This window comes from Flavobacterium sp. CR10, from assembly GCF_055814415.1.
The window spans coordinates 3285050-3342720 of the sequence record NZ_CP185985.1 but is presented as its reverse complement, the minus strand read 5'-3'; the positions used below and the strand labels follow the sequence as shown (position 1 = coordinate 3342720).

The 57671-nt window shown below is 35.3% G+C and carries 49 protein-coding genes; 25 read left to right on the top strand and 24 right to left on the bottom strand.

Annotated elements, in window-relative coordinates:
- Nucleotides 1-84: 84 nt before the first annotated feature.
- The 4 genes from aspT to ACNRYB_RS14680 are packed head-to-tail and all read left to right on the top strand — an operon-like array spanning nt 85 to nt 5753.
- Nucleotides 85-1779, top strand: coding sequence for an aspartate-alanine antiporter (gene aspT / locus ACNRYB_RS14695; RefSeq protein WP_473727716.1), 1695 nt, complete (start codon nt 85-87; stop codon nt 1777-1779).
- A gap of 35 nt (nt 1780-1814) precedes the next feature.
- A complete protein-coding gene (aspD, locus tag ACNRYB_RS14690) occupies nt 1815-3461 on the top strand; it encodes an aspartate 4-decarboxylase (RefSeq protein WP_473727715.1) in 1647 nt (548 codons plus the stop codon).
- Between the two features lie 29 nt (nt 3462-3490).
- Nucleotides 3491-4540: a type II asparaginase gene (locus tag ACNRYB_RS14685; RefSeq protein WP_129747499.1), complete on the top strand. Its 1050-nt coding sequence runs from the start codon at nt 3491-3493 to the stop codon at nt 4538-4540.
- 19 nt (nt 4541-4559) lie between these two features.
- The gene (locus ACNRYB_RS14680) at nt 4560-5753 is read left to right on the top strand and encodes a porin (protein WP_473727714.1); all 1194 of its coding nucleotides are present in this window, start codon (nt 4560-4562) and stop codon (nt 5751-5753) included.
- Nucleotides 5754-6194: 441 nt separating this feature from the next.
- On the opposite strand, the gene ACNRYB_RS14675 is transcribed toward ACNRYB_RS14680, so the two are convergent.
- Genes ACNRYB_RS14675 through ACNRYB_RS14660 form a run of 4 tightly spaced genes read right to left on the bottom strand, consistent with a single transcriptional unit; the run spans nt 6195 to nt 10887 of the window.
- Nucleotides 6195-7355, bottom strand: coding sequence for an ABC transporter permease (locus ACNRYB_RS14675; protein WP_473727713.1), 1161 nt, complete (start codon nt 7353-7355; stop codon nt 6195-6197).
- A complete protein-coding gene (locus ACNRYB_RS14670; protein ID WP_473727712.1) occupies nt 7324-8508 on the bottom strand; it encodes an ABC transporter permease in 1185 nt (394 codons plus the stop codon). The genes ACNRYB_RS14675 and ACNRYB_RS14670 overlap by 32 nt, the downstream gene beginning before the upstream one ends.
- A complete protein-coding gene (locus tag ACNRYB_RS14665) occupies nt 8508-9497 on the bottom strand; it encodes an HlyD family secretion protein (protein ID WP_473727711.1) in 990 nt (329 codons plus the stop codon). The genes ACNRYB_RS14670 and ACNRYB_RS14665 overlap by 1 nt, the downstream gene beginning before the upstream one ends.
- 1 nt (nt 9498) lies before the next feature.
- Complete coding sequence (locus tag ACNRYB_RS14660) at nt 9499-10887, bottom strand: TolC family protein (RefSeq protein ID WP_473727710.1); 1389 nt, start codon at nt 10885-10887, stop codon at nt 9499-9501.
- 573 nt (nt 10888-11460) lie between these two features.
- Between ACNRYB_RS14660 and ACNRYB_RS14655 the strand changes: the two genes are divergently transcribed.
- Nucleotides 11461-12141: a metal-dependent hydrolase gene (locus ACNRYB_RS14655; protein ID WP_473727709.1), complete on the top strand. Its 681-nt coding sequence runs from the start codon at nt 11461-11463 to the stop codon at nt 12139-12141.
- Between the two features lie 166 nt (nt 12142-12307).
- Here the strand turns inward: ACNRYB_RS14655 and ACNRYB_RS14650 are convergent, their stop codons facing one another.
- Nucleotides 12308-13144: an alpha/beta fold hydrolase gene (locus ACNRYB_RS14650; protein WP_473727708.1), complete on the bottom strand. Its 837-nt coding sequence runs from the start codon at nt 13142-13144 to the stop codon at nt 12308-12310.
- Between the two features lie 277 nt (nt 13145-13421).
- Here ACNRYB_RS14650 and ACNRYB_RS14645 point away from each other — a divergent pair, with 277 nt between their 5' ends.
- Entirely contained in the window at nt 13422-14207 is a 786-nt protein-coding gene (locus ACNRYB_RS14645; RefSeq protein WP_473727707.1) for an alpha/beta fold hydrolase, read from the top strand.
- Between the two features lie 87 nt (nt 14208-14294).
- Here ACNRYB_RS14645 and ACNRYB_RS14640 read toward each other — a convergent pair whose 3' ends face one another.
- The gene (locus ACNRYB_RS14640) at nt 14295-16262 is read right to left on the bottom strand and encodes a sigma 54-interacting transcriptional regulator (RefSeq protein ID WP_473727706.1); all 1968 of its coding nucleotides are present in this window, start codon (nt 16260-16262) and stop codon (nt 14295-14297) included.
- 203 nt (nt 16263-16465) lie between these two features.
- Between ACNRYB_RS14640 and ACNRYB_RS14635 the strand changes: the two genes are divergently transcribed.
- From ACNRYB_RS14635 to ACNRYB_RS14620, 4 genes are all read left to right on the top strand, one after another.
- On the top strand, nt 16466-18901 hold the full coding sequence (locus ACNRYB_RS14635) for a histidine kinase dimerization/phosphoacceptor domain -containing protein (RefSeq protein ID WP_473727705.1): 2436 nt from the start codon (nt 16466-16468) through the stop codon (nt 18899-18901).
- Between the two features lie 225 nt (nt 18902-19126).
- The gene (locus ACNRYB_RS14630) at nt 19127-19666 is read left to right on the top strand and encodes a hydrolase (RefSeq protein WP_473727704.1); all 540 of its coding nucleotides are present in this window, start codon (nt 19127-19129) and stop codon (nt 19664-19666) included.
- 7 nt (nt 19667-19673) lie between these two features.
- Nucleotides 19674-20444, top strand: coding sequence for an alpha/beta hydrolase (locus ACNRYB_RS14625; RefSeq protein ID WP_473727703.1), 771 nt, complete (start codon nt 19674-19676; stop codon nt 20442-20444).
- Between the two features lie 348 nt (nt 20445-20792).
- Entirely contained in the window at nt 20793-21611 is an 819-nt protein-coding gene (locus tag ACNRYB_RS14620) for a helix-turn-helix domain-containing protein (protein ID WP_473727702.1), read from the top strand.
- Here ACNRYB_RS14620 and ACNRYB_RS14615 read toward each other — a convergent pair.
- The 6 genes from ACNRYB_RS14615 to ACNRYB_RS14590 all read right to left on the bottom strand — a co-directional run bounded on the left by ACNRYB_RS14615 (nt 21608) and on the right by ACNRYB_RS14590 (nt 29167).
- On the bottom strand, nt 21608-22060 hold the full coding sequence (locus ACNRYB_RS14615) for a YybH family protein (protein ID WP_237421312.1): 453 nt from the start codon (nt 22058-22060) through the stop codon (nt 21608-21610). The two genes, ACNRYB_RS14620 and ACNRYB_RS14615, sit on opposite strands and share 4 nt — an antisense overlap.
- Before the next feature lie 150 nt (nt 22061-22210).
- A complete protein-coding gene (locus ACNRYB_RS14610; protein ID WP_473727701.1) occupies nt 22211-23635 on the bottom strand; it encodes a SusD/RagB family nutrient-binding outer membrane lipoprotein in 1425 nt (474 codons plus the stop codon).
- Nucleotides 23636-23647: 12 nt separating this feature from the next.
- Nucleotides 23648-26839 carry a SusC/RagA family TonB-linked outer membrane protein gene (locus tag ACNRYB_RS14605; RefSeq protein WP_473727700.1) on the bottom strand — a complete coding sequence of 1064 codons (3192 nt, stop codon included), beginning with the start codon at nt 26837-26839 and terminating at the stop codon, nt 23648-23650.
- A 671-nt stretch (nt 26840-27510) separates the two neighbouring features.
- Nucleotides 27511-27954, bottom strand: coding sequence for a hypothetical protein (locus tag ACNRYB_RS14600; protein ID WP_008463513.1), 444 nt, complete (start codon nt 27952-27954; stop codon nt 27511-27513).
- Between the two features lie 184 nt (nt 27955-28138).
- Nucleotides 28139-28774 carry a hypothetical protein gene (locus ACNRYB_RS14595; RefSeq protein ID WP_129747469.1) on the bottom strand — a complete coding sequence of 212 codons (636 nt, stop codon included), beginning with the start codon at nt 28772-28774 and terminating at the stop codon, nt 28139-28141.
- Nucleotides 28775-28963: 189 nt separating this feature from the next.
- Nucleotides 28964-29167: a hypothetical protein gene (locus ACNRYB_RS14590; RefSeq protein ID WP_343706197.1), complete on the bottom strand. Its 204-nt coding sequence runs from the start codon at nt 29165-29167 to the stop codon at nt 28964-28966.
- Between the two features lie 237 nt (nt 29168-29404).
- On the opposite strand from ACNRYB_RS14590, the gene ACNRYB_RS14585 reads away from it, so the two are divergent.
- The 4 genes from ACNRYB_RS14585 to ACNRYB_RS14570 all read left to right on the top strand — a co-directional run bounded on the left by ACNRYB_RS14585 (nt 29405) and on the right by ACNRYB_RS14570 (nt 32471).
- Nucleotides 29405-30022, top strand: coding sequence for a cysteine hydrolase family protein (locus tag ACNRYB_RS14585; protein WP_129747465.1), 618 nt, complete (start codon nt 29405-29407; stop codon nt 30020-30022).
- A 2-nt stretch (nt 30023-30024) separates the two neighbouring features.
- A complete protein-coding gene (locus tag ACNRYB_RS14580) occupies nt 30025-30555 on the top strand; it encodes a hypothetical protein (RefSeq protein ID WP_129747463.1) in 531 nt (176 codons plus the stop codon).
- A 116-nt stretch (nt 30556-30671) separates the two neighbouring features.
- Nucleotides 30672-32102, top strand: a complete 1431-nt coding sequence (locus ACNRYB_RS14575; RefSeq protein WP_473727699.1) for an FAD-dependent oxidoreductase — start codon at nt 30672-30674, stop codon at nt 32100-32102.
- A 165-nt stretch (nt 32103-32267) separates the two neighbouring features.
- On the top strand, nt 32268-32471 hold the full coding sequence (locus tag ACNRYB_RS14570) for a hypothetical protein (protein WP_343706193.1): 204 nt from the start codon (nt 32268-32270) through the stop codon (nt 32469-32471).
- A gap of 51 nt (nt 32472-32522) precedes the next feature.
- Here the strand turns inward: ACNRYB_RS14570 and ACNRYB_RS14565 are convergent, their stop codons facing one another.
- The 6 genes from ACNRYB_RS14565 to ACNRYB_RS14540 form a co-directional block, all read right to left on the bottom strand.
- A complete protein-coding gene (locus tag ACNRYB_RS14565) occupies nt 32523-32771 on the bottom strand; it encodes a hypothetical protein (RefSeq protein ID WP_343706192.1) in 249 nt (82 codons plus the stop codon).
- A 174-nt stretch (nt 32772-32945) separates the two neighbouring features.
- Nucleotides 32946-33965: a cytochrome-c peroxidase gene (locus ACNRYB_RS14560; protein WP_473727698.1), complete on the bottom strand. Its 1020-nt coding sequence runs from the start codon at nt 33963-33965 to the stop codon at nt 32946-32948.
- Between the two features lie 356 nt (nt 33966-34321).
- Complete coding sequence (locus ACNRYB_RS14555; protein WP_473727697.1) at nt 34322-35188, bottom strand: MbnP family protein; 867 nt, start codon at nt 35186-35188, stop codon at nt 34322-34324.
- A gap of 50 nt (nt 35189-35238) precedes the next feature.
- Nucleotides 35239-37218 carry a TonB-dependent receptor plug domain-containing protein gene (locus ACNRYB_RS14550; protein WP_473727696.1) on the bottom strand — a complete coding sequence of 660 codons (1980 nt, stop codon included), beginning with the start codon at nt 37216-37218 and terminating at the stop codon, nt 35239-35241.
- 4 nt (nt 37219-37222) lie between these two features.
- Nucleotides 37223-38146: a hypothetical protein gene (locus ACNRYB_RS14545; protein ID WP_473727695.1), complete on the bottom strand. Its 924-nt coding sequence runs from the start codon at nt 38144-38146 to the stop codon at nt 37223-37225.
- Nucleotides 38147-38383: 237 nt separating this feature from the next.
- The gene (locus ACNRYB_RS14540) at nt 38384-38761 is read right to left on the bottom strand and encodes a hypothetical protein (protein ID WP_343706187.1); all 378 of its coding nucleotides are present in this window, start codon (nt 38759-38761) and stop codon (nt 38384-38386) included.
- Nucleotides 38762-39235: 474 nt separating this feature from the next.
- Here ACNRYB_RS14540 and ACNRYB_RS14535 point away from each other — a divergent pair, with 474 nt between their 5' ends.
- The 11 genes from ACNRYB_RS14535 to ACNRYB_RS14485 all read left to right on the top strand — a co-directional run bounded on the left by ACNRYB_RS14535 (nt 39236) and on the right by ACNRYB_RS14485 (nt 48126).
- Nucleotides 39236-40051 (top strand): alpha/beta fold hydrolase, encoded by an 816-nt coding sequence (locus ACNRYB_RS14535; RefSeq protein WP_473727694.1) that lies wholly within the window; start codon nt 39236-39238, stop codon nt 40049-40051.
- Nucleotides 40052-40108: 57 nt separating this feature from the next.
- On the top strand, nt 40109-40426 hold the full coding sequence (locus ACNRYB_RS14530) for a phosphoribosylpyrophosphate synthetase (protein WP_129747447.1): 318 nt from the start codon (nt 40109-40111) through the stop codon (nt 40424-40426).
- A gap of 101 nt (nt 40427-40527) precedes the next feature.
- A complete protein-coding gene (locus tag ACNRYB_RS14525) occupies nt 40528-41160 on the top strand; it encodes a hydrolase (RefSeq protein ID WP_129747445.1) in 633 nt (210 codons plus the stop codon).
- A 61-nt stretch (nt 41161-41221) separates the two neighbouring features.
- Entirely contained in the window at nt 41222-43108 is a 1887-nt protein-coding gene (locus ACNRYB_RS14520) for an amidohydrolase (RefSeq protein ID WP_473727693.1), read from the top strand.
- Nucleotides 43109-43119: 11 nt separating this feature from the next.
- A complete protein-coding gene (locus tag ACNRYB_RS14515; protein ID WP_129747441.1) occupies nt 43120-43554 on the top strand; it encodes a DoxX family protein in 435 nt (144 codons plus the stop codon).
- A gap of 320 nt (nt 43555-43874) precedes the next feature.
- Entirely contained in the window at nt 43875-44348 is a 474-nt protein-coding gene (locus ACNRYB_RS14510) for a Dps family protein (RefSeq protein WP_129747439.1), read from the top strand.
- A gap of 9 nt (nt 44349-44357) precedes the next feature.
- Nucleotides 44358-45029: a YoaK family protein gene (locus ACNRYB_RS14505; RefSeq protein ID WP_129747437.1), complete on the top strand. Its 672-nt coding sequence runs from the start codon at nt 44358-44360 to the stop codon at nt 45027-45029.
- Nucleotides 45030-45078: 49 nt separating this feature from the next.
- The gene (locus ACNRYB_RS14500; RefSeq protein WP_410501064.1) at nt 45079-45444 is read left to right on the top strand and encodes a GNAT family N-acetyltransferase; all 366 of its coding nucleotides are present in this window, start codon (nt 45079-45081) and stop codon (nt 45442-45444) included.
- 200 nt (nt 45445-45644) lie between these two features.
- Nucleotides 45645-46265 carry an alpha/beta hydrolase gene (locus ACNRYB_RS14495; RefSeq protein WP_343706177.1) on the top strand — a complete coding sequence of 207 codons (621 nt, stop codon included), beginning with the start codon at nt 45645-45647 and terminating at the stop codon, nt 46263-46265.
- Nucleotides 46265-46615 (top strand): cupin domain-containing protein, encoded by a 351-nt coding sequence (locus ACNRYB_RS14490; RefSeq protein ID WP_119790407.1) that lies wholly within the window; start codon nt 46265-46267, stop codon nt 46613-46615. Before ACNRYB_RS14495 ends, ACNRYB_RS14490 begins: the two co-directional genes overlap by 1 nt.
- A 572-nt stretch (nt 46616-47187) precedes the next feature.
- On the top strand, nt 47188-48126 hold the full coding sequence (locus tag ACNRYB_RS14485; RefSeq protein ID WP_343706175.1) for a ring-cleaving dioxygenase: 939 nt from the start codon (nt 47188-47190) through the stop codon (nt 48124-48126).
- Nucleotides 48127-48325: 199 nt separating this feature from the next.
- On the opposite strand, the gene ACNRYB_RS14480 is transcribed toward ACNRYB_RS14485, so the two are convergent.
- The 6 genes from ACNRYB_RS14480 to ACNRYB_RS14455 form a co-directional block, all read right to left on the bottom strand.
- A complete protein-coding gene (locus ACNRYB_RS14480; protein ID WP_473727692.1) occupies nt 48326-49735 on the bottom strand; it encodes an efflux transporter outer membrane subunit in 1410 nt (469 codons plus the stop codon).
- Nucleotides 49736-49737: 2 nt separating this feature from the next.
- The gene (locus ACNRYB_RS14475) at nt 49738-52893 is read right to left on the bottom strand and encodes an efflux RND transporter permease subunit (protein ID WP_473727691.1); all 3156 of its coding nucleotides are present in this window, start codon (nt 52891-52893) and stop codon (nt 49738-49740) included.
- Between the two features lie 27 nt (nt 52894-52920).
- Nucleotides 52921-54054, bottom strand: a complete 1134-nt coding sequence (locus ACNRYB_RS14470) for an efflux RND transporter periplasmic adaptor subunit (protein WP_473727690.1) — start codon at nt 54052-54054, stop codon at nt 52921-52923.
- Nucleotides 54055-54585: 531 nt separating this feature from the next.
- Nucleotides 54586-55341, bottom strand: a complete 756-nt coding sequence (locus tag ACNRYB_RS14465; protein ID WP_473727689.1) for a LytR/AlgR family response regulator transcription factor — start codon at nt 55339-55341, stop codon at nt 54586-54588.
- Nucleotides 55342-55346: 5 nt separating this feature from the next.
- Nucleotides 55347-56441, bottom strand: a complete 1095-nt coding sequence (locus ACNRYB_RS14460) for a sensor histidine kinase (protein WP_129747422.1) — start codon at nt 56439-56441, stop codon at nt 55347-55349.
- 38 nt (nt 56442-56479) lie between these two features.
- Nucleotides 56480-57526 carry a beta-ketoacyl-ACP synthase III gene (locus tag ACNRYB_RS14455; RefSeq protein ID WP_473727688.1) on the bottom strand — a complete coding sequence of 349 codons (1047 nt, stop codon included), beginning with the start codon at nt 57524-57526 and terminating at the stop codon, nt 56480-56482.
- Nucleotides 57527-57671: the final 145 nt, after the last annotated feature.

Below are 57671 nucleotides of genomic sequence, written 5' to 3'. Positions count from 1 at the left end.
CCTTAAAAGCTCCCCAGTCTTTTTTTCTACTCCTGCGATTTTCATAATCAATTATTGATACATCTATACTAAAAACAAATAATTATGGATTGGATTATTACTACATTAAAAGATTATCCTGAATTGGCCGTTTTTCTAACCTTATCTTTAGGTTATTTCATCGGGAAATTTAAAATCGGAAGTTTTTCCTTAGGAACCGTCACCAGTGTTTTACTTGTTGGAGTCTTAGTCGGACAATTAGACATTGTGATTTCTCCTAACGTTAAATCCGTTTTTTTTCTCATGTTTCTTTTTGCCGTCGGATATAGCGTAGGACCTCAATTTTTTGGAGGTCTAAAAAAAGACGGACTGCCTCAAATGCTTTATGCTGCAATAGTGTGCGTCTTATGCCTTATATGTCCATACCTTATAGGTAAAATCATGGGCTACGATATGGGACTGACCGCTGGTATGCTTGCAGGATCTCAAACCATATCTGCTGTTATTGGTGTTGCTTCAGATACTATCAATCAGTTGGGGATTCCTGCTGACCAAAAAACAGCTTTAATCAATAAAATTCCAGTAGCATACGCCGTTACTTACATTTTTGGAACAGCTGGATCGGCTTGGCTGTTGGCTTCTATAGGACCAAAACTATTAGGTGGCAATCTCGTAGAAAAAGCAAAAGAACTTGAAATTCAACTCGGTGGAGACGCCATTGGCGATGACCCAAGTATTGCCTCTGCTTACGATCGTGTTATTTATAATGCCTATCAGATTGCTTCACACTCTTATGCCAATAATAAAACAGTTTCAGATGTTGAAAATGAGTTGGAAAGCAAAGGAAGACGGTTATTTATACAACGAATCAGAAGAGGAAAGGAAATTATAGAAGCTACTCCAGAATTTGTAATTAAAGAAAATGATATCGTTGCTTTGGGCGGAAGAAGAGAATATATGATGAATTATGTTGCTGTAAATGAGAAAGAAGTTCTGGATGTTGAACTTCTTAATTTTCCAGTAGAAGTTCTAAGCGTCTTAATTGTAAAAAAAGAAGTGATAGATAAAACTCTTGCAGATTTGCGTCATCTCAAATATATGCATGGAGTTGTAATCAGATCACTAAAACGATCTGGAATCCAGATGCCTATATTGCCCAATACAGTCATGCAAAAAGGAGATATGATTGAATTGGTGGGCATCAAACGAGATGTAGATCAAGTTGCCACTCATATTGGTTATCCAGATCGTCCAACAAACTCTACAGACATGGCATTTGTTGGCTTAGGAATAGTTCTAGGCGGATTGCTTGGAGCATTGACTGTCAAAATTGGCGGAGTGCCAATAAGCCTTAGTACTAGCGGAGGTGCTTTAATCTCAGGACTTTTCTTTGGATGGCTAAGAGGTCAGCATCCCACTTTTGGACGAATTCCAGAACCTGCATTGTGGATTATGAATAATGTTGGATTAAACATTTTTATCGCAGTAGTGGGTATTACGGCAGGACCAAGTTTTATTGTCGGATTTCAAGAAGCTGGCTGGGGACTTTTTATCGCGGGCGCAGCAGCAACAGCGATTCCGCTAATTATTGGACTTCTTATAGGAAGATATATTTTCAAATTCAACCCTATTATCACCTTGGGATGCGCTGCTGGAGCAAGAACTACCACTGCCGCTCTAGGTGCTTTGCAGGATGCTGTAAAAAGCAAAACGCCAGCCTTGGGTTACACCGTGACCTATGCAGTTGGTAATACGCTGCTTATTATTTGGGGCGTCGTCATCATTTTAATCATGAGTTAATCAAATTTTATATAATCTCTAAAACAATTTAAATCATGGCAATTGATATTTCAAAAATAAAGACATCTCGAGAGGTCGAGAAAACACTTCAAACTTTAAGTCCGTTTGAAATTAAAAATGAATTAATTCATCTGGCAGAAGAAAGCGCGCTTAAATCTACAGCGATAACCTTAAACGCTGGAAGAGGAAACCCAAACTGGATTGCTACTGTTCCTAGAGAAGCTTTTTTCCTTTTCGGACAATTTGCATTAGAAGAATGCCGCAATGTTATGGAAGAACAAGGCATTCTGGCAGGAATTGTACAAAACAAAAGCGGAGTGGCTTCACGTTTTGAAGCATTTTTAGCAAAACATAAAGATGCGCCTGGAGCTTCGCTTTTAGAAAAAACATACCAATATGGTGTTGATAAACATGATTTTGATGGTGATGCATGGATTCGCGAATGGATAGAAGCCGTAATCGGATTTAACTATCCAGTCCCTGATCGTATGTTAAGTCAGATAGAAATTATAGTTCACGACTATTTGGTGCAGGAAATGTGCGGTGTAGGAAACGATAAAGGCAAGTACGATATTTTTGCTGTTGAAGGAGGAACTGCGGCAATGTGCTATATTTTTGATTCGTTTATGCAAAACCACCTTACTGAACGCGGTGATAAAATAGCACTCCTTACTCCTACTTTCACGCCTTATATCGAAATTCCAGAATTAGATCGATACAAATTTGATGTCGTTTACGTAGAAGCAAGCGGAACTGGCGAAAATGGTTTCCACACTTGGCAATATCCAAATTCTGAATTGGACAAATTGAAAGATCCAGCAGTCAAAGTGGCTTTTGTAGTAAATCCGAGCAATCCGCCGTCTTCTGCAATGAGCACCGAAACATTAAATTATATTGCCGATATTGTAAAAAATGATAATCCGGAATTGATGGTTATTACCGATGACGTTTATGGAACATTCGTCAATAATTTTAGATCCTTAATGGCCATTATTCCGCAAAATACCATTACAGTATATTCATTCTCTAAGTATTTTGGCTGTACAGGCTGGAGACTTGGAACCATAGCCATTCATGAGGACAATATATTCGACAAAAAGATTGCCAATTTAAGTCCTGCCCTCAAAAAAGAATTGCATGACCGCTATTCCAGCTTAACATTAGAACCGGAAAAAATCAAGTTTATTGATCGACTGGTTGCCGACAGCCGACAAGTGGCTTTAAACCACACGGCAGGATTATCATTACCTCAACAATTTCAGATGATGCTTTTCTCTGCATTTTGTTTATTAGATACTCAAGATGTTTATAAAACCCTTACACAATCAATCATTCATAAACGTCTTAATTTATTATGGGAAGGACTAGAAGTTCCAATTCTAGAAGACCCGATGCGAGCAGGATATTACTCTGAAATTGATGTTATGGTTGCAGCAAAACACTTTTATGGTGAAGATTTTGCCAATTGGCTAAAAACAAACTTCGAGCCCGTTGATGTATTGTTCCGTTTGGCAGAAAAAACAGCAATCGTACTTTTAAATGGAGGCGGTTTTGCCGGCCCAGAATGGAGTATCAGGGTTTCTCTTGCCAATCTTCCAACTGATAGCTATCTAATATTAGGGAAAAATATCCGTAAAATTTTAATGGAATATGTAACCAGCTGGGAAAATTCAAAAAAATAATAGAATTGTAAAATATAAACATTTGATCTATGAAAAATCTATTTACTTTATTATTATCGGTCTTATTAGTAACAGGTATTTACGCTCAGAAACTACCTAGAATCAAAATACTTGCAACTGGAGGTACAATTGCTGGACAAGGCGCATCTGCAGATCGTTCTGCTTATACTGCGGGACAATTGCCAATAAAAGATTTAATCGCGGCGGTTCCAGGAATAGACAAAGTTGCAGAGATTTCGGGAGAACAGATTTCAAATGTAGGAAGTCAGGATATGACGGTAGATATTTGGATTAAGCTGAATAAAAGAATCAACGAAATTTATAAAAATAATGAAGCTGATGGTATTGTAATCACTCACGGAACCGATACGCAAGAAGAAACGGCTTATTTCTTATCATTAACAGTAAGATATGATAAACCCGTAATCATTACAGGTTCTATGCGTCCTGCAACAGCGATAAGCGCAGATGGGCCAAAGAATTTGTACGATGCGGTAACTCTAGCAGCGTCTAAACAAGCAGCTCACAGTGGTGTTTTGTTGGTATTTAACGAATACATTTTTACAGGAAGAAGTGCCGTAAAAACCAGTACAACGCACTTAAATGCCTTTACAGCACCAAACAACGGTCCAATTGGACAGGTTTACGACGGAAAAGTTTCTCTTTATGAAACTCCAGTAAGAAAAGCCAATAAAAGCACTCCGTTTGATATTACAGGTTTAACCACATTACCTGAAGTGGCAGTTGTCGAATTATATGCCGATGCACCAGCAACTGCAATAAATGCGTACGTAGCTTCTGGAGTAAAAGGAATTGTAACGGGAGGTTTAGGAAACGGAAATCTAAATAAAGTAAATTCAGATGCTGCGGCAAGCGCTGTTAAAAAAGGAATTGCTGTTGCAAGAGCTTCAAGAGTACCGTCTGGAAGGGTCACTTTATTTGACGAAACCGATGATCAAAAACTTGGAACCATTGTCGCAGATGATTTAATTCCGCAAAAAGCGAGAATTTTATTAATGCTTGGACTTACCCAAACTACTGACAGCAAAAAACTGCAGGAGTATTTCTTTGAGTATTAAACCATTGAAATTGTAAATTATGCGTGTCTTAACTTTTATAATTTTGAGCGTTTTTCTGTCGGCAGGTGCGTATGCACAGCAGGAAAAACAGACTGATACGATCCTAAATCATAAAACTCCTTTAATAAAAGCAACCAAAGTTGATTTGCTAAATAATGTCGATTTAATTTTCAATACTCAAGTGGGTTTTAACACCTATTTTGATGACGGAAATTACACTGGCAGTAAATTTGAAGTAAACCAATTTAGGCTGGAAGTAAAAGGAAAGGTATACAAGGACAAAGTATTTTTTAGGTTTCGAGACCGATATACTAAAGAAACTGAACCGCAGTCTACCGATAACATCAGCAGTTCTACAGACTTGGCTTTTATTGGTTATAAAATATCTGAAAGAACCAGCATTGCAATTGGTAAAATGACAGCAAACTGGGGCGGTTATGAGTTTGATATGAATCCGATTGATATTTATCAATACAATGATATTGTAGATAATTCGGATAACTTCTTAACGGGAGTTCAGGTAAACTGGAAACTAAATGCCAATCATGTTTTTTCGGGACAAATTTTAAATTCAAGGACGAAAACTTTTTCTGAATTATATCAAAATGTTCCCGATGTAGAAGAAGCCAAATTTCCTGCAGCATATGTCGGAAACTGGAACGGAAGTTTTTTAGACGGAAAATTTAAAACCATTTATAGTTTCAGCATTTTTCAGGAAGCTACAAAAAATGGACGACCGGTAAATATGTATTATACAGCATTAGGAAATCAATTTCGAAGCAAAAAATGGCTTTTCCAATATGATTTCAAATGGAGTAGCGAAGATCTAGATCGAACAGGAGTTGTTAGTAATATTATTCCAGATACGGTTTTAGATCACGCTGCAGAAAATGTATATTATGTAGAACACTGGCTTAGAACTGTTTATTCTCTGAATGAACAATGGAAACTTACGATTATCGGAATGACAAGTAAAGCTTCATGGAAAGATATTCCTGATCCTGCTGTAAGCTCGAATCGAATCCGTACTGCCTATGGTATTATTCCGACTGTTGAATTTTACCCAATAAAAAACTTCAATTTAAAGTTTTTTGCCACATATGTGCAGCGATTCTACAATTATAGTGATTATGCTAAAGCAGATTTGGGACAATCGAATACCACAAGCGGAAGAATTATGCTTGGTATAATTTCTCCTTTGGTGGTATTGTAATAATTTAAGTAACTAACTCAATTAAGAAGCTGGAGCAAATCGTAAAATGCGATTTATTCCAGCTTTTTTTATTTGTTTCTCGCAGACTTGGCAGATTGAGCAGATTTAAGAATAATTTAAAACTCTTTGACTTATGAATAGCCTCCAGCTTTAGCTGGAGGTATCAAAATAGTGCAAATAAAAGGCTTTAGCCGAATCACGTGTTTTTTGGCTAAAGCCCCATTTTGGATCGCTTTATTATAAACTCCAGCTAAAGCTGGAGCCAATTCAAATTGATAACAGATTTATATCCATATCACCCGTATCCCTGTGGTTAAAACCACAGGCAATGTGAATATATGCGTAAAAGCAAAAAAATACGTTTAAGGTAGTAAACACTCATAACTCATAACTCATAACTCATAACTCATAACTCATAACTCATAACTCATAACTCATAACTCATAATTCTTTACCTGCCAAATATTTTAAGCGAACAAAACAGATTATACTATAAAAAGCAAAAAGCAGTATTAGATGCAATAAAACAGACGGATTATCCCATAAACTCGCTCCTGATTGTACAATGGCGGTATACAAAACAATAAATGGTGTTGTTGGTAAAAGATTAGACAGCCACTGTAATACTATCGGGAGCGATTCAAAAGGCCAGCTGTATCCTGTAATCAAAAAAATCGGATAGGTCGAAAAAGCCATCATCTGTAGGCAAAGCAATTGAGATTTGAACAAAGAACCTATAAACTGCGCCATCGGAATTAATGTGACAATGAACAAAAGCAACAATAAACTCAATTCAAGTCCGTTGCCTCTCATGGGTAAATTAAGCAGTTTGTAATTTACATTTAAGAAGAAAAAGCCATACGAAGAAAAAAGAATCAGATAGAATAATCCTTTTCCCCAAATGCCATTAGAAATCCCTGAACCGAGCCATTCTCTTAATCTAGAACGCTGACGCTCGCCTGCAACGCTTTCGCATAAGCCAATCAATAATGTTTGCTGCAAAATAAGAGCAAGCAATCCCGGCAGCAAAAACGCACCATAGCTTGATCTTTCATTAAATAACGGACGATAATCTAAATTTACAGGCATTACATTTTCCATAGCGATAGTAGTGCTCATGCCTTCTTTTTTCTGATAATATTGAAGCCTCACTCCTGCTCCAATGGTAAGACAGATTTGCTGTACATTTAACAACAGATCACTTGACGGCAGAAACCTTGCAGCGTTTATGGCCAAGACGACATTGCTTTGTTTTAAACTTAACAAATTAGCTTCTGTTCCTTCTGGAATATAAAAATATCCTTGGCAATTTCCTTGATACATTTGTTCTTTTGCCTGTTCCAAATTCGAAAAATGAATGAGTTCTACTATCGGAGAATCGTCTATATTTTGCTGCAGTAAACGAGATAATCTGGAGCCATCATCATCAACAACCGCTAGTTTTACATCAAACTCTTCTTTATTGATATAAATGCTTCCGTAAAAAAAAGCATAAAGCAAAGGAGCAATAAGAAGCGTAAGCAGCAAACTATGATCTTTTACCACTTGCGAAGCTTCCCTCAAAAAAAGATCAATCAGCGATTGTTGCGGTTTCTTTTTCATCTTTAATCGAATTAAATTGACGTTTAAACAACAACATAGCTGTTGGATACATTACCGCACAAAATAGCAAGAGTTTGGCTACTTCTCCGTGAGCATATTTTAAAGGCAAATTCATATAATACACCTTGAAAAATCCGTCTAAAAAAGCGGTATAAGGCATAATAAGTGCATAATATTGATCGTACCAAGGCATTGCCCATCTCGGAAAAGTAAATCCGCTAAAAACAAATGCTGGCGAAGTATAAAAAAGAGCGACATCTCCAGAAAGCATCACATCTTTAAACAAAGCCGATATAAACATGCCAATGCCAATACAGGCTAATGAAAGCATCGTATATATTACAAAAAACTTGCCTGTTGCAGCAGGAACACCAATATCAAAAAAAGGAAAAATGACACCCACAATTATGACAAAATTAATCCAGCTAATGGCAAGATGAGCAATTGTTTTTCCAATAATTGTAGCAAAAACAGACCCCTTTGAAGCATCATAAAGCTGATGCATCGTTCCTGTAACCCATTCATAATTTAAAGCCAGCATAGAACTGATTATAAGAATCATCTGCATTCCTACTGTTATCAAACCTGGAACCAAATATTCCTGATAATTATAAGTCGGATTATAAAGCTGGTAGGTATTCAAGCTTATCGGATTGGCAATAGCCATTGCTTGATCTGATTTCATTCCAGTCTTAACAAACTTCTGCAAAATGACACCCGTACTTCCTGTAATGATAACTTCGGCGACAGCCTTATAAACCAATTTGGCTGGAACAAGCGCGGCTGCATTGGTATACAAAGTCACTGTACTCGGATGTCTGCTGTAGATATTCTTCTGCAAATTGGCAGGAAAATGTACGGCACCTAGTATTTTGCCTTCTTGTACCAGTTTTTTTAATTCGGCTTCACTGCTTACTCTTCTTGTAATTTGTAATGCTTCTTTTTGTCCCAATAAAAAGATCAGCTCTCGACTGACAGCACTTTGATCTTCATCCCAAATAGCAAATGCTAAATGTTTCGCTTCTTGCTTCTGATAAATAAGCGCATAGAAGAAAAACAAAACTACCGGAACAACAAGCATGACTAAGTAAAAAACTTTTAAACTTAGAATGCGTTTCCATTCTCTAACAATTATGTTTTTTATAAAATTCATTAAGGAAGAATTAGAGAAGCAGTCATACCAGAACGTAGTCCTTTAATACGAGCTAGATCAACAGGTTTCAGTTCTATAGTAAAAGTTCTCAGTTCAAATTCTCCTTTGTCTTTTGACGGAACCCAATTGGCAAATTCCAATGTTGGCGCAATAGAATGCACAACGGCATCAAACGTTTCGGGTTCACAACCTGGAACTTTGACCGATACTTTACTGCCAACTTTAAGCAGATTTGATTTATCTTGTCTGATATTAAACTTAATTATGGTCGAATTTTTCTTCTCAATCGTCATGATAGGATAACCTATAGAAATAATTTCGCCCTGATGCGTAACCAAACTCGAAATTACTCCATCTGCTGGGGCATAAACCTTTGTATTGTCTCCAAGCGCTTTAGTCAGTTCGTAAGCTTGCTCGGCTTGTTTTACAATGGCATTGGCCGTTTTAAGTAGTTCTGGTCTTGTGCCATTTTTGAGCATTTGCAGATTTAATTGAGCAGTTTGCATTTCCTTTTTCGCAGCTTGAAACTTAAAATAGAAAACATCTTTTTCCTGCCCCGATATCACATCTTCTTTATAGAGACGTTCCATACGGTCATAAGTTGTACTAAATAGTTTGTATTGCTCCTGACTGATTTGATAGAGTTTAGAAGTTGCTTCTATCAACTCTGGTCTTGCTCCTTGGGTAAGCAATTCCTGCTGTCCTTTTGCTGCATCTATAGCCGATAATGCCTGCGCTTTGATAGCATTTATTTCATTAGATCGAAGCACGGCTAACAATTGCCCTGTTTTTACCGTATCGCCTTGTTTTACAAGCAGAGAATCTAACCTGCCCGGAAACTCAGCAGCCACATCGACGCTAGATGCATCGACCATTCCAATAAAATTATCATCTGCATCATTATTATTTCTTAAGAAAAAAATCAGTCCCGCTAGTACTACAAAAATCGGAATGATCAGCGCCCAGTAGTTTTTAAATATATCTTTCATCCTATTTAATAAATTGCGTTATTTGACTTGGATTTCCTAAACTATTGAAATATTCAGCTAATGCCAGATAGTATCCTAAAACAGCTGTATAATATCCTTTTTCTATTTCTGTTTCTACCAATAAAGCATCATTCACATCTTTTGGTGATGACAGCTGATTATTCATTCTTTTGGTAATTAAACTGCTTGTTGTAGCAGCTTCTTTTCTGGCTGCATCCATGGCATCAACATCATTTTGAAGAGAAGTCATTTTGTTTTTTGCAACTCTAGACTGCACTTGGAGCATTAAACTGGAATTTTCTTCTCCTAACTTGGCTTCTTCTATAAGCTGTTTTGCGGCCATCGTTTTTTTGCTCGTTTGTCCATTGTACAAAGTCCATTGCAATTCAAGACCTACAAACCAATCTGGAATAGTGACCGGTAAATCTTTCTGATACAAATTGTAATTTCCTATAGCAAAAATGTTAGGCAAAGCCATCGATTTACTGATTTTTTCAGCAGTTTCTGCATACGTTATCTTATTATTTGCAATTCTATAAAGAGGATTTGTAAGCCAGTAGTCTTTTAGTGGTTTTTCTAGATTAACGGCATTGTATCTTAAAGTATCCGAAATCACTATATCGGCATTAAGATCAATTCCCATCAATTTATTCAACTCAAGATGAGCATTTTGCTTTTCCAATTTAATATTGTTATACTGGCTTTGTGCCTGAATCAAAACCACATTGGTCCAATTTTTTTGATACGGAGGAAGTATTTTATTTTTGACCAGTTCTTCTGCGTAATTTTTATTTTTATCTAAAGCATTTACAATCTGTTCCTGTTTTTTAATTAGCGAATTGAGATATAATATTCTGATGTATTGAACGGCAATTAAAAAATCGACTTCTTTTCCTGCAAGCTCCACTCCAATGCCTGCTGAATTGACAACCGATTGGGCCAAATCTATACTGGAATTTATTTTATTTCCCAAAAAAATTGGCTGACGAACTCCCAATCCAGCAATAAAATAAGATTGTTTGCTTAAACTAGGATTGTAATCTGGATAAATACCGCTAATAACTTTTTTTGAGGCATTATAAATACGATCCTGAGCAGCCTGCGATAAATTGCCTCCTGTAATTTCATGATAAATTTCGTTGGCAGTATTCACGCTTTGCTGCGATGACCCCTCTACAATACCATCTTTAACCGTCTGCAAGTTTATAGTAAGCGGATTGCCCAAATAAGAATAACTAGACAAAAGATCCACCTTAGGAAGATACCCTTTCTTTTCAGCCTGAAGATTATATTCGCCTGTTAATAATGCAGATCGAGCTTGTTTTATAGTAATATTATTTTGTTTGGCTATAGAAAAGCATTCTTCAAGAGAAGTAGTTTGTGCTTTCATCTCCAAAAAGGACAACAGAAAACAAAACAAAATAAAAGGCTTTAGAAAGTTTAGTCTTACGTACATCTATATAATATTCTTAAAATTGAAATTACTTTTAACCAGCGACTTCTTTGCTGTTTAGTAAAAACAGCAGGATAAAATAGAAATGAATAAAAACTTATTGCTTCAAATAAATCCGGAATTATCAGAATGACCGAATTTTATTTAAAAATGCTGTTTGTGAAAATGGGGCTTAATCTAAACAGCAATCAGAAAAGTATAACGCATAAACCGAAATACCATCTAGTTAAAGATAAGATTTTATTTAATAACTGACTGTTAATTTTTCTAAAATCATATCGTTCTTGCTTTTAAAGAATTTGAAACAAGAAAAAGATATTTAACCATTTTGTATGTCCCTTCTTCGGAGCTTTTTGTTGGTGTAAAATTGAATTTCCATAAATATTTTGCTTCGCGGGAGCTATCAATTTAATTGCCTCCAGCTTTAGCTTACTTTTACAACATTCTTCTCCACTGGCATATTTCTTGAAAAAATATTCTTCATTATTAACTGATTTAAAACCATTTACCATGAAAATCACGTACTACGGGCATTCTTGTTTTTCAGTTTATGCTAACGGAAAACACCTTCTTTTCGACCCTTTTATTACGCTAAACGAATTAGCCAAAGAGGTTAACGTTGATGCTATAAAAGCAGATTATATTTTTATTTCTCATGCGCATTATGACCATATTTTAGATGTTGAACGAATCGCAAAAAATACAGGCGCAAAAGTTCTCGGAAACTTTGAAATCTATAACTGGCTATTGAAAAACGGAATCGAAAACGCACATCCCATCAATCCAGGCGGTAAATTCAATTTTGATTTCGGAACCGTAAAATGCGTCATAGCCCAACATCCAAGCAGTTTTATAGATGGTTCTTATGGCGGAATTGCCTGTGGTTTTGTACTTACAACCTCTGATGGAAATTTTTACTACAGTGGAGATACAGCTTTGACTTTAGATATGCAGCTCATTCCTAAATTTACCAAACTTGACTTTGCTGTTTTTCCTATTGGCGACGGTCTCACAATGGGAATCGAGGAAGCTATTGAAGCTTCAAAACTTGTGGGAGTAAACAAAATATTAGGCGTTCATTACGATACTTTTGGTTTCATTATTATGGATCATCAAAAAGCTTTGGATGCGTTTAAAAATGCTTCGCTTCAATTGTTTCTTCCTAAAATCAACAGCACAATTGATATATAAATTGTAGATTTTCTTTTGCTATATTTCGCTAAAACCCAGCTTTTAGCGAAATATCATGATGTCGATTATCGAAACAAAAAATCTTTAAAATTTTTATACAAAAAAAGGAATAGCTGCTGACACTATTCCTTTTTACATATAATTACGTTTTGCTGATGAACTTAAATTATATGTATTCAGCAAAATTAATGATATACTGTGCTGTGAGTTCAGGATATTGATGATGCGGTCCATGACCCGTTGCAGCGTACACTATCATTTGCGCATTTGTCATCTGATTGATATACGGATACCAGTTTTCTACTGCAAAACTGATGTCGTGATCGCCAGAGATAATCAAGATTGGCGTTTTTATTTTCTTGAACTGTTCTCTAAAATTAAGAGGATCTTCTCTAAAAGTGTCTCCTCCGCCAAAATACAATTGAAAAACATCCATCGTTGATGGAATTTTTGCTACATCAATTTTCTTGTGAATTCGGTCATGCGAAGCTTTTGCTGCCAATCGGCTACATTCTGATTTTGGTTCAAAAAACAATACAATTTCATCTTCAAAATCATTTATAGGTTTTAGCGCAGCATCAAAAAATGCCTGTTCAATCGGAATCTCATTTTTACCCGGCGGATTTGTTCCTACTAAAACAGCGTGCGTCACCAGATTAGGATATAGTAAAGTTGCCGTTTGTGCTACCAATCCGCCATAAGACCATCCTAAAACAATAACGGAATCCAGCTTTAAAAAATCAGCTAGATCTTTAACATCTTTTGCTACAACTGTAATATCTGGAGCCAGACTCCCTGTAGAAGAACCAATTCCAGAATAATCAAATACGATAACGTTGAATTTTTCCGCCATTTTTGCCACAAACAGCGGATCCCAAGTATCGAGTGTTCCTCTAAAACGGTTCACAAAAATTATAGCTTTTCCTTTCCCATACGAACGATAAGCAATGGTACGATCGCCTAATTCGGCAAAACTTGTTTCTGTGTCATAAATTTTTTCCATAATTATAATTTAAAGATTGAAACCCATATTCTTTTTTTTTTTGAGGGAGACAAAGATTAAACCAAAACGCAGAACCTTAAAAACAAAGGATTTACGAGCTATTTTTTTATTTGAACTTATGATATTTCAAGAATCAAAACTTGTTTTTAACGATATATAATAATTTCTGTAGCCATCTGTTCCAACAATGCTTTTATAATCAATGCTTTACAAAAGAGGCATTCCTTTTGTTTTTCAAATTGCATTCCTTTTCTGAAATTAACCTAACAGCTTCAATATGTATTTATCTAACAAAAAAACAATTATGTTTATTACTGGAGCGTTTATCAGCCATGTGTGCTGGAAAGAATGGATTGTTTTTTTTGAAAATAAAGGTTATAAAACTGTAGCTCCGCCCTGGCTGCATAAAAATGAATCTGCAGTTGATTTAAGACACGCGCATCCCAATTCAAAAATTGCATCAATTCAATTACTTGATTTGCTGGATTATTATACTGAAATCATTGATAAACTTCCCGAAAAACCAATTTTGATAGGCCATTCTTATGGAGCTCTTCTAACTCAATTGCTTATTCAAAGAGAACTTGGTTCTGTTGGAGTTTGCATCAATTCTATTCCGCCAGGCAATCTGGTTTATTTCAATTTTTCTTTCTATAGAAGAGTTTGGGATACCTCAGATTTTTTCGGTTCTACAAGCAAAACTTATTTAATGCCTTTCAGAAAATGGCAGCACTATTTTGCAAGCCAATTATCATTTGAACAGCAAAAAGAAAAATACGAGACATTATTAATCCCTGAATCTAAGTTAATAATGCGCGATATTTATTCTAAATCGGGCAAAATCGATTTCAAAAAGAAACACAATCCGCTTTTGTTTATATCGGGGTCAGAAGATGCTTTTACTCCTGTTTCGTTAAATTATTTAAACTTTAAAAAATACAAAAACATGCATTCCATAACTTGCTATAAAGAATTTTACGATTTAAATCATCTTGGCATAAATCTAGAAAACTGGGAAACTATTGCTGAGTTTATAACAAACTGGCTAATCAAAATCACTTAACAAATTGCGGTATTTTTTGTGTTCCCGTGTTTGAAACCACGGGCTATATTTTAAAATGTGACTAAAAAAACAGAATCAATATTTGCGCTAAATGATCCCTTTCTTTATTTCCAGCTTTTTAATCTTAGAATTTAAAGTAGACGGATGAATATCTAAAATTTCGGCTGCACCTCCAGCTCCAGAAATTTTTCCGTTGCATTTTTTAAGGATATAAAGAATGTAATCTCTTTCGTTTTCTAATATTGTTTTTATCGAAAATGATTCGGATGGCTGTTCAGGATGCATTTTTGGTGACATAGAAAGTTCGATTTCTTTAATTGTATTTCCTTCAGTCAGCAAAATAGAGCGCTGCATAACATGTTCAAGTTCTCTGATATTTCCTGGCCAATTGTAATTCATAATCTGCTGCGAGGCAAAATCGGAAAGAACTGGCGCTTTTCTGCCCATTTTCTCACTGTAAATCGTTATAAAATGGTTGGCAAGATCTGGAATATCTTCTTTTCTCTTTTTTAATGGCGGAACCATAATCGGAAAAACATGCAAACGATAATACAAATCCATTCTAAATCTGCCCGCAGAAACCTCTTCTTCAAGATTTTTATTGGTTGCCGCAATAATCCTCACATCTATTTTCATTGGCGAAGTCCCACCAATGCGCTCAATTTCTCTTTCCTGCAAAACACGCAACAGTTTTACTTGCAGCTCAAGCGACATCTCTCCTATTTCATCTAAAAAAATAGTTCCGCCGTCAGCCAATTCAAATTTGCCGATACGTCTGTCCAAAGCGCCTGTAAAAGCTCCTTTTTCATGGCCAAAAAGCAATGATTCGGCAAGATTTTCTGGAATCGCTCCACAATTGATAATGACTAGAGGTTTGTCTTTCCTTGGAGATAAAGCGTGAATACTTTGCGCAATTTTTTCTTTTCCTGTACCGCTTTCGCCTAAAACCAAAACAGAAGTATCTGAAGGCGCCACTTTTCGGATGTAATTAAAAACAGCATTCATTTGCGAACTATTTCCAATAATTCCTTCAAAGCCTTCTGCGGCAATAACTTTACTATTTTTGATTTCAGCTTTTTTAGAAGGCAGATTTAAATCTTCTTTCGAATAAATTTTAGCAATAAATTGACAGAAAACAGGTTCTAGTGAACTTAAAACTCGTAAATGCTCCTGAGAATACACATTTAGATTACGGCTGTAAAACGTAAAATGATAGTTTTGGATTGAAGCAACCGAAATCGGAAAGACCAGATACGATTTTATTCCAAAGTTATGTGTCAATAATGCTTTAATTGGCGCTTCCTGAAGATTGTTTATTAGGGCTTCTTCAGTATAAATAATAGGCTCTTTGTCTATTTTTGATTTTCTGTAAGTTTCATTTATTTCCTTTTCAGACAGTACAACTATCTGGGAAAGTTTCTGCAAATTGATAATTTGGTATTGATCTAGATTCCTGCGGACAATTCCAAGATTATCATAATGGTCGGAAATAAAACCAGTTTCTAAATAATCAAACGGAATAAAAGTCTGCACCGCTTTTGCAAATGCCAATAATGCCTCTTCTTTCTTTACGTTTGAATTTATAATTTCTGTTATTGCTGCCTGAAGCTGAAACTGTTGTCGCAACTGACTTTCTAAGCTATACTGCTGGCGATAAAAGGCTATTTCTAAAGTCGTTAGAACATCTTGATCTCGAAACGGTTTTACAATAAATCCGTAAGGTTGAGTGGTTTTTGCCTGATCTAATATACTTTTACTAGAATTGGCAGAAATAAATATAAACCCGATATATTTTTCTTTAAGAATATGTGCCAGCTCAATCCCATCTCGATTGCCTTTGAGCATAATATCCAAAAAGACCAAATCTGGTTTTTCAATCTCAATCTGTTCCAAAGCCTGCTCAACCGATCTTGCAATTCCTGTCACTTCATAATTGGCTTTTTCAAGAATTAGCTCTAAATCGTGTGCTTCTATAAACTGATCTTCAACAATTAAAACTCTTTTTTTTAATGCTGAAACTGCAGCTTCATATCTGTTATCGGCAGACTTTTTCATAAGTGATTAAATTTTTCTTATATTACACTTAATTCATTGATACAAAAATAGTTAATTATCACAATTAAAATTAAGCGTCTCCAAATTTAGTTAAATAAAAATCACATTTTACCATAATTTTCGCGTTATTTTGCAATCACAACTGAATTGTTTCTCTTTATATTTTTTAATTAAACACTTACTAAATTTAATCGCTTAGATCTATGAAGCTACTCTACTCTTTTTGTTTGCTATTCTTTATTACATTTAATTTGGAAGCGCAAAATCATCCTGCAACAGCAGGATATGATTTAAAAAAGAAGCGTTTGCTGATACAGACCTGTTCTTCTTATTTATATAATTCAAATCAAGGATCAATAGATGCCGACAGCGCTGTAGTTTTGACCTGCAAAGCCTACAAACTGCCAGTTTCTTTAGCGTATGATGAGGGTTTTAATGACGGTTCCTATCTAATTGGAAATGATCTGATTGAAAAAGGCAATATCGATGCTGCTAAAAAGCTTTTTCTCAAATCAAAAGGTGTAGACAAAGTAAAACTGGCGCTGCAATTGGGAATCTTTTATTTGTTTAAACCTTTTACAAAACCAGATGATATCAAAAATGCTAATTTTTATATAACAGAGGCAGTAAAAATTAGCAATCAGTTAAAAATTCAAAAATGGCAACATCAGAGTTTGATGCTTTTAGGAAAGTTTTATTTCCAGATCAACAATTATCCTGAAAGTAAAAAATGCTTTTCGCAAGTCGTAAATGAGTGCCGAAAACAAAACGACAAAGCCGCCCTAGCAGATGCTTTATTCTATCAGGCAACCAATCAATACGATTTAGATCCCGAAAAAGAAAAAATCCTCAAAGAAGCCGAAGCTTTATACAAAACTCTAGGCTTTGAAGAAAAAAGAATAATCACAAAAGCAAGGATATGCACCATCTATTTCTGGCACGGAAAAATAAACGATGCCAAGAAAATCTTATATCAAAATGCTGCAGATATGCGAAAAATTGGTTTCAGGCAACAGCAATACATTGAAACTACAATTGCTTATATAGAAGGTATACAATTCAATATCAAAAGTGCTCTTTATTATGCTTTAAAGAGTGTAGAAAGGATGGAGCGTACAAAAGATTATACTTTTGCCGATATTTTTTATATGCGCTTAGGATTGGTGTATTTGCAAATGGGCCATACAGACGAAGCCATAAAAGTTTCTGAAAAAAGCATTAGATACGGACAAAACATTTTTAGCAGCGGCAGTTGGTACAAAAGTTTTATGACAGCGACAGCATCTTTGTCTATGAAAGGAAAAAACAAAGAAGCCATAGAATACATGAATTCTATTACGAGCCATTATCCTCCTCCAAATAAATTTGATAATATGCTTATGAATTATGGTTATGCCAATTGTTACTGGCGAATCAAAAATTATGGCACAGCCGAAAAGTATTTTATAAAAGCTGGAGAAGCTGCTGATGGTTTAGATTCTCAACAAACCTATAGAGATGTCTGCAACACCTATTCGTCTATTGCTTTATTTTATGCGAATCGAAAAAACCTTCAGAAAACAAAATTATATATCGATAAGATTGGTGTCCTTTCAAAAAAATACAGCCAGAACTACAATTCTGAAGCGCTGCAAATGTCCTTATATAAATTAGATTCGTTGAATGGCAATTTTAAATCGGCTTTAGAGCATCATAAATCGTATAAGAAAATGAGTGATTCTGTTTTAGATTATGCTAAAAACAAGCAGATTGAAGAACTTAGATTCCAATACGAAACAGTAAATAAAGAACAGAAAATCAAATCTTTAAACCAAGAAACTAGTTTACAGGAAACAGCCTTAAAAAAATCAAAATTATTAAATACAGTCTCTATATCGAGTTTGGTTTTACTGGTTCTTATTATTGCTTTATTGTACAACAGATATCGTCTGAAACAGAAAAATAATGCTGAACTGGAACTAAAAGAAAAGGAAATCAACCAGAAAAACATCAATTTGAGGCATTTACTCGATGAAAAAGAATGGCTTTTAAAAGAAATTCACCATCGTGTAAAAAACAATCTTCAAACTGTAATAAGTCTTCTAAACTCACAATCGGCTTATCTCGAAAATGATATGGCGCTGTCAGCTATTAAAAATAGTCAGCACCGTATTCATTCCATGTCATTAATTCATCAGAAATTATACAACTCAGAGAATATTTCGACTATCAATATGCCGAATTATATCAAAGAATTGGTCGAGTATTTAAGAGAATCTTTTTCGCTTGGTCAAAGAATCCGTTTTGAGTTAAAAATTGATCCATTAGAATTGGACGTTGCACAAGCTGTGCCGCTTGGACTTATTTTAAACGAATCGATTACAAATTCCATAAAATATGCTTTTCCAGACAATGGTACTGGAATGATTTATATCACTTTACAGGCTACATCCGAAAACAAATATCTGCTTACCATTGCAGATAACGGAGTTGGTTTTGATGCTAATATCAGCAATAAGAAAATCAATTCATTTGGATTAAGCTTGATAAAAGGTTTAAGCGACGATTTGGATGCTACTTTTTCTATGGAAAACAACAACGGAACGATTCTTAAAATTGAATTTTCAAAGGAATTTCCAATCCATGAAAAAAGAGAATAGTAAAAAAAGAATCTCATTTTTGTCTAGCGAAATCTCACTAATCTAAATTTGTTTAGCGATATATAGCACTTAAAATCAAGCAAAAAGCACAAAAAACCTAATTATTAAGGATTAAATTGGCATGGCATATAAATTGGTTTTCTAGGAAAGTTAACCCTTAAAAACTATTTACTATGAAAAAATCAATATTGCCACTAATCATTCTATTTCTGAATTCTAGCTGCGATGCTTGAACAAGAAAAAACTGGATTGATTGTAATTGATGTGCAAGGAAAACTTGCCCGAATTGTACATAACAGCGAAAAACTTGCTGTAAATCTGGAAAAACTAATTCGTGGCTGTCAAATACTTTCAATTCCGATAATATGGGCAGAACAAAATCCGAAAGGGCTTGGTTCTACAATTCCCGAATTGGAAAAGCTATTAATTCATCAGAAACCCATTGAGAAATATTCCTTCAATGCTCTTGATAATGAAATATTTAAGCAGGCAGTTTTCGATTCGGGAAGAAAACAATGGCTGGTTTGTGGCATAGAAGCTCATATTTGTGTTTATCAAACCGCTATGGGATTATTATCTAATGGTTTTGAAGTTGAAATTGTGACCGATTGCATTTCTTCCCGATCAAAAGAAAGCATTTTAATCGCTTTACAAAAACTGCAGCAAAAAGGAGCAGCATTAACCAATATTGAAATGTGTCTTTATGAATTGATAAAAGACTCCAGACGAGATATCTTCAAAGAAATTCTAACATTAATCAAATAAAAAAATCATGTCAAAATCAAAAACAATTGTATTAATACACGGAAATTTTGTCAATGACAAAACTTGGGAGGAATGGAAAAAGTATTATGAACAAAAAGGATATACGGTTTACACTCCAGCAAATCCTGGCCATGATGGAAATCCTGCCGAATTGAGAACTAAAGTTCACCCAGATCTCATAAAAACCGGATTTATAGATATTGTAAATAACATCAGCAAATTAATAGATACTTTACCCGAAAAGCCTTTGGTTATTGGACATTCTATGGCTGGTATGGCAGTATTGAAATTGGTAGAACTTGGCAAAGCAGCCGCTGGCGTAAGCATTGACGGAGCGCCTCCAAAAAATGTTTTTCCGCCATTTCAAACTTTAAAAACTGTAATTCCTGCTTTTGGCTTTTTCTCTTCTGCAAAGTATTTTATGGGAAGCCGAAAATGGTACGATTATGCTTTTTTTAATACTATACCAGAATCTCAAAGAAGCATTGCTTTTGAGAAATTTGCAGTGCCAGAAAGTTATAAAGTAAGCCGAGAATTGGTTTTGAATTCATTCTCCAATATCAATTTTAAAAAACCGCATGAACCTATTCTCTTTATTGGCGGTGGCAGCGATCATATTTTTCCGTCTAACTTAACCGAAACCATTGCCAGTAGATATAAGGAAAATGCAGGACGAGTTGACCTTAAAATATTTGATGGAAAAAGCCATTTTATCTGTGGAGAACCAGGCTGGGAAAGTGTAGCCGATTATATTTTAAATTGGTACGAAAAACTATAAAAAAACAGTTTTCATAATAAATGTAAATCTCTGTATTATACTTTGATACAGTTTTTTTTCATTCCGTAGGAATGTTTGATCGGTAGAATTGAATTCGGATTGTGAATTTACGTTCCGTAGGAACGTTTGATTAATCGGTATACATATCATTTGCAACAAAACAGGTGTCCCTACAGGACACTATTCGTGATAATACCATTTTTTTTCTACCGATCAGATATTCCTACGGAATATGCTTTTGAATCAAGAACATCTGCAAAATTTTAATTCGTTTATATTGCATTTATTGCTAATTTAGAACTTGCTATAAATCAGTTAATTTACTTTCAAATTACAACAAAAAACAATATGCAGATTTTACCGTCCGCCAGTTTAGCGCCGTTTATAAAAAATTATACTGTTGTTACCATCGAAAAAGATCTCGACAAGGAAGTATTTTATCCAAGCGGATATGTCGATTTGATTGTAAATATTTCTGGGGGATTTGCAGCTACTATTATCAACGGAAAACAAAAAGATACTCCTGCAATAGAATTATTGGGACATCTTACGCTTCCAACACGTCTTTCTGTAGCAAAAGGAACTTCTGTACTCATAGCTAGAATTTATCCATATGCGAGCACACTATTTTTCTCTGATCCTTTATCAGAATTTACCAATTATGCTACCGATATGTATGATGTTGCTTTGGGAGAAAACAGGGATTTGTATGACCAGATTATGGAAAAGGACGATTTATTGTCTAAAATCAGCGTTTTAGAAACGTATTTTCTGCAAAAATTAAAGAAAAATGAAACTCGTCTAAAAAAGGTTTCAATAGTTCAGAATCTGAGTCAGGAGCTTTTTCGACATCATCAGCAATTGGACTTACCTTTCCTTGCCCGAAATTCAGGTTTATCAGAAAGGTATATCCAAAAACTGTATCTGTCTAATATTGGCATAAGTCCTGCGGCTTTTACCTCTGTAGTCCGATTTAATAAAAGTCTGGATTTAGTACTCAACACGACAGAATCATTGACTACTATAGCTTACGATAATGGCTATTATGACCAAGCTCATTTTATTAAAGAATTTAAGAAGTTTACTGGCATTACGCCATCTGCATCCAGAAATTCGCTACTTAAAAACGATACCGATTTACAGCAGGCTGTCAACATTGGTTTTTAACCTTGTTTTGCAGGATGATTACTGCTAAACATATCACGGTGCATTTTCCAGCCGTCTTTGGTTTTCTTCCAGATCACGATTACTTTTCCGTCATCTAGTTTTTTGCCATTCATATCAGTCATTTCATAAAAACTTTCTTCTGTCACAGCTGTTTTTGCGTCTCCATAAAGATGCTGAATTGTGAATATAACATGCACTTGAGGTCCGCCTCTAAAAAAGGAATCAATTTGTTTTGCTCCGCATTTTGGCTCTCCATTTGGCGGAAATAGACAAGCATCGTCCGTATATCTTGCAACAATAGAACCATCGTTCTTGTTGGTAAAGTCGGAGAACGTTTTGTTACTGGCTTCAATAATTTTTTTTACCTCTTTTAAAGCAGGATCTGTGGTTTGGGCATTACACCAAAAAGTAAGCATCATGAATGTGCTTAAAATGATTTTTGTTTTCATGGTTTATATATTTTTTTACAAAGGAAATTATTCTGTTAGGGCAAAAATTGTAAAATAACGAACAACTTTATCATAATTGAAAACAATACAAAAACCCCGCATCAAAGTTTGATACGGGGCTTTTTTGATGAAATTTATTAAAATTCAGATTTATTTCACATCAAACCATAATTTGGTTGTCAATAAATCTTTTCCTTGATCTGCAACAGCAGCTTGATAACTTGCTCCATTAAGAGATTGTTCTGTACCTGGATAGAAAAGACGTGAAGGAATTTTTCCGTCCAAAACAGTAGCTGGCCCAGCTGTTAAGACAGGATAATCCAATCTTCTCCATTCTGTAAACGCATCTAGACCTTGTCCGAAGAAAGCAATCCATTTTTGCGTACCGATTGATTTAGCATAGTTTGAAGCATCATATTTCACGCTTGCCTGATTCAAATACGTTGAAATAGTTGTAGCATTTGTAATTCCAAATTGATTGAAAGAGGCTGTAATAGCATTTTTATAATATTGCTCTGCATCTCCAGAAATATAACCTCTTGCCGCAGCTTCTGCCAAGTTAAACAAAGTCTCAGAGTAAGAAGCAATTACAGCAGGCGAAGCTGATGTAAGGAAATAAGTTCCTGGTTTTGATGTTTTTGCAAAACCTTGGCTGTTGGCATCACTATTTGATAATCCGTTTGCTCCTCCAACATATTTTCCTACGCTTGCATCTGATGGCAATTGTGCAAATACTGGCAAACGCGGATCTGATAATGCATATAATTGATCAACCATAGTTTTTGAAATACGGAAATCATCACGAGTTTCAAACCAAGCTGAAGCCGGATTTTGCTGTGGAGAACTAGTGTAAGTGAACTTAAATGTTTCACTTTCGCTGCTGATTAGTCCTGCAGCATCGCTTGTCGCGTCAATTGCAGCTTGTTTCGCCAAAACAGGTTCTCTGTCTGAAATTCTTAAAGCAATACGTAAACGAAGTGAATTCACAAATTTTTTCCATTTTGCTATATCGCCTTTATAAACCAAATCTCCAGTAACAGAACCGTTTGCAGCATTTAATAAAGATTGCGCTTGTTTTAAATCTTCAAGCAATCCTGTATAAACTTCTTTTTGAGTATTATATGCTGGAGTTACTTTTTGACCTGCTTCTTTGTACGGAATGCTTCCGTAAGTATCTGTAAGCAATAAAAATGTCCATGAACGTAGCGATAAGGCAATTCCTTTATAATTAGAATTCGCCTGTGCATCTGGAAATTTTATAATAGTATTCAAATCTGTAATCAGAGTCGCATATCCCTTATCCCACAATGAAGTGAAAGAAGTGTTCGAAACATCGTAACGGTCTGGTTCTGTATATTGAATTTTAGCCCAATGCTGTACAAAAAGCAACGTTGAGTTAAAGTTATTTGCATCTCCCCAATACAAATCTGCACCTTGTTTTAAAGTACCAGTCAAAAGGTATGGCGCAAGTGGCGTTTCAGTTGCATTTGGGTTCTTATTTATATCGTCAAGAGTATCACTGCAAGAGCTCAGTGTCAATGCAAACAGTATTGTATATGATAGTTTTTTTAGCATGATTCCGAGTTTTTAAAATTTAACATTAAGGTTAAGACTGAAGTTTCTTGTTGTTGGCAACGCTAAACTTTCCAATCCTTGTGCATTTCCTGTATTGAAAGCTGTTTCAGGATCAATATTTGGCGCATCTTTATAGATAAAGAATAAGTTACGTCCAGCTGCAGTAATGCTTGCTCCTTCTAATCCTAACTTTTTAACCAATTTTTTATCAACATTATAAGTAAGTTTTATCTCTCTCATTTTTACAAAAGTTGAGCTGTAAATATATGCCTCACTAATATTGTATGATGCTTTATAATATTCTTGTGCACTAATCACTTTATTGTTTGGCGTTCCGTCTGCAAATACACCTCCGAAAATCATTCCGTCGTCATAAACCGTTACACCACTTGGAGCTGCACCGCCAGCTACCAAAGTTTTTGGGTTAGCCGTATTGTTTTCTGGGTAATAGTAGCTTAATCCGCCGTTTTCAGCGCCACGTCCTGGAAGAGTCTGTGCCAAAACTCCTGTGTAATTTCCTGTTCTGTTAGTTCCAGAAAAAAGTTCACCCCCAACGCTAGCATCAACAAGGAAAGAAAGCTCAAGATTTTTGTAAGTCAAAGTATTTGTAAGACCTGCTAAATAATCTGGCGTATAATGTCCTAAAACTTTTTTTGTCGGATCTGCTTTTGGAAGACCGTTTGCTCCTACCACAATATTTCCGCTTGCATCACGCTGATAAGCTGTTCCGTAAAGTGCTCCGTAAGCTTGCCCGACAGACGCCAATACATCGACACCTCCAGAAGAACCAATTGTATAGTTTTTAATATCTCCAGCGTAATCTAGAATTTCTACTTTACTCTTATTTTTTGAATAATTTACAGCCACATTCCATTTGAAGTTTTCAGTTTGAACTGGATTTCCGTCCAATTGCACCTCAATACCTTGATTGTTAATTTTACCTGCATTGATTAACTGCGAAGTATAACCGCTTGATGCTGTAGTTTTAATTTCTAAAATCTGGTCGAAACTATTTGTATTATAATATGCTACATCAAAATGAAGTCTGTTTTTCCAGAAAGAAGCTTCAAGACCTACCTCTGTAGAACGAGTTGTTTCTGGTTTTAAGTTTTCATTTAATTTCTTTTGAGAAGAAGTCTGAATCGGGTTTCCGTCAAAAGCAGTTTGGAAATTGTAAACCGTAGCTAATTGGTACGGATCTGCATCGTTACCTACTTCAGACCATCCACCTCTAACTTTTAAGAAATCAAGTGTACTGCTTTTAATGTTTAATGCATCTGTTAAGATTACACTTCCGTTAAAAGAAGGATAGAAATAAGAACGGTTGCTGCTTGGCAATGTAGAAGACCAGTCATTACGCGCTGTTACGTTTAAGAAAGCATAATTTCTAAATCCTACTTGAGCAGATGCGTAAGCACTATACACTCTTAATCTTGACAATGAGTTTGATGAAGTCAACGGATCTCTAGAGTTGGTTAAAGTATACAAATCTGGAACTGCTAAACGTGGAGCTTTCTGATAATTGTTGGCATCGCTATGGTTACGAATATTGAAACCTGCAAGTGCATCTAAACTGAAATCATCATTAAGCTGTTTTGCATACTGAAATATACCCTCAGTATTTTGCTCATTTACCGTGTAAGCATCTTCTGCATACGATCCGAAAGGAGTTCCGTTTGTACCATACTTAATAGTATATTTTCTGCGGTCATTATAATAATCAACACCTGTACGGAATCTGAAATTCAGTCCTTCTGCCAATTTCGCGTCTAAATGGACATCTCCAATTATACGGTTACGCTGTTGGCTTGTTGTATTGTAATAGGCATTCCAATACGGGTTGCTATAGTAACTGTTGTTCCAGTTTGTATTCCAGTCTTTATCCAATTCATTAATGTCAACCTGACGCCCGAACCAAAGAAACTGAAGCATTACACCAGCAGCACGTCCACCAGATGGACCACCTGGCAATTGTGGAGCATTTGTTACAATATAATTTGCATTAACCCCAACTTTTACATTTTCAGAAATCTGATAATTAGTATTAATTGTAAAGTTTGTTTTGTTTATTTCACTATTAGGCACAGTTCCAAGCTGTTTCTGATTGTTTACACCTAAACGGAAATCTCCTTTATCATTAGCTTTTGCAATGGAAACACTATTGTCGTAAGTAAGTCCTGTATTAAAGAAATCTTTTACATTGTTTGGATGAGCTACAAAAGGAACAGCTTCTCCTTTAGAATAAAATTGCGGAATAAGACGACCGTCCATTCTTGGCCCCCAGCTTTCGTCAACTCCATCATTAACTCCTCCACCTTTTCCGTCTACATAACTGAATTTTCCGTTAGAACCTTGTCCAAAACTATTTTGGAAAGAAGGCAAAGTAGCTACTTGAGAAACAGTTATACCTGTATTAAAAGTAACTCCATATCCTGATTTTTGTCCTTTTCCAGATTTTGTAGTAATAAGTACAACACCATGTGCAGCACGAGATCCGTAAAGAGCGGCAGCATTTGGTCCTTTTAAAACTGTCAAAGTCTCAATATCCTGAGGATTTAAATCGGCAATGGCGTTTCTGAAATCACGAGTTGCTCCACCAAAGTTCAATTGAGAGTTATCTACAGGAACTCCGTCTACCACAAATAGCGGCTGGTTGTTTCCTGCAATAGAAGTTTCCCCACGGATGATAATACGTGAAGATCCCATATCTCCTTGTGAATTTGTAATACGAACACCCGCCAGTTTACCCGAAAGACCATTCAAAAAGTTGGTTTCTTTTGTAGTCGCCAACTCTTTTCCTTTTAATGCCTGAGTTGTATATCCTAAGGATTTTTTTTCTTTAGAAATTCCAAGTGCCGTAACCACGACTTCAGACAATGCGTTCTGTTCTTCTGTAAGACTGATCGTGATAGCATTTTTGTTTACTACAACTTCTTCTTTTTTATATCCTAAATAACTAATTAAAAGTGTATAAGGAAATTTTTGTCCTGTTTGGAAGAAAAACTTTCCATCTGTATCTGTAACAACACCGTGCGTAGTTCCTTTGATAGTTACTGAAGCCCCAATAATTGGCTCTTTTGTAATGGCATCGACTACTGTTCCTTCTAATTTAGACTGAATTAATGGCTTAGTATCTTGAGCTTTAACTCCTATGGAAATCAATAAAATACATAGCCAAGCATATCTTTTTAATTTTATTTTCATTACTTTGTTTTAGTTTAATAAATAAGGCAAGCCTAGAACAGTTTTATGCTATTCTTACTTTCCTTTAGAGATGACAATTTCTTTAAACTCTGACCATTTCTGCTGCAACAGAAATGGTTTTTCTTTTTATCTGCAGCACATTCGTTTTTTCATTTTTACTTTTTTTTAGATTATTATTTTATTTGGCCTATACAATTTTTACCCTTTTTCAGGATAGTGTTATTAAAAATTTACAAATGAATTTAAAAGAGGAATTTTAACCGTAGTGATGCATACTGTGCAAATGTGTTATGCTTTTTATATTTCTGAAAATGAAATGATAAGGTTTAAATCTCTGTATTTCTAATTAAATTTTAAACTCTACTAATTTGATAGAACAAAAGTATATTAAAAATTTTAGTTCCCAAATTTTAATTAAACTTTTTGCAAAAAAAATGTTAATCATCTTGAACAAACAATCTTAAATAACTAAAAATAAAATAGTTATAAAAAATACAGTTTTTTGCGGTTTTATAAGAATTGTACTAAAAGCTGAATAAAACTAGAGCACTTTGCGCATCCCGATAGCTATCGGGATTGCGCTCTTTGCTTTATATTTTACAGTAAAGTATAAACAAAAAAAAGCTCCAAGATCATAAGACCTTGGAGCTTCTTTTTTTAGTATTGAAATATTATAACTCGTTAAACTCGTGCAACGATTTCAATGTAGTTTCATAAAATAAGATGGCCGCGATAAGATTTCCTTTATCAGAATAAGGCATCATTTTTCTTTGGAAATCTACTGTAGTATCTAAGAAAACAGTGGTGCCTTCTGCCTGTCCATCTAAGATTTTTTTATTCTCACTTGTATCTGGAATACCTAAATCTGCCATTGTCACACCAGGTTTAGTAACCAAAGCAATGTAAGGAAGTGTTTTTACCAGAACTTTAATACGTTCAATGTACAATTCTAAAAGTTCTCCTTTTTGCATACCACTTAACTCTTTTTGATCATGGTATTTGCGAATTAAAGCTGTTGTACTAATGATACTTCTTGGAGCATTTTTTGCCTGTGCAGAAACGGCAGCAGTCGTCAAGAAGAAAAGGACACATAATAAAATAATCTTGCTCTTCATTTTCTTAATAGATTTGGTTCTTGAATAAAAGCAAAAATATATAAATTATGTTAAAATGCAACTTTTATAATTTCTTTTTCACAATAAAATTATTATTGTTACGTTGCGATAAGGAAAAGATTACAGCCTAAGTCAGGAATTTAGGCTATTTCAGCATATTTTTCCCAAAAGCTAATTTTACTTTTTATGACTTAATTATCCTAAAACGACTCGGATATTTAATCCACAAGCTCTTTTTGTTTCCATAATAGTCCATAAATTCTCCGCAAACAAAAACGGCATGCACTTTAGACCAAGCAACAACGCCACAATAATCGGTTCCAGATTCTTTTTTTAGTTTTTGAATTTGTTTGCCTAATGTAAAACCTAAGTATTTATAAATAGTTGGAGTATAAACAGTACCATCTTCCAAATCTTCCAAGGCTTTATCAAAAGTAGCTTCCTTATCAATAATTTGCTTGTATTTGGCCATTACTGCATAAGTCAATTCTGCATAGTCAGTAATTTTCTCGCTATCGCAATTGTCTTTAATATAGACAAAGCCTGCTGATTCTTTGGCTTTACTAATTTCGGTGCTATTAAGGTTGAATGAAGCATTATTTTTTAAAGTAATTCTATACAAATCGTCGTTTAGCTTTTCGCTTACAAAAAGATTATCTAATCCGTAAACATTTAAAGAAGCTTTGATAAAAGCTATAGATGAACAATTGGTGCGTTCACCTTGTTTAAAACTTTCAAATATTTTATCAGAACTCAACTGTGAATAAGAATTGGAACAGAAAAACATTAAAAGTAAAAAAACTGAAGTAACCGATTTCATGCCTTGTATTATATATTGTTTCTCAATTATTATTTTTGAGAGATAGTATTAGATTTTTACAAATCTATAAAAATCATATCATATTTTTTACTACTTCTATTTTATCTCTTAAAAAAAGTATATCTAAACCTTTAAAATGATCTTTTCCAAAAAAAAAAAACGCCTCAAATAAATTCGAGGCGTCTGTGATTATTTTTTCTCTTCATTATTCAATTTATCATCGAATTTAGGTTCTTTGCCTTTGAACTTTTTGGTGTCAGCGTCAAAATTTTCATCATTGGTCAACACTTCATCATGTTCTTTATATTGATGTTTTCTCATATCATTTCGATGATCTCCCCCGCCTTGTTCTTTAGGGTTTGGGTTTTTCTGGGTTTGATTATTCTTTTCCATAATTTCTTCGTTTTTAAATGATTATTAAAATTAAGTCAAATACAATGGTCTTGGTTATAGAATCTTTTTTAAAAATTATAAAATGAAACGGCTTTGATCAATTCGCTTTATTTCGAAAATCCGTTAAATATCGCAGTTTTCATTTTGCCATATTTTGAGAAACATCAATAAAACTGTATCACAAAACAACTGGCATATTATTAGAATACAACAACTTAAATTAAAAACTTTAAAATTATGGGCTTGTATCAACTTCAAAAAACCGCACTTGTCATTATTGATCCATTTAATGATTTTCTTTCTGAAGGAGGAAAATTATTTCCTGTAACAAAAGAAACTGTTGAAGGAAATAAAGTGGTCAGCAACATCAAAAAACTATTGACAGCTGCGAGAGAAAAGAAAATTCAGGTGATTTATGCACCGCATCGCCATACGCAGATAAGAGATTATTTGAACTGGAAGTTTATGGCACCTTCACATTTAGGAAGCAAAAGCATTACTTTGTTTGAAAAAGGTTCTTGGGGAGCCGAATTTCATCCTGACCTTATTATGCAGGAAGGAGATCTTATGGCGCAAAATCATTGGACAGCCAGCGGTTTTGCCAACACCGATTTAGATTTTCTTTTGCGTCAGCACAATATTGACCAAATTGTTCTTGCTGGAATGAGAGCCAATACCTGTATCGATTCGACAGCTAGATTTGGTGTCGAATTGGGTTATCACGTCACTTTAATCAAAGACGGAATTGGTGCTTTTAATTGGGAAGAAATCAAAGCAACGGTGGAAACCAATTTTCCTAATTACGGGCATGTTCTTTCATCAACCGAAGAATTCATAAACAATATCAATTCTTAAAAATGGAATCTTTTACCGAAAGCACCACAACAGCCATTATCAATGCGCCTTTAGAAAGCATTAATTTGACAGAATGGCTTTTTACTTTAAAAGATAAAGAATATCAGGAATGTTCTGCTTCGCATATCGCTGCAGGAAGTTCAGTAACAGAAGATGGCCTAAGAACATCTATAAATGTGGAAGAGATTGCTGGAAATTTATTGATTCAGCATTATGTGGAAGATATTTCTAAAAGAGACCATTGTGCTGTTAATTCAGTTTCTGATTCTTTGTCTCCTCTCGGCCGCACCACTTTGATTATAAAATGGGAATTGAAAGTAAAAAAACGTTCTGATTCCTCATGCGAACTTTCTAATCATGTTGTGATTTCGCTCACCGAACATTTTCTTCAACTGCTTAATGAGGCTGGCGTTTCAGATTTAGAACCCGTTCGTATTAATATGAAAGATAATTTGGAGGCACATAATATAGAAGAGACGCCGTTGTTTGCTGCAAACATTCAGAAAAAGGCTTTGTCTGGTGTTTGGAGGTAGATTAGCTAATCTAAAAAACAACACTGATTATCAATGAATTGACAATTATCAAACTTCAATATTGAAAATCAGTAGTTTAAACGTAACTTTGCAACCTCAATAAGTTACAACAAATTATGTGGATTATATGCCATGAATGCCAAGGACAGGGCAAAATAAATCGCGGACTCAGTAAAAAAGCACAACGCCGTTATCAAACGGAATTGGCTGCATATGAGCAATCGCCAAACTCAGAAAATGCACCGGTTCGTCCAAAAGCTCATCTGCATTTGTGCACAAATTGTTCAGGGTCAGGATTAGTTCAATCTGAAAAGTATCTTGAACCCGATCTCACAAAACCGCATATTGCCATTATTGGCGCTGGTATTGGTGGTGTTGCATTGGCCGTAGCTTGTTTACACCGAGGAATTCCTTTTACGATCTATGAAAGAGATTCTAATTTTGATGCCCGATCTCAAGGCTACGGACTTACTTTACAGCAGGCCAGCAAAGCCATGAAAGGATTAGGAATTACTGCTTTAGAAGGTGTAATTTCGACAAAGCACATCGTACACAATACCGAGGGGAAAATATTGGGCGAATGGGGAACCAGGAAATGGCTGGAAACCGCAATAAAATCACCTACAAAACGCACCAACATACATATCGCAAGACAATCCCTGCGATTGGCTCTTTTGGAACAGCTTGGAGGCAATAATAAAGTGCAATGGGGACATCAATTAGTAAATCTAAGAGAATCTGAAAATGGTGTTAAACTAGATTTTCAGACAAACGGCGATATAAAAACAGTAAAAGCCGATCTTGTTGTAGGTGCAGATGGCATTAGAAGCGTTGTTAGAAAATTAATAATTGGCGAAGAAACTACACCGCTCCGTTATTTAGATTGCATTGTAATATTAGGAATTTGTCCTTTAAATTCTCTAGAAGAACTTTCGAGTGATTTGCTAGATAGTGAAACAATATTCCAGACTGCCAACGGAAACGAACGTATTTACGTAATGCCTTATACGGCCGATTCTATAATGTGGCAATTAAGTTTCCCTATGTCTGAGGAAGAAGCTAAAGAACTAAGTGCAAAAGGACCGCAAGCCTTAAAAGAAGAAGCTCGCAGAAGAACACAATGGCACACTCCTATTCCTCAGATTTTGAAAGCCACGCAAGAAAATCTAATTTCTGGATATCCTGTTTATGACCGTGAATTATTAAGTGCATCATTATTAGAAAAAAATCACAATATCACTTTGATTGGCGATGCGGCACATCCCATGAGTCCGTTTAAAGGACAAGGTGCCAATCAAGCTTTATTGGATGCTTTAAAATTGGCCAGAAAAATTTCAAAAGGCTGTAACGCTAAGTCAAAATGGAAAGAAAGAGGATTGAGAGAATGCGTATTAAACGAATTTGAAGCTGAAATGCTCGAGCGCAGTGCCGCAAAAGTAAAAGGTTCTGCCGATGCCGCACAGTTCTTGCATTCTGAAATCATACTTCAAGAAGGCGATGAACCTAGAGGGAGATGCCTTACGAGGGACAGAAAGACGAAAGATTAAAGATAAAAAAAGCTAAACAAGATTTGTTTAGCTTTTTTTTATAGAGTTAGTTTTCAACCATATACATGTAAATTAAACAATAATTTAATATTATTTTATAACTGAATCACATCTTATCTTTTTAATTTTATAATCTCATTTACAAACAACTAAAAAAATCACGTCATGAAAAATTTACAAATAAATTTCAGTCCAAACAACGAAACCTGTACAGACCGAACTTTGGTTTGTAATGGTGACAATAACGAATTAATATTTCGTAAAACTTATGTAGGAGATTGGGGAGATTGGGACGAAAAACCAAATAGCGCTTTAAAAGACGAGCCTATTTATCTGGATCAAAGTACAAGTTTTACAAATGCAGTTTAAACTAAAAACTGCTATAATCTATTAAGCAGTACAATTGTGGCATCTATTTAATTATGCGAGAACACTAATTGTATTGCTTAAATTTTCTTTATTTATAAAATCCAGAATAAATTCTTTTACTTCATTGCTTGCTTCTGTTCTGGTTGCAAACGAATTAATGTAAAATTCATCATCCTTATCACTAATATGAATAATTTCTGTATAGCCTCTGGTAATTAAGCTGCCTTTTAGCTTAATTAAGTTTACCTGCTGCTTTCCGTCAAGCTCTTTACGAACCTGTAATTTTATAGCTCTTTCCATATTCAAACAATTTTAAATAATTAACTATCATTCAGTTACTAAATTTAAAACATTTAATCTATCGAAATCAGATTTTAACACTGTTCGCAACGCATTATTTATCAACATATTATAAACATTTCTTCTTTTTTACAAAAGAAATACCAAATGCCAGTAAAATCAAGTGTTTCGAGATTAGTTCCCAGTAAAATCTTTGTCACTTAAGGTTTTCATGAATGCAATAAGGTTTTCTTTTTCCAGCTCGGTAAGCGGAATTCTGTTTCCGTTATTTTTAAAAATAGGATCTAGATTTTCTGCTTCCAAAACACCATTATCAAAATAATCCAAAACCAATTTTAATGTGGCAAACTGGCCGAAACTTCCATAAGGCGCTGTATATTCAACATTACGCAGACTTGGAACTCTAAAACTCATAAAATCAGACGGAATTCCGGTAACTCTTGCTCGTCCTGCTTCATTAGAATCTGTATTTAACGGAAAACCAATATTTCTAAAACTTTGGTCTGTAAACAATTCTGTGCTATGACAACTAGCGCATTTCTGCTGAAATGTTGCGTAACCTGCCGCTTCGCTTTCTGTAAACGACTGACCTTCTTTTCGTTTTACTTTATCATATTTGCTGTTAGCCGAAATTAATGTGTATTCAAACTGAGCAATACTTTTATAAATCCTGTCGGCAGTAATTTCCTGATCGCCAAATGCTTTTTTAAATAAATTTTTATAAGAAGCATCATCTTTAATTTTTCCGATCACTTCCAGAATAGATGAATCCATTTCTTCATGGGTAATAATTGGCACTAAAGGCTGTGTTTCCAACTGCAGTCTGCTTCCATCCCAATTAAAGAACTTTAGAAACATCAAATTCTGAAGCGGTGGTGCATTTCTTAGTCCAACTCTGCCGTCAATTCCAATTGCTCGTGCATTATGATCTGCAAAAGCATTCGCTTGAATATGACAGCTTGAACACGAAATTGTATTGTCTGCACTAAATCTTTTGTCAGAGAAAAGTTTTTCGCCCAATTCAGCTCCATATTTTGTAGGCTTGTTCAAACTCACATAACTGTTTACTTCTGGAAAATCAGCCGGAATAGACAATGAAAGTTCAGGATTATCAAAATAAATTTCACCAGAATCACTACTGCTACAGGAAGTGAAAAAGATTACGATTATGATGAAGCTGATTATTTTTTTCATTATAATAAATTTTAAAATAGAGCCGTCTTTATTTTCAGACGGCTCTGAAATTTAATTTAAATCAATAGATTAAATTTAATCTGTATAAATCTGCTTTAATCCTTTTAAATCTGCGTGAAAAAATCTATATGCAAAAAGTATTTCACGCAGATTTTAAAAGATTTTAACAGATTAAATTAGATTTTATATGATTAAAGTTTTCTCAATAGCCCTAGTTTTAACTACGGGATTTTTGAAATGTACACAAACTAGGCTTTAGCCAAATTAACGCGTTTATGCTAAAGCCCTAATTTTGCTAGATTTATGCACCTCCATCTAAAGAGGGAGGCAATTAAATTTGTAAATCAAAGCTTAATTTAGTTTTCTACGCTAGTAACAGAAAACATTCCTGAGATATCATTTGTTCCATTTCCTCCCAAATTATCCACAAATTTTACCATTTGAGCAGCAGTATGAACATTTGGAGTTGCATTATCGCCCATTCCTGTTCCTGTTAATAATGTAATGGTATTGATTTTTCCGCTCAATAATTTATCAAAATCAGCTTTAATTTTAATTTTTGGAGCTTTGCTTCCTACTACTGCATTTGTTGTAAGACTTAATGTAATATCTCTATAAGCATTTACACCTTGAGTATAAGCACCTTCTTGTCCTGCTACAGTACTTCCAGTATGAATAGACATTACTTTGTTATCTACATCATAAAATCCTTCAATTTTAGTGAAACGGTATCCTGTTCCCCACTCCCACATCATTTTAGTATCATTGGCTCCAGCTGCTGCGTAGAATAAAGGAAATCTTGTTTGATCTAAAGTATTTTGCTCAGTTTTAATACCTAAACCAAATTTAATCTGCTTGTAAGTTGCAGATGGCACATTGCTCAAAACATAGCTCAATGATACTGTTTTTGCTTGATCGATTACCATTGCACCTTTATCCAAATCATTTACGTTATAAGGCACTTCGCTTCCGTCATCTTTTATAAGACGGATATTGCTAATTACATATTTTACCTCAGAGAAATGGTGAATTTGTCCTGCTGCAGAAGTATTTGTTGTTGCAGAAGCCGAAGCTGCATCTCCTAAAACAATTGTCTTGTCTTTGAAAGTATTGTTGAATTCCAATGTTAGGTTGTTTGCTGCGGGATTATCATCATCACTTGAACATGATACAAATGCTAAAGCGGCCGCTGATAATACAAGGTATTTTTTTAAAGTTTCCATTTTGTGATTTTAATTTATTGTGTTTAAATTTAATTTTTATGTTTTGCTGATTAGAAATTCAATTTTAAAGACGTGAAAATATTACGTCCCATCCTCGGGATATTTCCCCAGTCAGCATACGTGCTGTAATATTCGTTTAATAAGTTCTCTGCGCCAATCTGTATTGTGCTTCTTACCTTATTGATTTTAAAAGAATAATCGGCAGAAATATTCCAAATTGCATAAGCTGCGGTCAAATCTTCGCCATATTCAGGACTGTAATTAATCTGTTCGAAATCGCCATTTACAGAAGTCTGGATTCCGAAATTTCTATACATATAATGCAATGAAGTCAGATAACTTAACGGACGAATAAAAGGCAGATTTCCTCCTTTATTATCCATTCCGCGAGCATAAGTCAACGTTCCTTTCCAGTGCAGATGTTCCAAAATATCATAATTCACATTCGCAGACATATTCAAAAGTGTCGCATAATCTAAAGAAGTATAGCCTTTTACTCCAACTGACTGATAATTCATTGGACTTCCTAAGCTCAAGATTTTACCAATAATATAATTATCAATGTAGAAATAGTTGATTTTTCCCTGAATGCTTAATCTTTCGTTTTTAAAACCTGCGCTTGCATTTCCTTCATACGAAATTTCATTTTTCAAATTCGGATCTCCGATATAATCATAACGGTCAAAACTATTGTAAATGTAATAACCGTAGCCTTCAGAAACAGATGGCGCTCTATGTCCATAACCCGTTCCAACAGAAAAATTAAATTGATCTATATTTAACTGATAACTGGCATTTAAACTTGGTAGAAATCTCGTTTTTTCCTGAGGCGCTCCAGGATGAAAAATCCAGTTGAACTCTATATATTTAGAATAATTGTAATTTACTCCCAAAGAACCTCCTAAAATCACCGTGCTTTTCTCTGAAAGTTCCCAAGAATTATTCATGGAAAGTCCTGCAAAACGTGTCGTTACCCAAGGCCAGCTATACGCAAACATCGTTCTCTCGCTTCGATCTTGCGGATACATGCGCATTTCTGCAATGGACAAATTATCGTAGGCATTCAACTGAATTTCTGACGAATAGTTATTTCTTTTCAAATTGGCTTTAGAAACCAATCCGTAAGTCGTGCTCCAACCCGGCATATCCATGTGAACCAGATTTTCAGGACGTGTGGTATCATCCATATAATGCTCGATTGCATTAAAATATACTTTTGTATCCACCACTCTAACCAATCCTTCTTCAAACAATTTTTTATAAGAAGCTGACGTAATCAGCGCACGTGAAAGCCATAAATCCATTGGCAAAGCAGGATAACCTACATCTTTTGCCACATCAAAAATCGCATCTAATCGTAAAGAAGATAAATCGCTGGTTTTATATGCCAATCCTAATGAAGTATTGAATTTATTGTATTGCGAATGCTTTACTTCATCATTATTTCCGTCATAATAATTATCTGCAGTTCGGTATGAAATGCTTCCGTCCGCAACAAATTTAGTTCCCGAATAAGAGATATTTCCTAAATTGAAAAACTGCTTATTATTAAACTCAAATCCTGTCTGATACGCTCCATTCCATTTTTTTTGAAGACCAAACGGCGTACTTTTTCTTTTTAAATCGATGCTTCCCGCAATGGTTGATCCGTGAAGACTTCCCTCCTGTCCCGATTTAATATCGATTGCTGAAAGATTGTTGCTTTCTACATAAGACGTAATTGGGTCCATTTTGTCGGTACAAGCACCAAACACGTGCATTCCGTCAATCGTAACCGTAGAACGTTCTGTGCTCATATTGTTTAATAACGGTTCCCACGCATAAGCTCCTCGTTTAATAAAACTGATATTTTCTGATGATGACAAAAATTCATCAACAGAAACAGCCATTTTCATCTCGGTTTCAATTTTCTTTTTCGTCGCATTTTTTACTGTTACTTCTTCTAAGTTTTTGATGCTGTCGTGATGTGCATGCTGATTTTGAGCCATTACAGACATTCCCAAAAAAAGCAGCATTATAATATATTTCATGTTATTAGAATAAAGTATCAATATAGAGTTCACTTTTCACGCCTTCTACTCCGGGCGTATGATCCGTTGGAACAATAGTCCCTTTTACGATCAATCCGTTTTGATTCATCATAATTAAATTCAATGTCCAATTACCTGTCATCGTATAATTAACCACACCATGATATAAACCATCGTTTTCCTGCACCAAATCCTTATTATTTGGCGAAGAATGATTTCCCATAGAAGGTTCAGGCATTCTAGGATCTAACTTTAAAGTATAACCCACAACTTTTGAATACGAAAATTGAGTTGGATCTGGAAAAGTTCCCGCAGGCGTTGTCGGTTTATTGTATTTGTAAACTCCAGCCACAAGCGGATTTTCTGAAACTGTTGGCTTTTGAGGAGAAACTAAAGCGATTACATATTGCTCTCCATCATTTCCTGCAAAAGCCGTCATGTTAAGATTCTTATTGGTTTGTTGTGCTACAGAAACATCTTTATTAATCTCATATTTTTGGTTATCAGCCGTAAAACTGATGTACAATTTCCAACTAGCCGTAGTTGAGCTTTCGCCAGTAAAAACAGAATATGCGCTGTAATATTTGTTAGCTGCATCATAAGCAACATTGTATTCATGAGGACAAGAACTTTTGCTTCCGTCGGCGTTACTCAAAATAGGAAGAAAAGTTACATCAGAAGAAGTCAGCTCCTGATTGTTTTGCGTATTAATAATTTTTAAATGAAGCTCATTATATCCTTTATAAAATATTCCGTTTAAGGCGTCTATACTTATTTTATAGTTACCGCTAGTAAACGAAGTTGCTTCTTTAAATTCGTAGCTTTCAGGAACTTCAGAACCGGTTTCAGCTTCGTAATCTGTTTTATCAATTGTACAGGAAGTAATCGCTAACAATAGTGCGATTATCCAAAAATTAAAAGTTTTCATTTGATGATGTTATAGAAAAAGTTTAAAATTCAGCCTTTTTGATATAATTTTTTGAATACCAAAAAGAGAATCAAAATGCTGTGAATGCGCCAAAAGAATGAAATAGTAAATGAAAAAAGAGTTTTTCTTTTCAATTACAAAAGAAGATCGGAATCAGTTTTAGAAAGAAAAAACAAATTATACGAAACCAATCCAAATTTTGAATTTGGAAGTGGGAATTTAAAAACTAAAAATGACCTACACTATATAGAGCGGAGGATGAAAAGTAAGATTAGAAGCCCCGATAGGTTTCTTTTCAAATAAAATTGAAGTATTTTCTTTTGATTCGATAACTGGAATTAAGCTAAAATTGATTTCAGCAGTATTTTGAACGTATACAAGCTCTAATTTATCTTTTAGACTGTCTTGCATTTTTCGTTCGTTATCTGAGTATTTTTTAATGCTTTTTTGAAGTTCACATCGGCCATTACAGCTGTTAAAGGCTTGCTTACGCTGCACACATATGGTTTTTGCGATTTCTTTCTGATTGATTTTAAAAGAAGCATAGACGAACAAGCTGCCAAAAGATGGCGACAGAATTAAAATAGAAAGCGCTATGATGATTACCCTTTTCAATTGCTTGTCCAATAGTTGCTGGCAAAAATACACACTATTCTTTATTTATTTTAATAATTCAACATTTTTTATTGGATAAGAAATATCCAATTGCATTCGTAAAAAAGCGAAGTCTTCATGAATTAACGAAATATCGCAAATAGAAAATCCTGTTTTCTTACTAATCGCTTTAAAATAAAGGCTTTGCAAATGAGGCACGCTAATTGGCTAAAATCTGGCATCATTTATAAATACAAAAATGTGAAATATGAAAATTAATCCAACATCCTTCTTTCTGCATGCCCCACCACGTACTAAACATAAAAAATTTCACTTCTTAATCTAGATTAACCAGTAGAACTTTCACTCTGTAATATATTTGCAGTGTAATCATAACAAAACAAAATAAAATACCACTTGTAAGTTTAAATTTTAAACCTATAAATCAATTTAAATTAAAAATATAAACAAATATTAATCTTAAAATCAAAAACCATGAGCACATTTACAGTAAAAGACGGAACAGAAATTTATTACAAAGATTGGGGAACAGGACAACCAATTGTTTTTCATCATGGATGGCCTTTATCAAGCGATGATTGGGACGCACAAATGATGTTTTTTGTTCAAAAAGGATACAGAGTTATTGCACACGACCGCCGCGGTCACGGACGTTCAAGCCAGACTTCTGTAGGAAATAACATGGAAACTTACGCATCAGACATTGCTCAATTAGTTGAGGCTCTTGACTTAAAAGATGCCATTCACGTTGGTCACTCAACAGGAGGCGGTGAAGTAATTCGTTATGCAGCAAAATACGGAAAAGGACGTATCGCAAAAGCAGTAATCATTAGCGCAGTACCGCCAATTATGATTCAAAGCGAATCTAATCCAGAAGGCGTGCCTTTATCTGTTTTTGATGAAATCAGAAAAGGAACAGGTTTTACCAGATCACAATATTTTTATGATTTTCCTATTCCTTTTTATGGATGGAATCGCGAAGGCCAAACCGTTCAAGAAGGAATTAAGCAAAATTGGTGGCGCCAAGGAATGATGGGTTCTGTATTATCTCATTATGAAGGAATTAAAGCTTTCTCTGAGACCGATTTTACAGAAGATCTTAAGAGTTTGGATATTCCTGTTCTTGTATTGCACGGAGAAGATGACCAGATTGTTCCTTATCATCAAGCGCCAAAATCAGCTAAGCTGCTAAAAAACGGAAAACTGATTTCTTACCCAGGATTCCCTCACGGCATGCCTACTACTGAAGCTGAGACTATCAATAATGATATTTTAGCTTTTATAAAATAACTCCAAAAATACAACTGTCTGCAAAATTCTTTGCAGGCAGTTTAACCTCCCAAAATCATGAGTGCATTACAACAACCCTATTTTGAAACCGTTACAGAAGCCTTACAATGGTTGAATTTACAAGGTTTTACAGAAAACTTCAATCTTGATACAGATTGTCTTCGATGCAATACCAACACTATTAGAATGTCTCCAGAAGAATTCAAAATCGAATATTTATTTCGTTTTGAAGGCGATACCGATCCTGGCGATGAAGATATCGTATACGGCATAACCTCTGACATCTACAATGTAAAAGGTGTCCTAACCAGTGCTTTTGGAATTTATGCAGACTCTACTTCTGCCGAAATGATTAAAAAGCTTTCTACTCATTAATATTAAAATAATAGCGTATCTCAACAAAATAACGATATATCGCTAGTTCTCTCGGAATCTAAATACTCTATAACTAATTGTAACTCTAAAAAATAAACATCATGAAACCATCATCTAACTTATTGACACCAGATAATCACGCCTTAGTACTAATCGATTTTGAAGGGCAAATGGCTTTCGCAACACACAATATTCCAGTAAGCGAATTACGTACAAATGTAGCTATCGTTTCTGGAGCATCAAAAATCTTTAATGTGGCAACAGTTGTAACTACAGTCGCAGAAGAAAGCTTCTCTGGCCCTGTTTTTCCTGAAGTTGAAGAATTTTATCCAATTGCTAATTCTGGATATATTGACAGAACTACAATGAATACTTGGGAAGACGAAAATGCCTATAAAGCTATTGTAGCAAAAAATAAAAAGAAAATTGTTCTTGCCGGATTATGGACAAGCGTTTGCATAGTTGGACCAGCATTATCGGCTATTGAGGAAGGTTACGAAGTTTACATTATTACAGATGCCTGTGGTGACGTAAGCAAAGAAGCTCACGAACGTGCTGTACAGAGAATGGTGCAAGCTGGTGCAATTCCTGTAACTTCTATCCAATATTTATTAGAACTTCAAAGAGACTGGGCACGCGAAGCTACTTATGGCCCTGTAACTTCTTTAATGAAAAAATATGGAGGTTCTTACGGAATAGGCATCCAATATGCACACACTATGTTGAAACACTAATCTAAAAGAGTTCATTTAAACCTATATACCTATCCGAGGCTCAACTCTAAATAATCGAATTATGAAAGCAGATTTAATTTTATTCAACGGAAAAATTCATAGTTTCAATCCAGAAACGCCAGACGTTACAGCAGTAGCCATTAAAGATGGAAAATTTATCGGAGTTGGAAACGACAGCGATATTATGCAGTTTGCTTCTGAGGAAACCAAAATAATCGACCTTCAGAATAAAAGAGCTGTTCCTGGAATAAACGATTCACATATTCACCTTATCCGTGGCGGATTAAATTATAATTTAGAATTGCGTTGGGACGGAGTTCCTTCCCTAGCCGATGCGCTTCGAATGCTGAAAGAGCAGGTAGACCGCACGCCAAATCCGCAATGGGTTCGTGTGGTTGGCGGTTGGTCGGAATTTCAGTTTGCCGAACGCAGAATGCCAACTTTAGAAGAAATCAATGCTATTGCGCCAGATACTCCTGTTTTTATTCTGCACTTATACGATAGAGCCATTATGAACAGAGCTGCGCTGAGAGCTGTTGGTTACAACAAAAATACTCCTGCGCCTCCGGGTGGACAAATAGAGCGCGATTCAAACGGAGAACCAACAGGACTTATTATTGCAACGCCAAATGCGATGATTTTATATTCTACTTTGGCTAAAGGTCCTACTCTTTCTTATGAGCATCAGATCAATTCAACGCGTCATTTTATGAAAGAACTGAATCGTTTCGGAATCACAAGTGTCATTGATGCTGGTGGCGGATTTCAGAATTTTCCAGACGATTATAAAGTGGTTAATGAATTGAATGAGAAAAATCAATTAACGGTTAGAATTGCGTACAATCTTTTCACACAAAAGCCAAAACACGAATTTGAAGATTTTTCAGATTGGATTGATACGGTAAAATTATATCAAGGAAATGATATGTACCGCCACAATGGCGCTGGTGAAATGCTGGTTTTCTCTGCCGCTGATTTTGAAGATTTTCTGCAGCCAAGACCAGATCTTCCAGAAAATATGGAAGCCGATTTAGAAAAAGTGGTTCGTCTTCTGGTAGAAAACCGTTGGCCATTTAGACTGCATGCGACTTATAACGAAAGTATTACGCGATTTTTGAATGTTTTTGAAAAGATAAATCAAGACATTCCTTTTAACGGACTTCCTTGGATATTTGACCACGCTGAAACGATTGACGAAAGAAACATCGAACGTGTAAAAGCTTTAGGTGGCGGAATTGCTGTACAAAGCAGAATGGCGTATCAAGGGGAATATTTCACAGATCGCTACGGTACGAAAGCCGCTGAAAATACACCGCCAATTAAGAAAATGATCGAAATGGAAGTTCCTGTCGGTGCGGGTTCAGATGCAACGCGCGTTAGCAGTTACAATCCGTGGGTTTCAATGTATTGGATGACCGTTGGTAAAACTGTCGGAGGATTGCAATTGTACAACGAAACCAGATTGAATAGACAAACTGCTTTGGAATTGTATACCAGAGGAAGCGCTTGGTTTTCGCAAGAACAAACTAAAAAAGGAGATGTCAAAGTAGGCATGTTTGCCGATTTAGTGGTTTTAGACCGAGATTATTTTACAATTGACGACGAAGACATTAAAAAAATCGAAGCCGATTTGACTATTGTAGACGGAAAAATTGTGTATGCAAACGGAGATTTTTCTTCTTTCTCCCCGCCTCATATTCCGATTTTGCCAGATTGGTCACCAACAAATATTTACAACGGATATCCTGTGAGAAGCGGTCTGCAGAGTGCAATTGAAAAAAATGCAAAAGCCGATGCAAAACCAAAAATAACATCGCAGATTCATAGCTGCAGCGGAAGTTGCGACGTTCATTTACACAATCACGATGCGGCTCGATTGAGCAATGTTCCAGTTAATAATTATAATGCATTCTGGGGAGCTTTAGGCTGTTCTTGTTTTGCTTTTTAAATTTTAAAGAAATGATCGAATTTATAAAACAAATATTGTACTCCGACTTAGGAACCTCATTCAACAATGCAGCGCTTTTAGCTTTTAGAGTTCTGCTTGCTGTTGAATTATTTAGAGTACACGGAATGAAGAAATTCAGAGTTGAAAACGGACAAAAAGAACATGTTCCAAATCCGTTGCATTTGCCAGAAAAACTAAACGGTTTAGTAGCAACGTTTTCAGATACTGTAATTCCGTTTTTCATTATTCTCGGACTTGGAACAAGGCTCGCTGTCTTGCCCACAATTGGCGTAACGGCAATTGGCTATTTTGTGGTTCACAAAAACGATTCGCTCGAAGTGCGCGATGTACCATACATGTACACTTTATCTTTATTACTGCTTCTTGCTCTTGGTGCAGGAACATATTCACTAGATCATTATTTAGTAACATTATTAAACAATTAATTTAAACACAAATATTTTTAAGACATAGAAACATAGCTTTTTGGGATTGAGTAAAAGGCGTTTCTCTTTGCATTAATACACATAGCATATTTTTATTCTCTCGCAGATTGAGCAGATTAGGCGGATATTTTCCATTACAAACTTTGTCAAAGTTTAAAACTTTGACAAAGTTCTCACAAAGCGTTAATAAATCTATGTGTTAGAAACTAGTTTCTTTCTTTATTCTTTTTCAAAATCAAGAAAAACCTATGTTTCTATGTGTTTATTCATTTAGATTCCTCCATAACTCATAACTCATAACTTATTAAATCCAATTTAAAATGAAAGCAAACATCGGAATCAAACAAGAAAACATCTCAAAAATCGTAGAGATTTTAACTAAAGTTCTTGCAGACGAATTTATACTTTACACCAAAACAAAAAGAGCACACTGGAACGTTGAAGGTCCAGATTTTTATAACAAGCATATTTTCTTTGAACAACAATATGATGCAATTGACGAAATTGTTGATACTGTAGCAGAAAGAATCCGTTCTTTAGGACATTATACTCCTGCTACTTTAAAAGATTTCTTAGCTTTAACACATCTTACTGAAGAATTACAAGAGAAAAATGACAGCAATGGTTTTATTAAAGAATTACTTTTAGATCACGAAAGCATTATTATTTATCTGCGAGAAAACATCAATCTTATTGCTAACGATCTGCAAGATGCAGGAACAAGCGATTTTATTACAGGTCTTGTAGAAAATCATGAAAAAATGACGTGGATGCTTCGCGCTCATTTAAACTAAAAAGAAATTATGGAAGTAAAACAAAACAATATCTGGTACGTAACCCTGCTTTTAACAATCATAGCAGGGTATTGCGATACCGTAACCTTTGTCGCCGCCGATTCGATATTTTCGGCGCACGTTACAGGCAACTTTATCGTATTTGCTTACCAGATTATCAAAGGCTCAGATCTTCATGCGTGGATAAAACTGCTTACTTTCCCTATTTTTATTATTGCGGTAATTACTGGAGGAAGAATTGCCTTAAAAGCCACTAATCGCTACACTATCTTATTTTGGGAAGGAATAATGTTGGTTTTAAGCGGCATTGCATCGTATGTTTTTGGTTACCTGCAAAATTTCGAAGAATGGACGATGTACACGGTTGCCATGACGACTGTATTTGCAATGGGACTACAGAATGCTTTTGGAAAGCTTTACGCCAAAGAAACACACGGCCCGACAACTATGATGACAGGAAACGTAACTCAAGCCTCTCTTGATTTAGGAAATTTATTAAAAAACGGATTTAAAGACGCTGAAGTTTTATTAAGTTTTAAAAAGCAATTAGTTACTATAATCGGATTTCTTGTAGGATGTTTTCTTGGAGCTGTTGCAGGAAAGTTTTTCGGATTAGGGACTTTAATTCTGCCAGGAATTGCTATGATTATTTGCTATTTGTACCATCGAGACAGCCAGTAAACAAGCTTTTTTGAATTGCAGTTTACTAATAATATACTATCTTTAAAGAATGGTTTTCTCTCTTTTTCCTAAAAAAGAAATGACGGATATTAGGTATAAAATAAAAATACAACCCAATAATATGGAAACAATAAAATTAGAATTAGACGAAAAAAAACATGGTGCTTTCAATCTATATGTTGACGGTAAAAAACTGGGAGAAATGACGGTAAGTATCAAACCTGATCTATTGACGGTTTATCACACTGGAGTTGAACCGGAAGCAGAAGGAAAAGGTTATGCAAAGAAACTTTTAGAAGAAATGGTATCGTATGTTCGCGCCAACAATTTGAAGGTTTTGCCGCTTTGTCCTTATGTGCACGCTCAATTCAAAAGACATCCAGATGAATACGAAGATATTTGGAAGAAATCTTAAGCTCTTTAGTCTATAAATATTAAACACATAGAAACATAGATTTTTCTTGATTTTGGAAAAGAATAAAGAAAGAAACTAGTTTCTCACACATAGATCTGTGTTTTTTTAAACTAAGTGAAACGCCTTTTGATCGTAACAAAAACGATGTTTCTATGTGTTTAAAAAGACAGTTGCAGATTTAAAAAAATTAAAAATTTATTATGAATACAGATATATTAACAGGCGGTGTTCCTTTAAATGAAGCCAAAAAAGCCCTAATCATGATTCACGGTCGCGGTGCGAGTGCGCATGATATTCTTTCGATCGCCAAACATCTTAAAGTTGAAGATTTTGCACTGGTTGCTCCTCAGGCAGAAAACAGAACTTGGTATCCGTATTCGTTTTTGGCTCCGCTAAACGAAAATGAACCTTCATTTTCAAAATCTTTGGATGCAATTCATCAGGTTGTTGTTGCTATTCAGCAAAACGGAATTGAAAAAGAAAATATTTATTTCTTAGGTTTTTCTCAAGGTGCTTGCCTTGCTTTGGAATTTACAACTCGAAATGCTGCAAAGTATGGCGGAATCGTAGCTTTTACAGGCGGATTAATTGGTGATAAGGTGTATGAAAATCATTATTCTGGAAACTTTGAAAATACGCCCGTTTTTATTGGAACAAGCGATCCTGATTTTCACGTTCCTGTAGAAAGAGTGAATGATACCGAAGCACTTATGGAAAAAATGGGTGCTGACGTTACTAAAAAAATCTATCCAAATATGGGACACACCATCAGTCAGGATGAAGTAGATTGTGCAAATGCATTGATTTTTAATAAAAAATAATGATTACCATAACTCGTGTTTACAGCGATGCTAACGGAGAAAGTCATTTTGAAGACTTTCAAGTTCCGTTGAAAAACAATGGCGATATCGGATTTTTATCTGATGATGAGCCTGTCAAATCTATTGTTTTCAGAGAAGTAAGTCCGTCTTACGATTACGATTTTCATAATGCGCCAGACCGCCAGTATATTGTTTTACTGGAAGGTGGCGTAGAAATCGAAACTTCCCTGGGAGAAAAAAGAACATTCCCGACCGGTTCAATTTTATTGGTAGAAGATACTACCGGAAAAGGCCACAAAACTAAAAATATCGAGCCAAAGCTGCGAAAATCAATATTTATAAAATTGTAATTTAAAAAAGTGTCACAGATTAAAAGGATTTTTTTTTTGCCACGAAGGCGCTAAGGCACAAAGTTTTTTTTTGCAAATACTAAAAAGGAATCTCACAAAGAGTCGCAAAGTTTTTTCTAAAATTAAATCAATAATAAATTTCAATCTGCTTAAATCTATTTAAATCTGCGTGAAAAAAAATCAAAAGTAAGCGCAAGACTCTATGTGTATTTATATAAGTGAAACGCCTTTTATACATCCCAAAAAAAACTATGTTTCTATGTGTTTAAGAAAGATTAAATATTTAATCGGCTTGAATCAGTTTAAATCTGTGAGAAAAATATTCTTGTGATTCTCTAAATATGCCATTTCATATCAGTAAAGTCTCGATATATCGTGTAATACCAAATTAGACCTTTCTTAAAAACCCTGAAAATAAAGCGTTTAATCAAATGGAATAGGATTTGGTTATTCTTTGAAAATTTCTAAAACGTGCCATTTTTCATTTCTTAATCTAGGTTAATCGATGCAGAAGCATAACGGACGTAAATTTGTAAAAGAAAAATCAATAACAATTTAATATAACAAATACCATGGAAAATAAAATATTAGGCTTACACCATATTACTGCAATCGCAGGTGACGCTAAACGTAATTTTGACTTTTATTCAAAAGTTTTAGGATTAAGATTTATCAAAAAAACAGTAAACTTTGACGATCCTGGAACATACCATTTTTACTTTGGTGACGAAGTGGGAAGCGCTGGAACAATTCTAACTTTTTTCCCTTGGGGAGAAGGAATCCAACAAGGAAGAAAAGGTTCTGGAATGGCTACTGAAATTGGTTATTCTGTTCCAAAAGGAAGCTTGGATTTCTGGCAGAAACGTTTTGAAAAATACAATGTAATTTACAATAAACCAGCTGAAAAGTTTGGAGAAAAATATTTGACTTTCTTAGATCCAGACGGATTAAAATTAGAGTTAATCGAATCTAAAACAGACGATAACAGAAAAGCTTGGGAAACTGACGAAGTAAAAGCAGATGTAGCTACAAAAGGGTTTCATAACATTACATTGACTTTAAACAGCATCAAAGCAACCGCTGCCATCTTAACAGACATATTCGGTTACAAATTAATCGATCAGGAAGTAAACCGTTACCGTTACGCAACAGATGCTGTAGAAAATGCTGCAATTGTTGACTTGGTAGAATTACCAGAAGAAAAACGCGGCTTAAACGCAAACGGAACTGTTCATCACGTAGCATTCCGTGTTCCAAATGACGAAATTTTGATGAAATTCAGAGAAAAAATTGAAGATTACGGATTGTCTATTACACCACAAATCGACAGACAGTATTTCCACTCTCTATATTTCAGAGAGCCAGGAGGAGTTTTATTCGAAATTGCAACTGATAATCCTGGATTTACTGTAGACGAAAGCTTAGAAGAATTAGGTCAAAACTTAAAACTTCCAGCTCAATACGAGCCACAAAGAGCTGCTATTGAAGCTCATTTGGTTAAAATTAATTAATTGAAAAGCTAAACTGGGTTTGATCCCGAAACACATAACTATTTTGAAAAAGCTATCCTTATTTAGGATGGCTTTTTTGTTTGCCCTGAAACCCGAAAGCACAGATTACGTTGCGCTATTCTTTTTTAATTCAATTCAAAAAGAAATTCACCACCTCTATAATTGCTTACAGAAATGGTGAACCATCAAAAATTAAGTGTTACTCTACTCCGCCTCCTAAAGCACGGTACAGGTTAATTGCTGCATTCAGCTTTTCGAGTTTTATTGTTACCAAATCCAATTCGTTTTGGAGCGAACTGTTTTGAGCTGCTATTACTTCAAGATAATTGGCCATTCCACTTTTGTAAAGCAAAGAAGCATCAGAAGTTGCTTTGTCTAACGATTCAGCTTTATCTTTTGCTAGAACGATACGCTCATCTGCATATTTCATTCTAGACATCGCATCGTTTACTTCGCCAACTGCCGTGATAAAAGACTGTTTGAATTGCACAACTGCTTTTTCTTGTTCTAAAACCGCCACTTCATAAGCAGTTCGCAACGCTTTTTTTCTAAAAATTGGCTGTGCTAAATTGGCCGCAATAGTTTTGGTGATTGAACCTGGAAAATCGAACCAGTTTTCAAATTCAAAAGAATTAACCCCAATTGACGGATTCAAACTTAAAGTCGGATACATTGTCGCTTTGGCCAATCCAGTTTTAGCATTGGCAGACATAACCGCATATTCGCTGGCTTTTACGTCTGGTCTTCTGCTTAAAAGTGAAGCTGGAATTCCTGTTGGGAAGATTACCGAAACTTCAGCCGCATCAATATTTCCTGCTCTTTCAATCTTATCTGGATATTCTCCACATAAAATCTGCAATGCATTTTCTTGAACCGCAATATTCGCTTTCGCTAAAGGCACTAACAATTCGGCCGTTTTCTTCTGAGCTTCGGTCTGATTTACTGCCAAAGAACTTATTGAACCCGATGCATATTGCAATTTCATCATGTCCAAAGTATTGGTGCTCAATTCGATGTTTTTCTCTGCAATTTTAAGCTGTTCATCTAAACCTAACAAATTATAGTAAGACTGCGCAACCTGAACAATAATTCGAGTTTTTAATGCCGAAATATTCTCTTTTTGAGCAAAATAAGCTGCTTTTGCATCTCTTTTCTGCATGGCTGCTTTTCCCCAAATATCTACTTCCCACGAAAGACGAAGATTAGCGCTGTAATCGTCCATGTAATCTTTACCAATAAACTGCTGGCTCAAAGATCCGTTTAGAGAATTTTTAGAAGGATAAGAACGGCTCGCTCCAGCATCGAAATCTAGTGTGGGTAATAACGATAATTTGGCTTGTTTATAACTGAGGTCGAGCTGTTCCATGCTTTTCATGGCAATGATAACTTCATTGTTTTTTACTAAAGCTTTTTCAATCAAAGCAACCAGTAAAGGATCTTTATAATAGCTTTTCCACGGAAGCAAAACCGTGTCTCCAGTTACCGTGATTTCTTCGCGGAACTTTTCTGGAGCATTTAATTCTGTACGGGAGTATTCTTTTCCTACCACACACGATGTCATAATCGCACCTGTAAGCAAAACAAACCCTATTTTATATACTATTTTCATTCTTATTCTTTTATCGTTTGAACTTGAGTCGCGATTTTCTTTCTTGATACTTTTTCCTGTAAATATTGGAATACAATGAAAAGCAACGGAATCACAAAAATTCCCAAAACAACACCGCTAAACATTCCGACTGCCGCACTTACACTGATAGATCGGTTTCCGACTGCAGTTCCTCCAGAAGCAAACATCAACGGAATCATACCCACAATAAATGCCAGCGAAGTCATGATAATTGGTCTTAACCTTGATCTTGCTCCTTCAATTACTGCGTCGATTATCGTTAATCCAGCAAGACGTCTTTGTAAGGCAAACTCCACGATCAAAATGGCATTTTTCGCCAAAAGTCCAACAAGCATAATTAATCCGACCTGAACGTAAATATTATTATCTAAACCAACTGCTTTAATTCCAGCGAAAGCCCCTAAAATTCCAGTCGGAATAGAAAGCAATACAGCAAGTGGCAATAAATAACTTTCGTACTGCGCTGCCAATAAGAAGAATACAAACAATAGACATAATCCGAAGATGGCAACAGTCTGGCTTCCTCCTGCTTTTTCTTCCAAACTTAAACCTGTCCATTCGTAAGTGTAATCAGAAGGCAGTTTATCTAAAACTTGTTCCAGATTCTCCATAATTTGTCCGTTACTATAACCAGGCAAAGCCATCGCTGTAATATTTACCGAATTATAAAGGTTGTAACGGTTTACGGATTCTGGTCCGTACACTTTGTGGAATTTCACTATAGATTTTACAGGAACCATTTGCATATCGGCATTTCTCACAAAAATCTCATTAAAAGCATCTTCATCCATTCTAAAAATGCCATCGGCTTTTACATTCACGCGGTAAAATTTACCAAATCTCGAAAAGTCAGCTGATTGATCTCCTGCAAAATACGTCTGAATATTCCCTAAAAGTTCTTTGATATTTACACCCATTTGGCGTGCTTTATCTTCGTCAACTTCCAATTCCAATTGCGGATAATCGGCTCTAAAAGTTGTGTAGGCATATTGCACTCCAGGCTGTTGCATAATCTGTCCGATTACTTTATCAGACATCGCCTTTAAAGTTTCTGGACTTCTCGCCATTCTGTCCTGCAACACAATTTCGGCACCGCTCGTTACACCAAATCCTTCAACAGGAGGCATTCTGAAAACCATAATTTGGCCTTCTTTAATTTTAGCTAATTTTCCGCTTACGATATTCATGATTTCTTCAATATCCTTAACTTCTCCCCTATCTTTTTTAGGCTTCAATTTGATAAAACCTAATCCGTAAGCAGGGCTGGCACTATTACTCAAAATATTGAATCCTGTAATACTTGTGTTTACATCAATTGCTTCTATTGGAGCCAATTCTTTTTCTAATTTCTGAATTACGGCCGTTGTACGATCCAAAGCTGTTCCTGGTGGCATTGATAAACTGTACACCATAAAACCATCATCTTCAAGAGGTACAAAACTTTTTGGCGTAGACATCATCGTATAAACCGCAATGGCAGTAATTCCGGCAACTAATCCTGCTGCAAGCCATTTTCTGCCAATTAAGAAACGAACACCTTTAATGTATCTTCCCGTTAAATTGTTGAAACCACTATTAAATCCAACGAAAAAACGGTCTTTAAAACTCGTTTTATGTTCATGATCACCATGTTTATGTCCGTGATTTTTTAGCAAAAGTGCACATAATGCAGGCGTTAACGTCAAGGCATTTACAGCCGAAATGATAATCGCAATCGCCAACGTATAAGCAAATTGTTTATAGAAAATTCCAGAAGATCCTGTCATAAATCCAATTGGGATAAATACCGCCGACATGACCAAAGTGATCGAAATAACGGCTCCTGTAATTTCTGCCATTGCACCGTGTGTTGCTTCTTTGGCCGAAATTCCTTCGTCTTCTTCCATTTTACTATGCACGGCTTCGACAACTACAATGGCATCATCGACCACAATTCCGATCGCGAGAACTAAAGCAAAAAGCGTTAGAATGTTAATTGTAAATCCGAAAACAAGCAGAAAGAAAAACGTCCCCACAATCGCAACTGGAACCGCAATTGCTGGAATAATCGTCGAGCGAATGTCCTGAAGGAAAATAAATACGACGATAAATACCAGAATAAAAGCTTCAATCAAAGTCGATTTTACTTGTCCCGTTGCTTCATCCAATCTCTCTTTGGTACTCATTACGTTTACGTATTTGATACCCGGAGGGAAAGATTTAGATAATCGTTCTACTTCTTTGTTGATTCCGATTTCAATGTCGTTTGCATTTGAGCCCGAAGTTTGTAAAATCGCCATCGTAACAGCATTTTTACTGTTCGATTTATTATCACCGCTATACGAAATAGAACCAAATTCAACTCGTGCAACATCTTTTAATCTTAAGACATTGCTTCCATTATTCTTAACCACAATATTTTCATACTGCTCTGGCTTGTTCTTTTTACCTTTGTAACGAATTACATATTCTAAAGCTGCAGAAGATTCTTCGCCCAGTTTTCCGGGAGCCGATTCTAAACTCTGTTCTGCAATAGCTTGAGTTACATCTGACGGAACCAAACCTGCATTTGCCATTTTACGAGGATCTAGCCAAATCCTCATCGAATAATCTTTCACCCCGAAAATCTGAACCTGCCCTACTCCTGGAACACGTTTCATTTGAGGCACTAAGTTGATATTCGCGTAATTCTGCAGAAACAGCTCGTCGTATTTGCTATTATCATCTGTATATAAGTTGAAAATAACAATCATACTGTTTTGCTGTTTAGAAGTCGTAAGTCCCATTCGGATAACTTCTTGAGGCAGTTTTGGCGTTGCTTGCTGTACTCTGTTCTGCACGTTTACCGCAGCTTGATCAGGATCTACACCTTGTTTGAAAATGACACTGATCGAAAAAGATCCGTCATTACTAGCAGTAGATTTGATGTACTGCATATTTTCAACTCCGTTAATCTGCTCTTCTAAAGGTGTTACTACCGAACGAATAACGGTTTCGCTATTTCCTCCCGGATACGAACCGCTTACCATTACCGTTGGCGGCGAAATATCTGGGAATCTTGTTACCGATAATCGGGTAAGACCTATAATCCCCAGTATAACCAGTACAATAGAGATAACTGTGGCCAATACTGGCCTGTCTATTATTTTCTTTAACATGGAAATGTTATTTTATTGAATGAAAAATTATTTACTGCTTGTATTTGCAGTGGCGATTTTTGGAACAACTTCCATTTTATCGTAAAGCATGTCGATATTATTCAGCGCTACTTTATCTCCAGATTTCAATCCAGATTTCACGAAATAATCTGATCCGGCACTTCCTGCGATTTCAATTGGAACCATGGCTACTTTATTGCCTTCTTTTAAAACAAAAACAAAAAATTTATCCTGAATATCTTTTACGCTCGCCATCGGAACTGTTATTACTGATGACAAACTTTTGTTCAAGACAATTCTTGCAGAACCTCCTGAACGCAATATTTTCTTCGGATTTGGAAAAATGGCTTTTAAAGCAATTGTTCCTGTTGCACGATCGATGTTTCCGCTGGCAACTTCCAGTTTTCCTTTTTGATCGTACTCGCTGTCATCGGCCATAATTAAACTTACGGTCTGATTGTTTTTTGCATCTTTTGAAAAAGCCAAATAATCTGCTTCTGTCAAAGAAAAATATACAAATACGCTATTAATCTCCGAAAGTGTTGTTAATGGAACGGCATCGTTTGGTGTAACTAAATTTCCGATACGGTTTGGAATACGACTAATATAGCCACTTACAGGAGCTTTAATCAAAGAGAAATCGGCATTTAACTGAGATGATCCTAAAGCGGCTTTTGCTTGTGCTACTTGTGCAGTTGCAGCTTCATAATTGGCTTGCGCTGTTTTTAACTGCATGTCTGAGAAAACTTTTCCTTCAACTAAAGGTTTGATTTTTTCTACTTCCAATTTCGCATTTGCCTGATTGGCCAAAGCGCTTTTATAAGCTGCACGGCTGTTGTTTACTTGTTCAGCATACACATCGCCTTTAATTTTAAAAAGAGATTGTCCTTTGATTACATAGTCTCCTTCTTTAACATAAATAGCTTCAAGATAACCTGATACTTGAGCTTTTATATCGACGTTCACAGAACCTTCAACTGTTCCTGGATATTTTTTTTCTACTTCTCCAGTTGCCGAATTGGTCTGAAGAAAGTCTACTTCTGGCTTTGGAGGAGCCATCTGTGCATCTCCACTTTTTCCACATGAAGAAAGGGAGATCATTATCAATAAAATTGCAATCCTGCCAATTGCGTTATTATTTTTAAAATACTGTTTTGTCATTTTACTTTTCATTTTTAAATGAATTACCTCAAATTTGGCAGCAAAATAACAGCGTAAAACCGCTTTTTTATGGAAGAAATTTACCCAAACGACATATTTTGATACTGAAACGTTGGCTTGGGTTTATGCCACGAAGACGCTAGGGCGCGAAGTTTTTCTGCCACGAATTCACGAATTTCTCTAATTAAATTCTTTTGTGCAATACTGCAGATAACTTCTCGAATTTTTATCGCCAAGTCGGTAAAACGCAAAGTTTGTCATTTCGACGAAGGAGAAATCTCCGCGAGAAACTCTACAAAGATTGGCTATAGATTATGGAGCTACTTGCGGAGATTTCTCCTTCGTCGAAATGACAAAAATGAGAGCAAAACATCATAAATACAGGAAAAAATTAGCGGAAATTCGTGGAATTTGTAGCAAAAAAAATCGCATCTTCGTATCAAAAAAATTCGTGAATTCGTGGCATAAAAAAAAACTTCACGCCCTAGCGCCTTTGTGTCAAAAACAAAAAAACTTAGAACCTTAGCAACTTTATCTATCCATCCACTGTTTAAAGAAAGGCGTTTTTTCGCGGCTAATGATTACCTCGCGTTCTGGATCTAGTTTTAATTGGATTTTAAGTTTTGCGTTGAAGTAATTCGCAATAGATTTAATGCTTTCTGCACGAATGAAAAACTGGCGGTTGGCACGGAAGAAAATGTTCGGATCTAGCTCTTGTTCCAATTCTTCCATAGTTTGCGGAATCGAGATAATAACACCCGATTTAAGAAATAAATTGCTGGTTTTAAATTCCGAATAGATAAAGTCGATATCGGCAACATCTACACTTTTGTAGCCGTCACGATACGTTACTAAAAAGCGCATTCTGAATACTGGCTTTTGTATAAGTTCTTTTAGAATTCCAGCGATATTCGTTACGCTGGTTTCATTTTTATTTAAAGATTTGAATTTAGTTAAGGCGAATTCCAATTCGTTTTTTTCGATGGGTTTCATCAAATAATCGATGCTGTTTACCTTAAAAGCACGAATCGCATATTCGTCATACGCTGTGGTGAAAATTACTGGACAAGTGATTTCGATTTCGTCAAAAATAGCAAAACTCAGTCCATCAGCTAGACGAATGTCCATTGTGATTAAATCTGGACATGGATTCGATTTTAGCCATGCAACAGTATCTACAACAGTATCAATAATGCCTAGAATTTCGCAATTGGGTTCGAGTTCTTCCAACAGCCTTTTTAATCGGCTAGCGTTAATGCTTTCATCTTCTACAATTAAAATCTTCATAACTCTTAAATTAATGGCAGACGTACTTCATAATAGCCATTTGTTTCTGTGAAAATCGGCATTCTCTGAGATAAAATTTTATAACGAAATTCGATGTTTTTATTTCCAATTCCTGTTGAAGTCAACGTTTTTCCAGCGGTTCTTTGCAGATTATTTCGAACGATAATATCACCAGAATCCGAAAAAACAGAAATGGTTAGCGGATTAGTCAAAGTTGCCATATTGTGTTTTACCGCGTTTTCTACCAACAATTGCAAGGTCAAAGGCGGTAAATGAAGTGCCAACGAAGCAGAATCGATATTAATCTTCAAATCAATTTTTTCGCCTAATCTTTTTTTCAATAAATAAAAATAGGCATTCAGGAATTCTATTTCCTCTTTTACTGTAATGGTATCTTTGTTTGAATTTGAAATCATATAACGATATACTCTCGTTATATTTTCTAAGAACGAAGCCGCTTCTTTCTGATCTTCATAAATCAATTCGGTCAAAGTGCTGAAATTATTGAACACAAAATGCGGATCTAACTGCATTTTTAGAGACTCTAATTTCGAACGTGTTACGGCTTCTTGAAGTTCTGAAGCTTTCACTTTTAATTCAGCTGTTTCTATCGCATTTAAACGCCATCTGTTTAAAAGAAAAATTCCAGTATGAATAGCACTTATAAATAGTGATATAATGGCCGCCATGATTTTGGATTGCCAAATGGTAACCAAATCATTTTCTTCTAAAGCTGTACACGGGTATAAATAATCCCAAAGCCATGAAAAAAAGTAATTAAGAAGAATATTTCCTGCAATTAAGCAGATAAACTGGGCAATGGCCCTAAAGGCTGGATTTTGCTCCCAACTTATGTAATAATTTAACTTTCGGCCAACAAACAAAGTGAGCTCTGTAAGTATGGCGCAATACAATAAAATAATGAAGATGTCGAAGGTCTGGTCTAAATCGAGCAAACCTTCTTCTTCAAAATTTCTGTACGGATTTAGAAAATAATAAGATGAAAGATAAACCAAAAAAACGGCTGGAATTACTATAACTCTGTAGTATTTATAGAAAAAATTCTTGCCCGATTTTTTATTTTGGTTCTTTCTACCCATTTATTCCCTCAACTGTAAAATTGAAAAATCCTATTTTATTAGTGTTCCACTAGAACACCTTCTTCTTTGTTATCGGCTTTAATAGTTTCAACTACTTTTTTATCGCGCATAACGCCCCATTTTAAGCAAGTTGCACCCCAAGAGAATCCTGCTCCAAATGTAGTAATCAATACATTTTGACCTTCTTTGAAATCATCTTTGAAGTCCCATAAACACAACGGAACTGTTGCAGATGTTGTATTTCCGTAACGGTCGATATTTACTTTTACTTTTTCAAAATCAATACCTAAACTTTCGCCCACAGCTGTAATAATTCTCAAATTAGCCTGATGTGGAACTACCCAGTCAATTTGGTCAGCTTCCAATTCATTTTTTGCCAAAGCGTCTTGAGAAACTTGGCTCATGGCAGCAACGGCTCTTTTAAATACAAAAGCTCCGTCTTGTTTTAAATAGTGTGTTCTATGTAAAAGACTCTGCATAGAAGTTGGATTTCTAGAACCTCCAGCTGGTACAGCCAAAGAAGAAACTCCGCTTCCGTCCGTTTTTAGAATCGTTTTCATTAAACCTGCATCAGATTCTATTTTTTCTAATAAAACCGCTCCTGCTCCATCTCCGAAAAGAATGCAAGTATTACGATCTTCATAATCTACGATAGAACTCATTTTATCTGCCCCAACGATGATTAATTTCTTGTAGCGACCACTTTCGATCATGTTTGCTCCCATTTCTAGCGCATACAAAAATCCACTGCAAGCTGCATTCATGTCAATTCCAAAAGCATTTGTAAGCCCACTTTTATCGCAAACAATACTTGCTGTTGGAGCTAAAATGTGATCTGGAGTTGCTGTTGCTACAAGCAAAGCTTCAATTTCGCTACGATCTACATTATAATTTTCGATAAGATTTTCAATCGCTGCTGCGGCAAGATCAGATGTTGCTGTGTCGTCGTCTGCGATTCTACGTTCTCTAATTCCAGTTCTTTTAATGATCCATTCCTCCGATGTATCAACTGTCTCTGAAATTTTTTTGTTGGTCAAAATTGATGATGGTACGTAACCACCTATAGCTGTAATTACTGCGCTCATTGTTTTTTATTTTTTTTAAGCTTTGTACTCTTAGAACCCAATGCTTAATATTTTTTCTTCTTTTTGACAGCTCCCGATAGGAAACGAAATATCTTATAGAGCAGTCGCAGGAAACAATTTTAGTATTCCTTAAAAGCCGATTAAA

Coding starts and splice junctions, on each gene's coding strand:
- aspT (WP_473727716.1), top strand. CDS start 85: ATGGATTGGATTATTACTACATTAAAAGATTATCCTGAATTGGCCGTT.
- aspD (WP_473727715.1), top strand. CDS start 1,815: ATGGCAATTGATATTTCAAAAATAAAGACATCTCGAGAGGTCGAGAAA.
- ACNRYB_RS14685 (WP_129747499.1), top strand. CDS start 3,491: ATGAAAAATCTATTTACTTTATTATTATCGGTCTTATTAGTAACAGGT.
- ACNRYB_RS14680 (WP_473727714.1), top strand. CDS start 4,560: ATGCGTGTCTTAACTTTTATAATTTTGAGCGTTTTTCTGTCGGCAGGT.
- ACNRYB_RS14675 (WP_473727713.1), bottom strand. CDS start 7,355: ATGAAAAAGAAACCGCAACAATCGCTGATTGATCTTTTTTTGAGGGAA.
- ACNRYB_RS14670 (WP_473727712.1), bottom strand. CDS start 8,508: ATGAATTTTATAAAAAACATAATTGTTAGAGAATGGAAACGCATTCTA.
- ACNRYB_RS14665 (WP_473727711.1), bottom strand. CDS start 9,497: ATGAAAGATATATTTAAAAACTACTGGGCGCTGATCATTCCGATTTTT.
- ACNRYB_RS14660 (WP_473727710.1), bottom strand. CDS start 10,887: ATGAAAGCACAAACTACTTCTCTTGAAGAATGCTTTTCTATAGCCAAA.
- ACNRYB_RS14655 (WP_473727709.1), top strand. CDS start 11,461: ATGAAAATCACGTACTACGGGCATTCTTGTTTTTCAGTTTATGCTAAC.
- ACNRYB_RS14650 (WP_473727708.1), bottom strand. CDS start 13,144: ATGGAAAAAATTTATGACACAGAAACAAGTTTTGCCGAATTAGGCGAT.
- ACNRYB_RS14645 (WP_473727707.1), top strand. CDS start 13,422: ATGTATTTATCTAACAAAAAAACAATTATGTTTATTACTGGAGCGTTT.
- ACNRYB_RS14640 (WP_473727706.1), bottom strand. CDS start 16,262: ATGAAAAAGTCTGCCGATAACAGATATGAAGCTGCAGTTTCAGCATTA.
- ACNRYB_RS14635 (WP_473727705.1), top strand. CDS start 16,466: ATGAAGCTACTCTACTCTTTTTGTTTGCTATTCTTTATTACATTTAAT.
- ACNRYB_RS14630 (WP_473727704.1), top strand. CDS start 19,127: ATGCTTGAACAAGAAAAAACTGGATTGATTGTAATTGATGTGCAAGGA.
- ACNRYB_RS14625 (WP_473727703.1), top strand. CDS start 19,674: ATGTCAAAATCAAAAACAATTGTATTAATACACGGAAATTTTGTCAAT.
- ACNRYB_RS14620 (WP_473727702.1), top strand. CDS start 20,793: ATGCAGATTTTACCGTCCGCCAGTTTAGCGCCGTTTATAAAAAATTAT.
- ACNRYB_RS14615 (WP_237421312.1), bottom strand. CDS start 22,060: ATGAAAACAAAAATCATTTTAAGCACATTCATGATGCTTACTTTTTGG.
- ACNRYB_RS14610 (WP_473727701.1), bottom strand. CDS start 23,635: ATGCTAAAAAAACTATCATATACAATACTGTTTGCATTGACACTGAGC.
- ACNRYB_RS14605 (WP_473727700.1), bottom strand. CDS start 26,839: ATGAAAATAAAATTAAAAAGATATGCTTGGCTATGTATTTTATTGATT.
- ACNRYB_RS14600 (WP_008463513.1), bottom strand. CDS start 27,954: ATGAAGAGCAAGATTATTTTATTATGTGTCCTTTTCTTCTTGACGACT.
- ACNRYB_RS14595 (WP_129747469.1), bottom strand. CDS start 28,774: ATGAAATCGGTTACTTCAGTTTTTTTACTTTTAATGTTTTTCTGTTCC.
- ACNRYB_RS14590 (WP_343706197.1), bottom strand. CDS start 29,167: ATGGAAAAGAATAATCAAACCCAGAAAAACCCAAACCCTAAAGAACAA.
- ACNRYB_RS14585 (WP_129747465.1), top strand. CDS start 29,405: ATGGGCTTGTATCAACTTCAAAAAACCGCACTTGTCATTATTGATCCA.
- ACNRYB_RS14580 (WP_129747463.1), top strand. CDS start 30,025: ATGGAATCTTTTACCGAAAGCACCACAACAGCCATTATCAATGCGCCT.
- ACNRYB_RS14575 (WP_473727699.1), top strand. CDS start 30,672: ATGTGGATTATATGCCATGAATGCCAAGGACAGGGCAAAATAAATCGC.
- ACNRYB_RS14570 (WP_343706193.1), top strand. CDS start 32,268: ATGAAAAATTTACAAATAAATTTCAGTCCAAACAACGAAACCTGTACA.
- ACNRYB_RS14565 (WP_343706192.1), bottom strand. CDS start 32,771: ATGGAAAGAGCTATAAAATTACAGGTTCGTAAAGAGCTTGACGGAAAG.
- ACNRYB_RS14560 (WP_473727698.1), bottom strand. CDS start 33,965: ATGAAAAAAATAATCAGCTTCATCATAATCGTAATCTTTTTCACTTCC.
- ACNRYB_RS14555 (WP_473727697.1), bottom strand. CDS start 35,188: ATGGAAACTTTAAAAAAATACCTTGTATTATCAGCGGCCGCTTTAGCA.
- ACNRYB_RS14550 (WP_473727696.1), bottom strand. CDS start 37,218: ATGAAATATATTATAATGCTGCTTTTTTTGGGAATGTCTGTAATGGCT.
- ACNRYB_RS14545 (WP_473727695.1), bottom strand. CDS start 38,146: ATGAAAACTTTTAATTTTTGGATAATCGCACTATTGTTAGCGATTACT.
- ACNRYB_RS14535 (WP_473727694.1), top strand. CDS start 39,236: ATGAGCACATTTACAGTAAAAGACGGAACAGAAATTTATTACAAAGAT.
- ACNRYB_RS14530 (WP_129747447.1), top strand. CDS start 40,109: ATGAGTGCATTACAACAACCCTATTTTGAAACCGTTACAGAAGCCTTA.
- ACNRYB_RS14525 (WP_129747445.1), top strand. CDS start 40,528: ATGAAACCATCATCTAACTTATTGACACCAGATAATCACGCCTTAGTA.
- ACNRYB_RS14520 (WP_473727693.1), top strand. CDS start 41,222: ATGAAAGCAGATTTAATTTTATTCAACGGAAAAATTCATAGTTTCAAT.
- ACNRYB_RS14515 (WP_129747441.1), top strand. CDS start 43,120: ATGATCGAATTTATAAAACAAATATTGTACTCCGACTTAGGAACCTCA.
- ACNRYB_RS14510 (WP_129747439.1), top strand. CDS start 43,875: ATGAAAGCAAACATCGGAATCAAACAAGAAAACATCTCAAAAATCGTA.
- ACNRYB_RS14505 (WP_129747437.1), top strand. CDS start 44,358: ATGGAAGTAAAACAAAACAATATCTGGTACGTAACCCTGCTTTTAACA.
- ACNRYB_RS14500 (WP_410501064.1), top strand. CDS start 45,079: ATGGTTTTCTCTCTTTTTCCTAAAAAAGAAATGACGGATATTAGGTAT.
- ACNRYB_RS14495 (WP_343706177.1), top strand. CDS start 45,645: ATGAATACAGATATATTAACAGGCGGTGTTCCTTTAAATGAAGCCAAA.
- ACNRYB_RS14490 (WP_119790407.1), top strand. CDS start 46,265: ATGATTACCATAACTCGTGTTTACAGCGATGCTAACGGAGAAAGTCAT.
- ACNRYB_RS14485 (WP_343706175.1), top strand. CDS start 47,188: ATGGAAAATAAAATATTAGGCTTACACCATATTACTGCAATCGCAGGT.
- ACNRYB_RS14480 (WP_473727692.1), bottom strand. CDS start 49,735: ATGAAAATAGTATATAAAATAGGGTTTGTTTTGCTTACAGGTGCGATT.
- ACNRYB_RS14475 (WP_473727691.1), bottom strand. CDS start 52,893: ATGTTAAAGAAAATAATAGACAGGCCAGTATTGGCCACAGTTATCTCT.
- ACNRYB_RS14470 (WP_473727690.1), bottom strand. CDS start 54,054: ATGACAAAACAGTATTTTAAAAATAATAACGCAATTGGCAGGATTGCA.
- ACNRYB_RS14465 (WP_473727689.1), bottom strand. CDS start 55,341: ATGAAGATTTTAATTGTAGAAGATGAAAGCATTAACGCTAGCCGATTA.
- ACNRYB_RS14460 (WP_129747422.1), bottom strand. CDS start 56,441: ATGGGTAGAAAGAACCAAAATAAAAAATCGGGCAAGAATTTTTTCTAT.
- ACNRYB_RS14455 (WP_473727688.1), bottom strand. CDS start 57,526: ATGAGCGCAGTAATTACAGCTATAGGTGGTTACGTACCATCATCAATT.